Here is a 57,285-nt window from a genome sequence, read left to right as displayed (position 1 = left end):
CGATGCATGCCGGTTGAAATCGACGCGCACGTATTAGCGTTTCCCCCGATGTGGAAAACGCGGAGCCGGCCGATGTTGCAGAGAGGGCGTAAATAATTGATCCGAGGCCGATTATGACGACATCTGCAACAAACGGCGTGAATGCCGTGTCGCCCGAAACGTCCGACACCGCGGCGGCATCCGGCGAAGCGACGTCGATCCTGCTGGTCGACGACGAACCGAACGTGTTGTCCGCGCTCAGGCGCGTATTCCGGCCCACCGGCTACGACATCGTGACCGCCGACAGCGGCGAGGCCGCGCTCGACATCCTCGCGTCGACCGACATCGACCTGATCGTGTCCGACATGCGGATGCCGCACATGAGCGGCGCGGAATTCCTGGCGCGCGCGCGGGCGCTGTACCCGGACACGATGCGCATTTTGCTGACCGGCTATGCGGAGATCGCGTCGGTCGTGCAGGCCGTCAACGAAGGCGGCGTCTATCGCTACCTGAACAAGCCGTGGGACGATCACGACCTGCTGCTGACCATCGAGCAGGCGCTGGAGCAGCGCCGTCTGCGTCGCGAAGCGGCGCGGCTGGCGGCGCTGACGGAGGCGCAGAACGAAGCGCTGCGCCGTTTCAATACGGACCTCGAAACGCAGGTTCGCGCGCGCACCGAGGAACTCGGCCAGACGGTGATGTTCCTCGAAGCGGCGCAAGGCGACCTGAAAAGCAGCTTTACGGCGATGGTTCAGGTGTGCGCGAGCATGATCGAGCTGCGCTGCGGGGCCGCGAGCGGGCATGCGATGCGCGTCGGCGAGATCGCGCGGCGGCTCGCGCTGGCCGCCGGAATGAGCGAACTGCACGCGCAGGACGTCTATTTCGCGGGGCTGTTGCACGGCATCGGCAAGCTGTCGCTGCCGGACGAATTGCTGCACAAGCCGCTCGCGAAGATGACCACGGACGAGCACCGCGTGTTCCAGGAGCATCCGTTGCGGGCGCAGATGGTGCTGACGCCCGTCGCCCAGTTGCACAAGGTCGCGTCGATCGTGCTGCACCAGTACGAGCGCTTCAACGGCCGCGGCACGCCGGACGGGCTGGTCGGCGACGCGATCCCGATCGGGTCGCGGATCGTCGCGATCGCGCGCGATTTCGAAGGCCTGCGCCACGGCGAAATCGGCGCACCGCATTCGATCGAGCAGGCGATCGACGTGTTGCGCTCGCAGGCGAGCGTGCGGTACGACCCGCAACTGGTCGCCGACTTCATCGAGTTGATGCGGGATCCGGCGAGTCTCGGCATCGCGGCGTCCGTCGCGGAAATCCGGTCGGCTCAACTGCGCGAAGGGATGGAGCTCGCCGACGATTTGCGCACGCATCGCGGCGTGTTGTTGATGACGAAGGGAAGCGTGATGTCCGCGCACCAGATCGAGCTCGTGCGCCGCTTCGAGACGCGGGAGGGCACGCCGTTCGACATTCTCGTGCTGGCGCGTCCGGCCGGCCAGACGCACGCTCCCAACGCAGGCGCGCCGCCGGCCTGACATCGAACGTCGGCCTGACGGCCGCGGGGCGCGCGACCGCCCGCGCCGCGGCGATGCATTCAACCCGTTCCGGGCGTCCGATCATGCATGGCATCTACAATCTTCCGCTCGTCCTGCTGTCGCTCGCGATCGCGACGCTGGCCTCCTATACGACGCTCGATCTCGCCGCGTTCATTTCGCTGCTCGACAATCCGAAGCTCAAGCGCGCATGGCTCGGCGGCGGGGCCGCGGCGATGGGCACCGGAATCTGGTCGATGCATTTCGTCGGCATGCTCGCGTTTTCGCTGCCGGTGCCACTCGGCTACGCATGGCAGGAAACCGGCGCCTCGCTGGCGATCGCGGTGCTCGTGTCGTACTTCGCGCTGAACGTCGTCACGCGCGCGCGGCTGGGCTGGCGGCGGCTGTGCGCGGGCGGCGTGCTGATGGGCGGCGGGATCGCCGGCATGCACTACACGGGGATGGCCGCGATGCACATGCAGCCCGGCATTCGCTACGACGCCGCGCTGTTCGCCGCGTCGATCGGAATCGCGGTGATCGCGTCGACGGCCGCGCTGTGGATCGCGCAGGCGTTGCGCATGCGGCAGGCGCATCACGCGACCGCGCAACGCATCGGCGCGGCCGTCATCATGGGCGTCGCGATTACCGGCATGCACTACACGGCGATGGCGGCCGCGCACTTCGCGCCGGATGCGCGGTGCGGCGCCGCGAACGGCGTCGACGCGCCGTGGCTCGCGACGACCGTCGCGTTGTTTACGATGGCGACGCTGGTCGTCACGCTGCTGGTGTGCCGTTTCGATGCGCGCACAACTTTCCTGCGCGGGATGACCGATACGCTCGAACGGCTCGTGCGGTTGCGAACCGGCGAACTCGAACGCGCGCTGCACAGCTACGAGCAGACGACGCGGATGCTGCAACGCACGCGCGAGAACATGGCGACCGAGATCGACGAACGCAAGGCCGCGCACGCGCTGCTCGAACAGGAGAAGGACGAACAGCGGCGCCTGCTGCATGCGCTCGAGGAAACGCACGAACAGTTGCTCCAATCGGAGAAGCTCGCGTCGATCGGTCAGCTCGCGGCCGGCGTCGCGCACGAGATCAACAATCCGATCGGCTTCGTCAGCGCGAACCTCAACACGTTGAAGACGTGGGTGCGCAGCCTGCTCGACGTGGTCGCCGCGCATGAAGCCGCGCTGCCGCAACTCGATCCGGCCACCCGCGACGCGCTGACGGCCGTGCACCGTGCCGCGGATCTCGACTACGTCCGCGGCGAGATCGCGCCGCTGATCGACGAGTCGATCGACGGCGCATTGCGCGTGCGTCGCATCGTGCAGGACTTGCGCGATTTCTCGCGCCCGGCCAGCGACGAATGGAGCGTGGTCGATCTGCATGCGGGCCTCGAGAGCACGCTCAACGTCGTCCACAACGAGCTCAAGTACAAGGCCGACATCGTGCGCGATTACGGCGATCTCCCGCACGTCGAATGCCTGCCGTCGCAGTTGAACCAGGTCTTCATGAACCTGCTGGTCAACGCGGCGCAGGCGATTGCCGAGCGCGGCGTGATCACGATCCGCACGTCGAGCGACGGCGATCAGGTGTCGATCGAGATCAGCGATACCGGTGCGGGCATGACGCCCGACGTCGTCCGGCGGATCTTCGATCCGTTCTTCACCACGAAGCCGGTCGGGCAGGGCACGGGGCTCGGGTTGTCGGTCTCGCACGGCATCGTCGAGCGTCACCGCGGCACCATCGACGTGACGAGCGAGCCGGGGCGCGGCACGACCTTCCGGATACGGTTGCCGGTTCGGCGCGCCGGCGACCGCGCGGGCGCGGCCGCGCTGGAGCAGCGGGCGTGACGACGTGATGGCCGGCGGCGCGGGTGTCGTGCGTCACGCCAGTCGTTTGCGGCGCTGACGACGGAAGAATTGCCAGAACATCGCCGTCGCGTCCGGCCCCTTGGCGGAATGGAACGGCTCGCCGGGATCTCCGCCGCTCCAGGCATGCGGCAGCCCGCGCACGATGCACACCCGGACGATCAACCGTCCACCCTTCAGATAATCGATAAAGTCCGCATCGCCCTGCGCGTAGCTGCGTTGCTCGCCGACGCGGATCGCACCATGTTCGTCGACGAGCCGGTTGAGCCGCGCGAACGCGATGCCGAGCTGCGTTGCGTTCCGGTCGGTCACGACCGTATCGAGCGCGCCGTGCACGACGAGCGCCGGCATGCCGGGATAGGACGCGACGTCGGCGCACGCGTCGAGCGCGTGGATCGGATCGTCGCGGATGCCGCGACGCATCAGGCTCATCGCGGCCATCGTCGACGACGGCGGCGCGATGGCCGGCCCGGAGTGCAGGCCGACGGCCGCGAAGCGGTCGGGATACCGTAGCGCCAGCGCCGCGGCGAGCCCGGCGCCGGCGGACAGGCCGGCTACGTAGATGCGGTCGCGATCGAAGCCGTGGCGATTCACGATCGCGTCGACGAGCGATGCGACGGCCGCGGCTTCGGACTGCGTCGCGTCGCCGTGCCAGTGCCAGCAGCGATGAGCATGGGCCGTCTTGGCCTGCTCGGGAAACAGCACGGCGAAACCGGACCGCTCGGCGAGACGGCAGATGCGCGTGCCCGCGGCGAACGATTCGGCCGTCTGCTTGCAGCCGTGCAGCATGACGACGGCCGGCATGCCCGCTGTGCTGGCAGGTGCCGCGGGCAGGTACAGCGCATACGCAAGATGGTTCACGAGCCGGCCGGCGCTCGGGCCGGCGGAATGAAACGAGCGGAGCCAGGTGCCGGCCGGCCGGGCCGACGGAGCGCGGACGGCGGGCACGATGCCCGTCCGTTTGGCGGCAGGGGCGGCGACGGTCGGCCTGCCGGTTCGTTGAACGACCTTCGTGGCGGCCTTTTTTGCGGCCGGCCGCGCCTTGCCGGCCCGTTTCTTCGGACGCGCGCCGGCCGCAGCGGAAAACAGTTCAAGATGCCGCAACCAGATGCTGGATTTTTTCCTGGGCATGTGCAATCTCGTAGCGGCGGCCGGATCCGCCGCAGAGTGAAAGTCGAATGGGGCGGGGAGCAAGGTTCGTGCTGCGCCTTCCTGCAAAACGGGGTTGACGCGTGTCCGTTATCGGCGATGCCGGGTTGATCGAAGTACGCCGCTTGCGCGACTCGACTGGTACGCACGTTGCAGTGGGCTTCCCGTTTCCCGTCCCGGCTGGCGATTCCGCGTGGAGGCGACGATCGGCTCGCCCGCCGGGCTTCACGTGATATCGTGCGGTTCGACAGCAGCATCCACCGTTCATTCCATTGTGAGGGGCGACATGCGCCTAGCTGACTTCATCATACGAAACATGGAGCCGATACTGGTCCAGTGGGAGGCGTTTGCCGCCACGCTGTTACCGGCTGCGCGGCACATGAACTCGCATGGGCTACGCGATCACGCGCGCGAGATCCTGATCGCCGTGGCCCAGGACATCGCCGTTCCGCAAACGCGGGAGGCACAACACGAAAAATCCTTGGGGCGCGCGGCCGAGCCGGCGAATGCCTCGGAGACGGCCGCGCAGACGCATGCCGTGCTGCGTGCGCGGCGCGGCTTCAACATCAACCAGTTGGTGGCCGAGTATCGCGCACTGCGCGCCAGCGTGCTGCGCTTGTGGATCGACGCATGTCAGCCGAGCCCGCCTCATCTGGACGACATGATTCGCTTCAATGAGGCGATCGATCAGGCGGTGGCGGAATCGGTCGCCTTTTTCACCGAACAGGTCGAGCAGTCGCGTAACTTGCTGCTGGGTATGCTGGGCCACGACATGCGCACGCCGTTGCAGACGATTCAGGTCACGGCGTCGTATCTCTCCGCACTCAATGCGGGCGAGGAAGTGTCCGAGGCTGCCGGCCGGTTGATCAGGAGCGGCGGTCGCATGCAGGGCCTTCTCGACGATCTTTGCGATTTCAACCGGACGCAGCTCGGACTCGGCATCAACGTCGTTCCTCGCCATGTCGATCTCGCACACGTGCTCGCCAATGTGGTGGACGAACTGCGGGCGGGGCACCCTGATCGCGATATCGACGTCGATATACGTGGCGACCTCCGCGGCGATTGGGACGATCAGCGAATGCAGCAGTTGCTGAGCAATCTGGTGGGCAATGCCGTGAAGTACGGAACGCCCGGGACGCCGGTGCGGGTGACGGCCGCGGCGAACGATTCGGAAGTGCTCGTCGAGGTCGGCAATCGCGGGCCGGTGATCGATCGGCATACGCTGGACCGTATCTTCGATCCGCTGCAGCGTGGCGAGGACCGTCCGGATAGGAAGCGTGACGATGGCGGCCTGGGGCTCGGTTTGTTCATCGCCAACGAAATCGCTAAGGCGCATCGCGGCTGGATCGATGCGCGGTCCGACCCGACCGAAACGGTATTCACGGTGCGGTTGCCGAGAGGCGGGTGAAGTGGGGGAGCTGGGAGACGCGGCTTCAGGCGGCTCGCCATCCAGCTTGCGGCCGGCGGTGGCGACAGGCCGTCACCGGCCAGAAGCAGACGTTCGACATTCGCCCGTGAATCGTTGACAATCGGAACCGTCAGGCCGGGTTCATTGATATGAACCCGTCGCGTTCGGAGGACCATAGCTCGTCCCCTAAAAATGAGAGCACTGGAGGAGCACGGGGTGATTCGCAAAATTAAGATTCTAGGTTATCGCATCCATAGGAATTTGACTGTTGAACCGAATCAGAAATTCAATCTGATCGTCGGAGCCAACGAGTCGGGCAAGTCAACACTCATGGAGGCTGTCGCGCTTGCGCTCACTGGCCGAATCAACGGCCGCAGCGTCTCCGAAGAGCTGAATCCGCATTGGTTTAACACGACCAGCGTCGCCGAATTCATCAAGAAGAGAGCCAGCGGTGTCCCGGTCAGTTTTCCGGAAATACTCATTGAATTGTCATTCGAAGACATCCCCGAACTGCAAAGCCTGTGCGGTGCAATTAACACGCATGTGCCGACGACCGCGTGTCCCGGCGTGACCATGCGGATTTCTGCGAATCCGGAGTACGCCGAAGAACTGGAGGAGTGGGCCAAGTTGCCGACCCCCCTTCTACCTGTCGAGTACTACCGCTGCGACTGGCGGTCGTTTGCAGACAAGGATCTGACGATGCGGCCGAAAGTACTGGCTACGGCCGTCATTAACTCGCAGACCGTACGAACGTCGTCTGGAATTGACTATCATCTGCGCCAAATCCTGGGGGATCAACTGGAGCCCGCTGAGCGAGCACAGATTTCGCTCGAATACCGCCACGTAAAGGCCTCAATGTCAAAGACTGCGTTGAGTGCTGTCAATACCAGGATGAGTTCCGTGCACGCAACCTTGCACAGTCGGCCAATCGCGCTCGCAATGGACCAAAGTGCTAGAACATCGTGGGAAGGCGCTGTCACTCCGCTCGTTGATGACGTGCCGTTCAGCATGTCCGGTCAAGGGCAGCAGTCTGCGATCAAGATTTCGCTCGCGATGAGCCGTCATGCCGGACGTGCTAAGTTCGTCATGATCGAAGAGCCTGAGAACCATTTGACGCACACAAGCCTCGTTACTCTGTTGTCGAGAATCGAGTCACTTGCGGCTGAGCAGCAACAACTGTTTGTCACTACACATAGCTCATTCGTCCTCAATCGACTAGGTCTAGATTCCCTTCTGTTGATGGGTAACGATGTCGCGGCTAAGCTCTCGACACTAGACCCGGAGACTGTCAATTACTTTAGGAGACTTCCCGGATACGACACGCTGCGCATCGTCCTCGCGAACAAGATCGTGCTCGTCGAAGGTCCATCCGATGAGATCGTGTTCGAACGAGTATTCCAAGACACGTACGGCAAGCGCCCGATGGAGTGTGGAATCGACGTTCTGAGTATGCGCGGGCTCTCGCTGGCACGTGGCCTAGAGCTGTGTGCAGCACTCAATAAGCCCATAACCGCTCTTCGGGATAACGATGGCGTTGATCCGGACGAACATCGACGGTCTGTAGATGCATGGCTTAAGAAGGGCGAACGCGAACTCTTCATTGGAGACGTCGCGCACGGCAAAACGCTTGAGCCTCAACTTATTCACCATAGCGGTGAGACCTTGCTGCGTGACATTCTCGGGATTGCTGTTCATGCAGACCTGCTGAAATGGATGAGCCGAGAGAAGACCGAGGCGGCACTTCGGATCAGTGCCGCCAGTAAAAAGATCGTTCCACCGGCGTACATGCTCGAAGCGGTCAAGTTTGCTCATGGCTAACCATTTGACGCTGGCTGTCGCCGGCTCTCGGAAAACACAAGGCCTCGTTGAGTATTGCACGTCGCTGTCGACGGAGCGGCGTGTGTTGGTGCTGACGTATACACAGGCTAATCAGGACGAGCTAATCAGCCGGTTAAAGCAGTACGCAGGAAATCACCATCACGTCGAGGTGATGGGCTGGTTTACGTTTCTGCTTCGACATTTCGCAAAGCCTTTCCTACCATTCAAATTTGTAGGGCAGCGCGTCCTTGGTTTCAATTTCGATGGGCGCCCCTCCCGTTTTGCAAGTGGTATCGGTCGATTCCTGGATCCTAACGGTGCAGCATACGGATGTGAACTTGGCCGCCTTGCTCACGAACTCGTTGCGGAAAGTAAAGGGGCTCTCCTGAGAAGGCTGGAGTGCATCTACGACGAAATCCTAATCGATGAGGTTCAGGACCTCAGTGCCCACGACTGGGAAATCATCGATGTGCTGCTACATTCATCGATCGACATCCGGATGGTGGGCGACATAAGACAGTCCGTATTGGCGACAAATCCGCGTAGTTCCAAGAACGCAAAGTACTCGTACGCGGGAGCTATCAAATGGGCGCGCGAGCGTCAGGCGAAAGGGCTGCTTGACATCTTTGAGAGCGTGACGACTTGGCGATGCCATCCTCTGATTGCGAAATTCTCCGACAGTATCTTCGACCCATCTTGGAAGTTCCCCGAGACACAATCCAGGAACGATATGGTCACGGAGCATGACGGCGTGTTTCTGGTTTCGACAAAGCATGTTACTGAATACGTTCGCATCTTCCAGCCTCAATGCCTGAGGTATAACGTCAGCTCAGGCAAGGCCTTCGACCTTGATTATCTCAATTTTAAAGTGTCAAAGGGCATGACCTATGAGCGCGTTTTGATAATCCCGACCGCGCCGATTGCCAAATTCATCGCATCTGGTACCTATCTAGAAGCCAACTCCGCTTCAAGCTTCTACGTTGCAGTTACGAGGGCACGGCAGAGCGTTGCAATCGTTCTGGATAAAGCAGGTACATCTTCGTTGCCCTTCTGGCACCCGGCAGTGGTGCCCACGGTGAGTCGATTAGTCTCTTCCCGTCAGCAAAATGACGGACATACGGAAGAAGGAAGTTCGCCCACATAGCTGCATGGGGGCATCCCATCCGTACATACTGATCGTCGATTGATGGGCTGCTGTTGCGATTTCCATTCGACCGCTTGGGGTCGCAAACAGCCATTCGCCTCTCGCCGCAACGGTCATTCAGCGTCGCCGCCATTCAGCCGGACACACGGCGACAAGCCAGGCAGCCAGACAATTAGCACTCCCGTCCGAAACCTGCGACCGCCCCGGCATAGCCCACCGGCGCGTCGCACCGCGTCGCCGCGCGCGCCGGCAAGCCTCCCGCGATCAATGCGCGTCGATGAACCGCGAATCGATATACGCGTCGACGTCCTGCGACTGCTTGTACACCGCATTACGCACATTGAACGCATTCGCGTTGCGCGTCGAGCCGTAGATCGAATCGAGCCCGTCGCCCTTGCGGAACGCACGCTTCGCGGCCGCCTCGTCGAGCAGATGCGTGCCCTTCAGCAGCGGAAGGTATTGCGCCGGCGCGAGCCCGACGCGCGCCGACATGATCTTGACCGCATCGGCTTGCGTCTTCGGATCGTTGATGTACGCGACGCAGCGATACCAGACCTTGACCACCTTTGCCCAGTCGGCCCGCCGCGCGGCGAGGCTCGCCGGCGCGACGGTGATCGCATCGTAGATCAGCCCCGGCGCATCCGCCGACGTGAAGATCGCCCGCGCGCCCGGCGCGCGCTTCAACGCCTCGCCGGCATTCGGTTGCCATGCGGCCACCGCCGCGATGTCGGCCGACGACCCGAGCACCTGCGGCAGCTCGTTGGTTTTCGCATTCACGAGCGTGACGTCGCTGTCCTTGAGCCCGTGCTTCTGCAGCGCGGTTTCGAGCAGAAGATGGTCGACCAGGCCGAGCTCGACGCCGATCTTCTTCCCCTTCAGCGCCTCGACGGTGCGCAGCGGCGGCTTCGCGACGATCATGTCGTTGCCGGCCGAATAGTCGGTCAGCAGGATCATCACGTTCTTCGCGCCGGACGCGCCCGTCACGAGCGCATCGCCGTTGGTCGCCGCGACCGCGTCCAGCTTGCCCGCGGAAAACGCGTCGAGCGACGCCGAATAATCGAACCATTCGAAATCGACGTCGACGCCGGCCTCCTTGAACCAGCCCTTGTCGAGCGCGACCTGGAACGCGACCCAGCCGGGCCAGTCGCTGTAGCCGATCTTCAGCGGTGCGGCAGCCTGTGCGGCGGGCGCCGCCCATAGCGCGGCAGCCGCGGCGGCGGCGCCCAGTGAGTGACGGATGAAACGGAAGGACGACAGGCGGCGGAACGCCGAGGCGGGACGGGTCATCGTTGTTCTCCAGGAGACCGGGATCGGGATCGTCGATACGGACCGTGCGCGAGCACACGGTCCGGCTGCGTGACCGGTTCCTGCGGATGTGCAACGAACGGGGCGGCCACGGAGAGGCGCGACGGCCGTTGCCATCGCCAATCTCCCGGGCTTTTGTCCCGCCGTGTAGCACGCGTGCACCCGCTCTTGCGATCGGATGAACCCGCGCCGGGCTGCTCTCGGACCAGACGTTCGATGAACCGGAACCCTAGCACCCCTAAGATGCGACGCCGCCGCACCTCTCGGCGTCATGCCGAGCGAGAAGCGTGCCAACGGCGCGCGGCAACGCGATTCAACGGCGGCGCATGGTGCGCTGAAGTTCGATGAAGCGGGCGGCGAACAGCGCGTGCAGTACGCGCCGCAGCAGGTCGAGCTTGTTCATGAAGGATCGGGGATGAGGTGGCGGTGCATGGATTCAGCAATGCCCATGCCATCGCGGATCGGCCGGTGCGCGAGCGCGCGACGCGCACTGCGCCGGTGCGCGGTTGCGTGTGCATGGTGCGCCGCGCGCCCGCCGCGAGGGCAAGCGAACGCGTCCGCCATTCGCATGCCGTGCGGCATCGCGCCGTCGGGCCGTGTCATGCGGCGATCGGGCAATGGCTGGCACGTAACTCGCTTGTTCGATGCCCGAGAGGTGCGAAGCAATTTGCATCATCTTCAGGATCGCTAGGGTTCCGGTCGTGCGGCGTGCGCCGCGCGATGCCTGGTCCGAGAGCAATCCGGTCTTGCCTTCGCCTCGATTCGAGGAAACGGTGAGGCTCCACGGAGGGATAAAAGCCCGGGAGGTCGCGATGTCGTTCGGTCGCCCTCTCACGCCTTTTGTCCAACCGACCCACGGAGCCGCCATGTCGCCGAGCCCCCAAGCCGTCCTCGCCCCACCGTCGCACGTCGCGTGGGAAACGCTGATTCCCGCCGGAACACACTGGTCCGGCATTCTGCGGCGCGGTCTCGCGCTGCGCATCGTCGATGTCGACGGCGGCGCGAACCTGTCCGCCGTCTTTCATCGTCAGGAAGATTTGCTCGAGCGCTACAACATGGCCGACACGCTGAAGGCGCAGCACACCGCGCATCTCACGCGCGGCCATGCGCTGTACACGGACATGGGGCGCGTGATCGCGTCGATCACCGCCGATACGCTCGGCTGGCACGATCCGCTCGGCGGCGTCGGCGATGCGCGGCTGTTCGCGCACAAGTACGGCACGTCGTCGTACCAGGCCGACCGCAACGCGATGATCCGCAACGGCCGCGACAGCCTTGTGCTCGAGCTCGCGAAATACGGGCTATCGGCACGCGACCTCGCCGCGAACGTCAACTTCTTCAGCAAGCTGAGCACGTACGACGACGGCGCGCTCGATTTCGTCGCCGGACATTCACCGGCCGGCAGCGCGTTCGACCTGCGCTTCGAGATGAATACGCTCGCGGCGTTCTCGACCGCGCCGCATCCGCTCGATCCGCGTCCGGACTACGCGCCGAAAGCCGTGAAGCTGATCGCGTACCGCGCGTATCCGGCCGACGGCGCGGCGCCCGACGACGACCCGTGCCGGCGCGCGTGCGCGGAGAACACGCGCGGCTTCGCCAACACCGACCGTCTGTTCGCGTAAGGAGCGAGAGCATGCCGATCATCGAAAGCCGTCTCGACCCGCGCGACGCGATCCACGACATCACGCTGAACGCGGGCGACCCGTGGCTGCACGACCTGAAGCGCGGGCAGACCTTGCGCATTCTCGACCTGGAAGGTAACCAGGCCGTCGACACGCTGCTCTACCGTACCGACGCTCCCGAGGAACGCTACAGCGCGCAGGACACGATCCGCGCGCAGCGCAACCTGTACCTGAGCGCGGGCAGCGTGCTCGTGTCGAGCCATGGCAATCCGATGGCGACGATCGTCGCCGACACGTGCGGCCGTCACGACACGCTCGGCGGCGCATGCGCGGCCGAGAGCAACACGGTGCGCTATGCGCTCGACAAGCGTTACATGCACAACTGCCGCGACAGCTTCCTCAACGCGATCGCGCACTGCACGTGCGGCGCCGGGGCGCGGCTCACCAAGCGCGATCTCGTGGGCAACGTCAACTTCTTCATGAACGTGCCCGTCACGCCGCTCGGCAGGCTCACGTTCGAGGACGGCATCTCCGCGCCCGGCAAATACGTCGAGATGCGCGCGGAGATGGACGTCACGGTGCTGATCTCGAACTGCCCGCAACTGAACAATCCGTGCAACGGCTACAACCCGACGCCCGTGCGCCTCATCGTGTGGGAGGCGCAATGACCTGCCCCCACGCTCACTTGCTTTGCATGGGGCCGGAGTACGCGCTGAAGCGCGACTCCGGGCCGACATGTTCGCTGCCCCCCAAGGGGGCGGTTGCCGTCCACGGCCGGCTTTGCAAAGCCGGCCGGCTGCGCGGGCGCGGAGCGATGCTCCGCGAATTCCCCGCTACGCCCCTTGGGGCGGCCCGGCGGGAGGCAACATGAGATTCGCCAAAGTCCTCGTCGCGAACCGCGGCGAAATTGCCTGCCGCGTGATCCGCACGCTGAAGCGCCTCGGCATCGCATCGGTCGCGATCTATTCGGATGCCGATCGCGACGCGCGCCACGTGGCGCTCGCCGACGAAGCCGTGCGGGTCGGGTCCGCGCCGGCGGCCGACAGCTATCTGAGCGTCGCGGCCATCCTCGCCGTCGCGCGCGAGACCGGCGCGCAGGCCGTGCACCCCGGCTACGGCTTCCTGTCCGAGCACGCGGGCTTTGCCGACGCATGCGAAGCGGCGGGCCTGCGCTTTATCGGGCCGCGCGGCGATCACATGCGCGCGTTCGGCCTCAAGCACACCGCGCGTGAACTCGCGGCCGCGCACGGCGTCGCGCTGCTGCCCGGCACCGGGCTGCTCGACGACGTGGCGACGGCGCTCGCCGAAGCCGACGCGATCGGCTATCCGGTGATGCTCAAGAGCACCGCGGGCGGCGGCGGCATCGGCATGTCGCTGTGTCGCGATGCCGCGCAGCTCGGCGCGGCTTTCGAATCGGTCGTGCGGCTCGGCGCCGCGAATTTCGCACATGCGGGCGTCTATCTCGAGAAGTTCGTCGAACACGCGCGGCACATCGAAGTGCAGATCTTCGGCGACGGCCGCGGCGGCGCGATCGCGCTCGGCGAACGCGATTGCTCGGTGCAGCGCCGCAACCAGAAGGTGATCGAGGAAACGCCCGCGCCCGACCTGACCGACGCCGAGCGCGACGCGCTGCACGCGAGCGCGGTGCGGCTCGCGCGCGCGGTGGGCTACGCGTCGGCCGGCACGGTCGAATTCGTGTTCGACGCGTCCGCGCGGCGGTTCTATTTCCTCGAGGTGAACACGCGGCTGCAAGTCGAACATTGCGTGACCGAGGAAGTGACGGGCGTCGATCTCGTGGAATGGATGATCCTGCAGGCCGAAGGCGACCTGCCGCCGCTCGACACGCTTGCCGTCGCGCCGCGCGGCGCGAGCATCCAGGTGCGGCTCTATGCGGAGGATCCGAACAAGCAGTTCCAGCCGAGCGCCGGGCTGCTTACGCACGTGTCGTTTCCGGAGAACGTGCGGGTAGACGGCTGGATCGAGGCAGGCACGGAGATCAGCGCGCATTACGATCCGTTGCTCGCGAAGCTGATCGTGCGCGGCGACACGCGGCGCGACGCGCTGGCCGCGCTGCGTGCCGCGCTCGACCAGACCGAGCTGTACGGGATCGAGACCAACCTCGACTACCTGCGCGCCGTCGTCGGCTCCGACACGTTCGCGCGCGGTGCGCCGACCACTGCCTTCCTGTCGCGCTTCGCGTTTGCGCCGCACACGATCGACGTGCTCGACGGCGGCGTGCAGACCACCGTGCAGCAGGCGCCCGGGCGGGTCGGCTACTGGAGCGTCGGCGTGCCGCCGTCGGGGCCGATGGACGATCGCGCGTTCGATCTCGCGAACGCGCTACTCGGCAACGCGCGCGACGCGGCCGGGCTGGAATTCACGATGGTCGGCGCGACGCTGCGCTTCAATACCGCGACGCTGTTCGTGCTCGGCGGTGCGCCGCTCGCGGCCACGCTCGACGGCGAAGCGGTGTCGTTCTGGCAGGTCGTGCGCGCACGGGCGGGTGCCGTGCTCAAGCTGGGCGGCGTGACGGGCGCGGGCGTGCGCGCGTGTCTCGCCGTCAAGGGTGGGCTGCAGGTACCCGACTATCTCGGCAGCAAGGCGACCTTCACGCTCGGCCAGTTCGGCGGCCATGCCGGCCGCGCGCTGCGCAAGGGCGACGTGCTGCATCTGCACGCGGACGCCGGGCGCGGCGACGCCGGCGCGACGCTGGCCGCGGCCGACATTCCCGAGCTGACCCATGCATGGACGCTCGGCGTGCTCGACGGTCCGCATGGCGCGCCGGATTTCTTCACGCCGGACGACGTCGCGATGCTCTACGGCACGCAGTGGACCGTCCATTACAACTCCAGCCGCACCGGCGTGCGGCTGATCGGCCCGAAGCCGCAATGGGCGCGTGCGGACGGCGGCGAGGCGGGGCTGCATCCGTCGAACATCCACGACAACGCGTATGCGATCGGTGCCGTCGATTTCACCGGCGACATGCCGGTGATTCTCGGCCCGGACGGCCCGAGCCTCGGCGGCTTCGTGTGTCCGGTGACGGTCGTGCGCGACGAGCTGTGGAAGCTCGGGCAGTTGCGGCCGGGCGACACCGTGCGGTTCGTGCGCGCGGGCGTGTCGGCCGGGATATCGGCCGGGAAGCCGGCTGCCGCGATCGTGGATGCGACGCGTGACGTGGCAACGGCTGCATCCGGCGCATCCGACGATTGCGTGCTGCACCGCGACCCGTCCGCGGGCGGCGGCATCGGCGTCGTCTACCGGCGCTCGGGCGATCGCAACGTGCTCGTCGAATACGGGCCGCTCATGCTCGACCTGAACCTGCGCTTTCGCGTGCACGCGCTGATGTGCTGGCTCGACGCGCACCGGTTGCCCGGCATGCTCGACCTGACGCCGGGCATCCGCTCGCTGCAGGTGCAGTTCGACGCACGGACGCTGCCGCTCGATGCGCTGCTCGCGCATCTGCAGGCGGCCGAGCGCGAGTTGGCCGACGTGGCCGACATGTGCGTGCCGAACCGCATCGTCCATCTGCCGCTGTCATGGGACGACCCGTCGACACGCGTCGCGATCGAACGCTACATGCAGTCGGTGCGGCCCGATGCGCCGTGGTGCCCGAGCAATATCGAGTTCATCCGGCGCATCAACGGCCTGGCGAGCATCGACGACGTGAAGCGCATCGTGTTCGACGCACGCTATCTGGTGATGGGGCTCGGCGACGTCTACCTCGGTGCGCCCGTCGCGACGCCGATCGATCCGCGGCACCGGCTCGTGACGACGAAATACAACCCCGCGCGCACCTGGACGCCGGAGAACGCGGTCGGCATCGGCGGCGCGTATCTGTGCGTGTACGGGATGGAAGGGCCGGGCGGCTATCAGTTCGTCGGCCGCACCGTGCAGATGTGGAATCGCCACCGCACCACGCGGGAATTCGAAGCCGGCAAGCCGTGGCTGCTGCGCTTCTTCGACGAGATCCGCTTCTACGAAGTCAGCGAAACCGAGCTGAGTGCGCTGCGTGCGGATTTCATCGCGGGCCGCGCGACGCTGAAGATCGAGGAATCCGTATTCGATCTGCGCGCCTACAACCGCTTCCTGCACGACGAGGCGGATTCGATCGCTGCGTTCAAGGCGACGCAGCAGGCCGCGTTCGACGCGGAGCGCGAGCGGTGGCGCGCGGCCGGTCATGCGGAATACGTCGGCGACGCGGAGCACGGCGACCCGCAAGCGGACCGGGCGGCGGCCGCGCTCGACGACACGCAGCGGGCGATCGCCGCGGACGTGTCGGGCAGCGTGTGGAAAGTGCTGGTGGAAGCCGGCGAGCGCGTGACCGAAGGGCAGGTCGTCGCGATCGTCGAGTCGATGAAGATGGAGGTGGCGGTGACGGCAACGGAAGACGGCACGATCGAAACGATCGATTGCGCGCCTGGCGCGGCGGTGGTGGCCGGCCAGCGGCTGATGGTGATGAAGGCGGGCGCCGCCGAGGAGGTCGCATGAGTACGACGGAACGCTCGATCCTGCCCGGGCTGCACTCGATTGCCGCGCTGCGCGCACGCTACGCGGCGGGCGGCCTGACGCCGCATGCGCTCGTCGACGCGATCGCCGCGCACTTCGACGCGGGCGACCCGCACCATGCGTGGATCCGGCCGCTGACGCGCGACGAGATGATGCCGTATGCCGACGCACTGGCCGGGCGCGACATCGCGTCGTTGCCGCTCTACGGCGTGCCGTTCGCGGTCAAGGACAACATCGACGTCGCCGGCATCCCGACGACGGCGGGCTGCCCCGCCTACGCATATACGCCCGAACGCAGCGCGCCCGTGGTCGAGCGGCTGATCGCGGCCGGCGCGATTCCCGTCGGCAAGACGAATCTCGACCAGTTCGCGACCGGGCTCTCGGGGCAGCGCTCGCCATACGGCGCGTGCCGCAATGCGCTCGACCCGCGCTACGCGTCGGGTGGCTCGAGTTCCGGCTCGGCCGTGGCCGTCGCGCTCGGCGTCGCGACGTTCTCGCTCGGCACCGACACGGCGGGCTCCGGGCGCGTACCCGCCGCATTTCATGGGCTCGTCGGGCTCAAGCCGACCCGGGGCGTGCTCAGCACGCTCGGCGTGGTGCCGGCCTGCCGGTCGCTCGATTGCGTGTCGGTGTTCGCCCGCTCGGCGGACGACGCGCGCACCGTGTTCGCCGCCGCGCATGGCGTGACGGAAGGCGATCCTTACGGGCGCGCCTGGCAGCCGCTGCTGGGCGCGGACGGCTTGCGCGCGCAGCCGGCGCGGCCGCTCGCGCAATTGCGTTTCGGTACGCCACGTGCCGATCAGCTCGAATTCTTCGGCGACGCATCGTATCGCGCGGCATGGGGTGCGGCGCTGGAACGGCTGCGCGCGACCGGCGCGCGGATCGTCGAGATCGACTTCGGCCCATTCCTGGCCGCCGCGCGGCTGCTGTACGAAGGCCCGTGGGTCGCCGAGCGGCTCGCCGCGATCGGCCCGTTCGCCGCGCGCGAGCCCGATGCGCTGCATCCGGTGATTCGCGAGATCCTCGGCGGCGCGTCGCGCTTCAGCGCCGCCGATGCGTTCGCCGCATTCGACCGGCTTGCGGCGCTGCGCGTCGATGCGGCCCGCGCGTGGGACGGCCTCGACGCGATCGTGATGCCGACCTCGGCGACGACCGCGACCGTCGATGCGCTCGAAGCCGATCCGATCGCGATCAATTCACGCTTTGGCTATTACACGAACTTCGTGAACCTGCTCGACCTGTCGGCGATCGCGGTGCCGGCAGGCACGTGCGCGACCGGGCCGCATGCGGGCTTGCCGTTCGGCATCACGTTCGTCGGTCGCGCGCACGACGATGCGCGGCTGCTCGATCTCGCGCAGGCATGGGGCGACGGCGTGGCGGCGGGCGGCGACGTACGGCCGCCTGCGGCCGCGATGCCGCCGGGCGCCGCATCGGCGGGTGTCGTGCGGGTGGCCGTCGTCGGCGCGCATCTGCGCGGCGAACCGTTGAACGGGCAGCTCACGCAGCGCGGCGCGCGCTTCGTCGGCGCGACCACGACCGCGCCGGCCTATCGTCTCTATGCGCTGTCCGCCGATGCAAGCGGCGGCGTCGCCAAGCCGGGGCTCGCGCGCGTGCGGGACGGCGGCGCGCCGATCGCGGTCGAAATCTGGGAGATGCCGGTCGACGCGTACGGCAGCTTCGTCGCCGGTATTGCGGCGCCGCTCGGCATCGGCACGTTGACGCTCGCCGACGGTTCGCCCGTGCAGGGCTTCCTGTGCGAGAACGTGGCGCTCGACGAAGCGCAGGACATCACGCGGTTCGGCGGCTGGCGGGCGTACCGCGCGCAGTCCGCGAGCGGCGCACGGCAATGACCGCACGGTCGCGCGATGCCGCGGCATTCGCGCGACCGGCACCCGAAACGATACGGAGATTCCGATGACAACGACCCGCAACACGACCGGCTGGCTCGCCGTGCGGCGCGAGCTGACGACGCGCGGCAAATGGACGCTCGGGCTGGCGTCCTTCCTGCTGCCGTTCGCCGTCTGGTGCCTGATCAGCTATGTCCCGTTCGTCTGGCATCCGCAAATGCGCATCACGAATCCGGGCAGCGTCGACTATTTCCAGGCCGGCATGCAGATCGACCGCGAAGTGTTCGACGACGAGCTCGCGCGTGCGCGTGCGGCGCACGCAGCCGTGCCCGAGGGCGAGCGCGCGAATCCGGTCTACCTGCCGGCGCCGCACCAGGTATTGCGCGCGTTCTACACGGCGTTCACGACACCGCCCGCGTCGCGCGACGGCGTGTGGCTGCACGAAAGCCTGTGGCACAGCATCCGCATCATCTTCTGGGGCTTCGTGATTTCGTCGGCGATCGGCGTGCCGCTCGGCATCGTCTGCGGCACCTTCAGTGCGCTCGCGCGGCTGCAGGAGCCGTTCCTGGAGTTCTTCCGCTATCTGCCGGCGCCCGCGTTCGGCGCGCTGATGGTCGCGATCCTGGGCATCTACGACGCGCCGAAGATCGCGATCATCGTGATCGGCACGCTGTTCCAGCAGGTGCTGATCGTCGCGAACACCACGCGCAAGCTCGAATACGGGCTGTTCGAGGCCGCGATGACGCTCGGCACGAAGAAACTGAAGCTGCTGACGCACGTCGTGATTCCGGGCGTGCTGCCGGACCTGTATCGCGATCAGCGGATCCTGCTCGGCTGGGCGTGGACTTACCTGATCGTCGCCGAGCTGGTCGGCACGAGTTCGGGCATCACGTGGTACATCAGCCAGCAGGCGCGTTACCAGCATTTCGACAACGTGTATGCGGCGATCCTGATGATCGGGATCATCGGCCTCGGCACCGATATCGTGCTCGCGCTGCTCGGCCGCCGGCTCTTTCCGTGGGACCGCACGCTGAAAGCGTGAGCGCCGCCCGCACGTATCCATCGACCGATTTCAGCAGAGGGCATCATGCAGAACCCGCAAGCCGTCCCCGATTACCTGATTCAATCCGACGCGGTGCGCGAGCGCTTCGCGCGACTGAAGGCCCGCGACGTGATACTCGACGTGCGGCACGTCGGCAAGCGTTTCACGACACCGCAGGGCGAGTGCGTCGCGCTCGACGACATCAGTTTCCGCACGCACCGGCGCGAGTTCGTGTGCGTGATCGGCCCGTCCGGCTGCGGCAAATCGACGTTGATCCGGATCCTCGCCGGGCTCGACGCGCAGACGAGCGGCGAAGTGCTGCTGGACGGCAAACCGGTGGATGGGCCGGGCGCCGATCGCGGAATGGTGTTCCAGGGCTATACGCTGTTTCCGTGGCTCACGGTCAAGAAGAACGTGATGTTCGGTCTGCGAATGAACGGTAGCAGCAGCGGCGTGGCCGAGCGCGAGGCGCTGCAGTGGCTCGATCTCGTCGGACTGACGCGTTTTGCGGACGTGTATCCGCACCAGTTGTCGGGCGGGATGAAGCAGCGCGTGGCGATTGCCCGTGCGCTCGCGAACCGTCCGCGCATCCTGCTGATGGACGAACCGTTCGGCGCGCTGGACGCCCAGACGCGGGCGAGGATGCAGACGCACCTGCTCGACATCTGGCGCAACATCGACGTGACGATCCTGTTCATCACGCACGATCTCGACGAGGCGATCTTTCTGGCCGACCGGATCCTGGTGCTGAAGGCGAACCCCGGCGGCGTGCAGGAACTGATCGAGGTGCCGGTGCCGCGGCCGCGCGATTACTCGCAGGTCAATACGCCCGAGTTCATCGCGACGAAGGCGCGGCTCGAAGCGCTGATTCATCCGAAGGAGGCCGCGACGGCCGAAGACGACGGCATCAAGCCGCACATGATCCGGATGACGGACGTGGCGGACAACGTCGAATAGCGTGGAGCCAGTTCATTCTGGAACGCCTGACGGTCTCGCCAAAATAATGTCGTCAATTTGCTTACACCCGAATTAATTTTGTCCGCTCTTAGTGGATCTCGACTTCCCACGGTAAGCTGATGAACTCCTGATCGATTCTTCGGCCTGCAGGACAATGCGATGAAGGTAACCATTGCGTACATCGAGGAACCGCCGTTCGGCTGGACCGAAGCGGACGGCACCGCCATGGGTGCCGATCTGGAGCTCGCGGCGACGATCCTGCGACAGATCGGCGTTACCCGGATCGAGTATTGCCCGACGACGTTCAGCGAATTGCTACCCGGCGTCGCATCGGGTCACTGGGACATGAACGTGCCGCTGTTCGTGACGCCGCAGCGCGCCGATACCGTCGCGTTCAGCGTGCCGGTGTGGGGCATCGAGGACGGCTTTCTGGTGCGTCCCGGCAACCCGAAAGCGCTCACGAGCTATGCGTCGATCGCCGAACGTCCCGATGCGCGCCTCGGCATCATTGCCGGACAGGTCCAGCAGGATTCCGCGATGGCGTCAGGCGTGAGTCGGCGGCAAATCGTCGTGTTCGAACAGCAAGCCGACGCGATCGCGGCCGTTCTCTCCGGCGTGATCGACGCCTATGCGAGCACGGCGCTGGGGAATCGAATCGTTGCGAGCCGCATAGGCAGCGCGATGATCGAGGCCGTCGCGCACGAGCCGGGCGTCAACGGCGCACGGCGAGCGCCTCCGCTCGGCGCGTTTTCATTCAACCGGGAAAACCGGCGTCTTCTCGACGTGTTCGATCGGCAACTTCGTGCCTATCTCGGCTCGCCGGACCATCGCGCCCGCATGGCGAGATTCGGACTGACCGCGCGCGAGATCGATCCTGCCCTCGCGCAGACAGTGTAGCTGGCGCTCGCCGGCGGGCCGCCGCGCGCTCGCGAGCCGGCGCCGGAGCACTAGCGCGTGCCGACGCCCCCGTGCATGCCCGACAGTTCGACCAGAAAATCCAGGAACGCGCGGGTCTTGGCCGGCACGTGATGCCGGGACGGGTAGTACGCGTATAACGGATACCGCTCGTCCGCCCATTCGGGAAAGAGATTGATCAACCGGCCGTCGGCGATCAGCGGCTCGGCACCGAGCAGCAGCATCTGCGCGATGCCGGAACCGGCGACGCATGCGTTGAGCAGGGCGCCTGGATCGTTGACCGTGAGGCGTCCGCGGGTGTCGACCACGATGCGTTTGCGCTTGCGATGGAATTCCCACGCGAACGGCTTGCCTGTTTCCGGGTTCCGAAATTCGAGGCAGCGGTGGTTGCGGTTTTCGAGGTCCTCGGGTTTTTCCGGCCGCCCCCGGCGCGCGATGTACGAGGGCGCCGCGACCGTCACGACGCCGGTGTCGAGCAGCTTTCTCGCGATCAGCCTGGAGGCCCGCGGTTCGCCGAATCGGACGGCGAGGTCGAAGCCGTCCGTCACGAGGTCGCCCAGGCTGTCTCGCGCGATGAGCTCGATTTCGAGCTCGGGATGGGCGTCCATGAACGCATCGAGCCGTTGCCCGAGAATGGCGCGATAGACGACGGGATCCAGATTGATGCGAAGCTTGCCGCGCACCGCGGACGCGCCACCCGCGGCCGCCGCGGCGGCTTCCTCCAGCCCGGCGAGATGGGGCATGACCTGCTCGTAAAAGCGGCGGCCCTCTTCGGTCAGCGACACCGACCGCGTCGTGCGGTTGAACAGCCGGATATTCAATTTTCTTTCCAGCCGCGCAATCGCTCGACTGACGCCCGGCGGCGTCATGCCTATCACGTCGGCGGCGGCCGCGAACGTCCCGGCATCGACCACGGCGGCGAACACGCTGATGCCGCCGGACAGTTTCTCGCTACTGGATCTCATGGTTGCTCGAATGAATACGGTTGGCGGATCGCGAGCGCCCCGCGGAAGGCCGGCACGCCCACGCCGCATGATGCCCATTGCCGGGCGTGCGCATCGATCATGCCGAATTGATGACGCGTTGTCACTAATCTGATGCCATCCATGTCGTTTTGTTTCGTTCGGTGTTTGTCCACAATGCGACCCACGCATTCACACATGGAGAACGAGCAATGTATGCAATCACTGGAATCACCGGCAAGGTCGGCGGCGCGCTGGCCCGTGAGCTGCTGGCCTCGGGTCGGCCCGTGCGCGCGGTCGTGCGCGATGCGACGCGGGCCGCGGCGTGGGCGGCGCGCGGGTGCGAGATGGCGACCGCTTTCATGGAGGACGCATCATCGCTCGCCGCCGCGTTCGCCGGCGCGACGGGCGTTTTCATCCTGCTGCCGCCGGTGTTCGATCCGGCGCCCGGGTTTCCCGAAGCGCGGAAGGTGATCGAAGCCGTGTCCGCCGCGCTGCTGAAGGCGCGCCCCGAAAGGGTCGTGTGCCTGTCGACGATCGGCGCGCAGGCTGATGAGCCGAATCTGCTCACGCAACTCACGCTGTTGGAGCAGACGCTGCGCGAGCTGCCGATGCCGGTGACGTTCCTGCGGCCCGGCTGGTTCATGGAGAACGCCGCGTGGGATGTCGCGTCCGCGCGCGACGATGGCGTCGTCGCCAGCTACCTGCAGCCGCTCGACAAGCCCGTGCCGATGGTCGCCACCGCGGACGTCGGCCGCGTGGCGGCGGACCTGCTCCAGCAGACGTGGCGCGGGGTGCGTGTCGTCGAGCTCGAAGGGCCGCGCCGGGTGAGCCCCGACGATCTTGCACAGGCCTTCGCTCGCGTTTTGGGTCGGGACGTGCGCGCGGAGGCCGTCGACAGGCGAACGTGGGAAGCGCTGTTTCGCGCGCAGGGCATGCAGCACCCGCTCCCGCGCATGCGCATGCTGGACGGTTTCAACGAAGGCTGGCTCGATTTCGAAAGTGATCCTGACGAAATCCTGCGTGGCCGCGTCGCGCTGGACACGGTGCTGGGCGAACTGGTGTCGCGTACGGTCTGACGCATCGGATGGCCGGCGAGACGGGCGGGGTTGCGGTTCGCCGAACGCCTCGGCCCGGACGCCACGTCGTCGCGATCATGTGCGACACGGGCGTGAAGTATCTGAAGTCGTTCGCGCAGACGGTCGGCCGACGGCCTTCTCTGGGGGCCGTAGCGGTCGATCGGTCGAACCTGATCAAGTCCTTGAAGATCAGGTATCCCCAGCGTTTTCCGCGCGCGTCACGTTGGCCATCGCCAGACTGGATTGCCCAGATGTTCGGCTATGTAGTCGGACAATGCCGTCACCTTCGCGGGGCGCGCCCGTGCCGACGGCGTAACGAAATAAAGCCCACCCTTCGTCAGCGACCAGTCGGTGAGAATGGCTTCGAGACGGCCATCGGCCAGATAGTCGTAGGCGATGAACTCCGGCAGCTCGGCGATCGCGAGACCATCGAGCAGCGTCGGCAACAGCGCATCGGCGTTGGTGACGCGTAGCGGGCCCGTCGGCATGACCGACTCCTCGTCGCCCGCGTCGTTCGTGAAACGCCAGACGGCACTACGCGCACGATAGGCGTACGAGAGGCAGGGGCGATCCGCGAGTTCGCGCGGATGCGCGGGTTTTCCTTCGCGACGCAAATATTCCGGCGACGCCACCACGAATTGCGTGACTGCGCACAACCGCCGCGCGACCAGCGACGAATCCGGCAGCGCGGCGATACGCAATGCGGCGTCGAATCCATCGGCGATCAGATCGACCGACGCATCCGATAAATGCAGGTCGATCGACACTTCCGGATACGCGCGAAAGAAGCCCGGCAGCAATGGCGCGACCCAGCGCAGCCCGAACGACATCGGCACGGTCAGGCGCACCAGCCCGCGGGGCTGCACCGACATTTCGCGCGCCGAGCTTTCCGCCTCCTCGGCCTGGCGATAGATCTCGCCGGCTTTCTCGCTGATCGTCCGGCCGAACTCGGTCAGCGAGAGCTGGCGCGACGTCCGATTGAACAACCGCGCGCCGAGCCGGTCTTCCAGGCGGGCCACGCCGCGCGAGACGGTGGCGACCGACACCCCGGTCGCGCGCGCCGCAGCCGCAAACGACCCGTGCTCGGCCACCTTCGCGAACATCGCGAGCCCTTCGAAGTCGGGTAGGTACGCCATTGCGCCTCATCCTTGCATTTATGCAACGTTTGATTGCGATCAATTCTATTTCGAAAAGATCAGGCCGTCGATATTCTCCTCACATCGCACTACGCGACACCTGACGCAAACACCACTGATCAACGAAAGGAGCAATACCATGGCACGCAAGCTCGACAACAAGATCGCACTCGTCACCGGCGCCACCAGCGGCATCGGCCTCGCCACCGCCCAGCGCTTCGCGGCTGACGGCGCGCACGTCTATCTCACGGGCCGCCGCCAGGCCGAGCTCGATGCCGCCGTGGAAGGGATTCGCGCAGCCGGCGGCCACGCGACCGGCGTGCGTTCCGATTCCACGAAACTCGGCGAACTCGACGCGCTGTATGCGCAAATCAAGGAAGAGCACGGGCGCCTGGACGTGTTGTTCGTGAACGCCGGCGGCGGTTCGATGCTGCCGCTCGGCAGCATCACCGAGGCGCATTACGACGAAACGTTCGATCGCAACGTAAAGGGCGTGCTGTTCACCGTGCAGAAGGCGCTGCCGCTGCTTGCCGAGGGTGCATCGGTGATTCTGACCGGCTCGACGGCGGGCAGCGCGGGTACCGCTGCGTTCAGCGTGTATTCGGCTTCGAAGGCGGCGGTGCGCGCGTTTGCGCGCAGCTGGATTCTCGACCTCAAGGAGCGCCGCATTCGTGTGAACACGATCAGCCCCGGCGCGACCCGCACGCCCGGCCTGCTTGATCTTGCCGGTGACGATGCGGCTCAGCGGCAGGGGTTGGCCGATTATCTGGCGGCCCAGATTCCGATGGGACGCCTCGGCGAGCCGGGCGAGATCGCGAGCGCGGCGCTGTTCCTCGCTTCAGACGATGCGAGCTTCGTGAACGGCATCGAATTGTTCGTCGATGGCGGGCAGCAACAGATCTGAGCGTGGCTGATCGACGCGACGTCGGGCAGGCGTTCGCGTCGCTTCGCCCGCCGACTGCCCGAAGCAACTCATCGACCATCCACCGCGCGTGCCGGAGCCGTTGCCGCGCCCAACTTCGCGCCACCGATTTTCGGCAACCACGCAAACGCGATCGTGACCAGCGTGACGCCGACGACGAGCATCGGCACCACCATCGGCCACGCGCCCGACTGATAGCGCGGATCGGTGAAAACCGCCGCCGTCTGTCCCACGCTGAAAGCGAAGAACATCATGATGAAGCCGGACCAGGATACCGCGCGGCCGGCAAGATGAGGCAGGCCGCTCACCGCCCCTGCCTGCCCGCATGGCTGATGGATCCCGTGGCCGAGACAATACACGCCGTGCCCGACGAGCAGCGGCCAGATGCTGCCGGGAAGCAGCACACACCCCAACGCCTGGATCACCGCGCCGGAAAGACTCAGCGTCGCGCCCTGGCGCACCGTTCGGAGCATGCTTTGACGTCGGAGCAACTGGCGGCAGCCGTAGGTGCTCAGGACATAGACGAGCGTCCCGCTCGCCGGTATCCAGCCGTATCGCTGGGGCGAGATGCCGAGATACCGGATGTAGACCGTCGGAGACAGCAGCAGAAAACAGAACATGCCGGTGTACGTCGACGCGGCCAGCAGCGTCCATACCCTGAACGGGGCATCGCTGAATATCTCGCGCACGTCCCCGGTCGAATTCCGGCGCGGCGCGATACTGGCGGCGCTCTCCTCGAAGCCGTACCAGCACATGACGAGCAAGCCGAACGCATACAGGCTCATCCCCGCGAGTACCCATCGCCAGCCGGCGTGCTGCGTGACATACGCACCGACAATCGGGGCAAGGAACGCCATCATCCCCATTCCCATGAAACCGCGCGCCATCACGTACGGGCCGTCGCCCGCCGAGTACCGGTCGCGTACCGCCGCACGGGCGCATACCAGGATCGCGGCCATCGCAAAGCCCTGCATCGCACGTGCGGCCACCAGCATCGGGGCGGTTGATGCGAGCGCCGCCGCCAGTGCGGTCAGCGCATAGAGCGCCAGGCCGGTCAGCAAGACGGGGCGGCGGCCGAACCGGTCGGAAAGACTGCCCATCGGCAATTGTCCGATACCGAATATCAACGCGAAAACCGTGAGGCTGACGCTGGCCGAGCCCAGCGTTGCAGCGATTTCCGGTAGCGCCGGCAGGTAACTGTCGGTCGCCACCGGCTGGGCCGCCAGCAGCAGCGGCAACATGAGCGCGAAGTTCAGGCGAGCGGGGCGCGTGGTGTCCGGCATGACGGTGTTCGGCAGGGTATCGGGTGAGCGGTGAAGGCAGCGGCAAGGCAAGGGCGCCCGGCGTGTGAGCACTGCGGCGGCAAGCTGAAAAAATGCGGGGTGGAAGCGGTGCCGAACACGCCGGCGCATCGATCGCCGGCTGGCCGCGCAATGATGCTGGCATGGGCTTGCGTGCGACGCGCAACCGATCGTATTCGGCAATTGCCGACCGGTTGCGCGTTCGCTCGCCGCAGGTCGTTCACCGGGGAGGCGCCGGGCCTGCCGTCTCGCGCCTGCCGAGGCTGTCGCGATCGATGCCGTCGCGCATCGGGATCGCCTGCATGCCGATCCCATTGCCGGTTCAGTCGAACGGCACGGCCAGCCGATCGATCACCGCGCTGGTCTCGGGGCGCACGCCGCGCCACCATGCGAACGCTTCGGCCGCCTGTTCGACCAGCATGCCGACGCCGTCCGCGATCCCGTGCACGCCGGCGTTTTTCGCGAGCCGGAGGAACGGCGTGAGACGCTTGCCATAGGCGAGTTCGTAGGCGGTTCCCTTCGGACTGAACACGCTCGGCGGGACAGGCGGCAGGTCGCCGGTCAGGCTGGCCGACGTCGCATTGACGACCAGGTCGAAACGTCCCATCCGCGCGAGGTCCGCGTAGCTGCCGGCAACCAGCGGGCCTCGCCCGGCGACCTGCGCGGCCAGTGCGCGCGCCTTGTCGACGTCGCGATTCGCGATCACGAGTTCCGCCGGGCCGGCTTCGAGGAACGGCAACAGCGCGCCGCGCGCCGCGCCGCCGGCACCGAGCACCAGCACGCGCTTGCCGGCCATCGGCAGATTGAGGTTCGCTTCGATATCGCGAACCAGCCCGATGCCGTCGAAGTTGTCCGCCAGGATGCGGCCGCCGTCGAACTTCAGCGCGTTGGCCGCGCCCGCGAGCCGCGCACGCTCGCTGCGTTCGTCCGACATCGCGAACGCGTCGAGCTTGAACGGCGCGGTGACGTTGATACCTTTGCCGCCGCCGTCGAAAAACGCACGCACCGCGGCAGCAAAGGCGCCTGCCGGCTCGAGCGGACCCTCGATCGCCGTATAGCGGAGGTCCTGCCGCGTCGCTTGCGCGAAGAGGCCGTGAATCAGCGGAGATTTCGTGTGTCCGATCGGATTGCCGATCACCGCGTATTGGTCGGTCATGATTGGCTCGCTTTCGAATAGAGGACGCCGTCGGCCTGCATCGCGTCGATTTCGGCCGCATCGAACCCGAGGGAACGCGCGACTTCCGCGTTGTGCTCCCCGAGATCGGGCGCGACGTCGCGAATCGTCGTATCGCAATCGGAAAACCGGAACGGCAAGTTGGGCAGGCGCAGCGTCCCGTAGCGCGGATGCTGTTGCTCGACGACCATGCCTCGGGCCTGGATCTGCGGATCGTTCAACACCTCGTCGATGCGCTGCACCTTCGCGCAGGGCACGTCGATGCCGTCCAGCAGATCCAGTACCGACGCGACGGAACGCGCAGCCACCCACGGCTCGACCACCGACAGGATTTCCGCGCGGTGCGCGTTGCGTCCGGTGCTGTCGTGAAACCGCGTGTCGGCGCCGAAGCCCGCCGGGCCGCCGTGCGTCGCGATCAGTTCGGCGAAGCGCTTCCATGCGTCGTCAACCTGCGCGGCGATCACGAGATCGCCGTCCGCGGCGCGGAATACGCCATAGAGCGTCGAGGTGGGCATGTCGTGTCCGGTCTGCTCGGGCAGCACGCCCTTGAGCGTGTAGCACTGCACCGCGTATTCGTGCATCGACACCAGCGTGTCGTACAGCGCCATGTCGACGTGTTGCCCGCGGCCGCTCTTCACGCGCCCCAGCAGCGCGGCGTTGATCGCCGCGACCGCATGAATGCCGGTGTACATGTCCCCGAGCGAAATGCGCAGCAGCGGCGGGCGCTCGCCCGGCGTGCCGACCATCTGCATGATTCCGCTCTTCGCTTCGGCGATCAGCCCGAAGCCCGCGCGATGCGCGTCGGGGCCGGTGTGACCGTACGCCGAAATCGAGCAGTAGACGAGGCCCGGATTGCGCGCCGACAGTTCTTCATAGCCGAGCCCGAGCTTGTCCAGCGCGCCCGGCCGATAGTTCTCGATGAAGACGTCGGCGGAGTCGCACAGCCGCTGCATGAACGCCTTGCCGCGCGCGTCCTTCATGTTCACGCTCACGCCGCGCTTGCCCATGTTGAGCTGCAGGAAGTAGCCGCTTTGCTGGTCGTCGAGCACGGTTGCGTGCTGACGCCCGGCGTCGCCGGTGCCGGGACGCTCGACCTTGATGACTTCGGCGCCGAGCGCCGCGAGACAGCGCCCGACATACGGGCCGGCGAGGAAATGGCTGTAGTCGACGACGCGAATGCCTTCGAGGGGACGGGCCTGCATCACGGTGCCTCCGGACGGCGCGGCACCATCAGACGATGTTCGCCGCGTTGAACGACCTGCCCGTCCTGATTGATCAGCTCCGACGGCAGCACGACGATGCCCCAGTCCGGGCGGCTCTTGCTGGCCCGCATCGAGCCGACGCGGAACGTCACGTGCAGCACGTCGCCGACCTTGATCGGCAGCAGGAAATCCCAGGTCCAGCCGAGCGACATGCCCGGCAGGAAGCGATAGTCGCTCTGCGTTTTCAGGCCGTCGGCGATGGATAGCCCGAACAGCCCGTGCGCGACGAGGCAGCCGAAATGGCTCGCGTTCGCGTATGCCTCGTCCACGTGAACGGGCGTATGGTCGCCGGTGAGGTCGGCATACGCGAGAATGCGCTCCTTGGTCACCCGGTAGGTCGGGCTCGTGCACGTGTCGCCCTCGCGCGCGTCGTCCCAGTATTTTTCGACGATCGTCATGGTCATGCCTCCGCGCGCGGGTTGATCGCCAGCGCCTGCGCGACGCAGCAAGCCGGCCGGGCCTGAATCAGCTCGACGGCGAGCCCGTCGGGCAGGCGAATCCAGTTGCGCCCCTGCGGCATCTCGGTCACGTCGAACCGCCGCGCCGCGGCCAGCGCGGCCTCCAGGTCCTCGCACATCACGCCGAGATGGGCGAGCCGGCCTTCCGGGCCGTCATGTTCCGGCGCGTGGATGAACTGCAGGCCGCCGAGCGTCCAGTACTGCCGCGGTGCGTCGAGCGTGCCGTCCACTTCGCGCAGCGTCATGCCGAGGACTTCCTCGAAGAAACGGATGTGCCAGCGGATGTCCTTCACCCAGATCGCAACGTGTTCGAGATAGGCTTTCGTGGCGCTCATGCGGCTGCCTCCTCGCGTTGGCGATCGGCCATCGCGCGCTCCAGCCCCTTGATGCAGGCGACGAGCGTGGCATTGACCGGGGTCGGCACGCCGTGGCGCTGCCCGGCGCGCACGACCGAACCGTTGATGAAATCGATCTCGGTGATCGAGCCTTTCTCCAGACTTTGCAGCATCGAGGTCTTGAAGGCTGCCGGCAGCCCCTCGGCGGCGAGCGTCCACGCTTGTTCGGGATCGGTCATCGACAGCCTGACGCCGGCTGCCTGCGCCGCCGCGATCGCCTCGGCCACGGCCGCGAGCGACGTCGCCTTGAGCAGCGGCTCGTCGTAAAGCTGCCCGTAGGTGAGGCCGGTGAGGCCGGTCAGCGCGCCGGTCGCGACATTCACCAGCAGCTTGTCCCACATCGTGCCGACGATGTTGTCGCTGATCGTCGTCGCGAGGCCGGCGGTATCGAACGCGGCGGCGATCGCCTGTACGCGCGGCGTGATGCGTCCGTCGAGTTCACCGATGTAGGTGTGCTTGCCGATCACGCCGGATTCGATATGGCCCGGCCCGCGCAGCACGCCGCCGACGTAGGTCTTGCCCGCGAGGACGCGTTCGCGGCCGACGGCGTCGCTCAGGATGTCCTCGTGCCCGAGGCCGTTCTGCAGCGACAGCACGACGGTATCGGGCCCCACCAGCGACTGCGCGCCGCGGATGGCGGCATCGGTGTGAAACGACTTGACCAGGACCACCACCAGGTCGGCCACACCGACTTCGGCGGCCTGCGTCGTCGCATGGACGCGTACCTGGCGCGTGCCGCGGGCGTCGTCGACCCGCAGGCCGTCGCGACGCATCGCGTCGACGTGCGCGGGCGAACGGTCGATCAACCAGGTCTCGTGACCGCCTTCGGTGAGGGTGGCGCCGATCGCACAGCCCAGCGCGCCAGCACCCAGAATCGCAATTTTCAATGGTGTCTCCTTGACGTATGGCCTCACGATAGGAGCCGCCGCTCATGTCGACAATGCAATGGATACAATAGCGTCATTGCGATGGACAATAATGCGACGATGCCCGCCGATCTGCCGGACCTGAAGCTGCTTCAGCTATTCGATCTCCTGTACGACGTGCGCAGCGTCACGCGCGTCGCCGAGCAGCTCGGCCAGAGCCAGCCGACCGTCAGCATCTGGCTCGGGCACCTGCGGGAACACCTGCACGATCCGCTCTTCATCCGCACGCCCGGCGGCATGGCGCCGACACCGCAAGCCGACGCGCTGATCGGGCCATGCCGGGAAATCCTCGAATCGCTGCGACGCTTCACGGCGTGGGAGATCGCATTCGATCCGGCGACCGCGCAGCGACGCTTTCGCATCTGCATGACCGACGCGAGCCACGTGACACTGCTGCCGCGGCTGCTGGCCCATGTCCGCGCGCAGGCGCCGGGCGTCCGGCTGGAAGCCGCACGGATCGACGGCAATACGGAGCGGGCGCTCGAATCCGGCGAAGCCGATCTCGCGATCGGCTACGTGCCGTGGCTTGGCGGCGGTATTTATCAGCAGAAGCTGTATGACCAGGACTGGATTTGTCTGGTGAACCGGCATCACCCGCGGATTCGCGGCCGGCTTGGGGTAAAGCAGTATCGTTCGGAGGGGCATGTCGCCATTACGGCGGGAACGGGGGCACAACTTCTCGAACAGGCGCTGCGGCAGGCGCGTATCGAGCGGGACGTGGTGCTGGAATTGCCGGGCTTTCTGGGGTTGGGGGCGATCGTGCAGACGACCGACCTGATCACGACGCTACCGCGTCATATCGGCGAGACGCTGGCGCAGGCCAACGATCTGGCGGTTCATGCGTGCCCGATTCCCGTCGAAGGCTTCGCGGTACGGCAGCACTGGCATGCGCGCTATCACCACGAGGCCGGCAACCGGTGGCTGCGCGGCGTCGTGATTCGACTGTTCGGTGCTTCGCATTGATCCGCGGCTTCGGCGTCGCGAGGAAGGCCGGTCGTTCAGACCACCGGCAAATGAAAACGCCGTCGCGATCGTCGATGTCGCCGTGACGGCGCCTGCGGCGGCGCCGGGCTTTCCGGCGGCTATCGGCGGGGCCATCCGAGCGCCTGCGCCTGGTCGAGCGAGGAACGCACGACGAGGCGATGGAAAGGCGCGATGACGCCGAGATAAACCCGGCCCAACGGACGATTGTAGAAAACGAGGGTGGTGAGCGTCAGTCGCCGGGGCAAGCCATCGGATGCGGGCTGCACGAGCACCGACACACGGAAATCGAGATGCGTGTCGTCCTCGCCCAGAATGATTTCGTCGTCGTGTCGTTCGAACACGCGAAAAATGCTGATTCGGTCGCCGTTCGCGGCTTTCAAATCGGCCGTTCCTTTCAGGCCGAACGGCCACACGACCAGGTCCCGGATGCGCAGTAGCAGCGCGATCCACTTGGGTTGCCCGGTAAAGATGTGTCGCGCGAGAGACGCCGCGTCGTTGCAGGCGGTGGCCGGCAAGGCCACCGAAAATGCGTCGGCGAAATCCGCCGAGCCGTATGAGCGGCTCAGCCTCGAGTGCGCCGGGAGGCTGACCTGTTCGGTTTTCTTCGAATGCGTCTGCATGCCAGTTTCCCCACCGTTCACGTTGCCCGGTTACCGCTGCGCCATTCGAGCGAACGCAGTCGACAGCATTCGCGGCATCGCGGCAACGGGCGATGCCCCGTGATCGGCGGAAGTCACGGACGACTCGTCACGGGAACATCGGGCCGGATCACGCGTCGGCAGCGCCCCACCTTTGGCCGCTGACCTCCGCCAGCGCGTCGAATACGGCCGGCGAGCGCTCCAGGCGGGCGATCGTACGGGCACCTTCGAGCGCGGCGACCAGCGCGGCCGCGGCTGACGATGCGCGTGCGGAAGCGAAACCGCACCCGCGGAAATGCGCCGCAATGACCTCGGTCGAATCGGCAAACCCACGCGCGACCCGCTGGGTGAGTTCGGCGTCGAGCGCGGGCAGTTCGTTCGCCAGGTTTTGCATCAGGCACCCGTACTGGAAATCGGTGGCGACCATTTCGGCGGCAAATGTGCTGAGGATCCGGCGAACAAAATTCAGCGCATGACCGGTCGTCTCAGCCGAGATGTTCCGCAAGACGGCAATTCGATTCGTGACGTAATGATCGATGGCTTCCTCCGCGAGTTGCGCCTTGCCGCGTGGGAAGTGGAAGTAGAACGATCCTTTGGGGGCGCCGCTTTCTTCGAGGATCTGGGTCAGTCCGGTCGCGGTGTAGCCCTGGATGCGAAACAGCCGTTCCGCCGTGGCAATCGCGCGAGCGCGAGCGTCAGTCTTGCGTGTCATGCGGCAAACGTACCACGTTTCGCTTGACCGGGCTATGGCGATCGCCATACTATGGTGATCACCATACTTCGGAGCGCCACGATGCCCGTCGACACCAGCAAGCCATCGGCGCCGCGACGAGCCGTCCTCGCGATGGGCGCGGCCGGCCTGGTTGCCGCGTGGCTTCGGCCTGCCCGCGCAAACCCGACAGGAGAAGGCGATTTGGCCATGCCGACCTACGCCGCAGGAACGCTTCCCAAAGGGGTGCGCTCGCGCATGATTCACGGGGTGAACGGCCTCGATGTCCATATTCTCGAAGCCGGTCATGAAAGCGCCGGCCGGCCGCTCGCGCTGCTTCTGCACGGTTTTCCGGATCTGGCCTACGGCTGGCGGCATCTGATGCCCATCCTGGCCGACGCGGGATACCACGTCGTCGCACCCGACCAGCGGGGGTATGGACGCACCACCGGCTGGGCGAACGACTATGACGCCCCGCTCGGGCCCTTCGGCTTCCTGAACATGGCGCGCGACGCCCTCGGACTGGTTTCGGCGTTGGGGTATCGGCATACGTCGATGCTGGCAGGACACGACCTCGGCTCGCCCGTGGCCGCGTATTGTGCGCTGGCGCGGCCTGACGTCTTTCCGTCGGTGGTGCTGATGAGCGCACCGTTCCCCGGCCCGCCCGCGCTTCCGTTCGACACGGCGCGAAACGAGACATCGTCGGCTCGCCCGCACAGTGAAAGCGGGAAGCTGGCGGCGGCGCTTGCCGCGCTAGATCCACCGAGAGCGTATTACCAGCAATACCTGAGCACACGGAACGCCAACCGGGACATGTGGCATCCACCCCAAGGTTTGTCCGCGTTTCTTCGTGCATTTTTCCATGTGAAGAGCGCCGACTGGCCGGGGAACAAGCCGCATCCGCTCAAGGCGCTCACCGCCGCGGAGCTTGCGCAAATGCCCACGTATTACGTGATGGATCTCGGCAAGACGATGCCGGAAACCGTCGCGCCATTCCAGCCGTCCGCCGCGGAAGCCCTTGCCTGCAAATGGCTGACCGACGCGGAACTGGGCGTGTACACGGCGGAGTACGGCCGCACCGGGTTTCAGGGTGCGCTTCAGGCTTATCGTGTGCTGTCCGATCCCGACCTGAACGCGGAGCTGCGCCTGTTTTCGGGCAGAACGATCGACGTTCCGTCGCTCTTCATTGGCGGCAAGCGCGATTGGGGCACCTATTCGGCGCCGGGCGCGCTCGATCTGATGCGAACGAAGGCGGCGACGAGCATGCGCGGCATCGAACTGATCGACGGCGCAGGTCACTGGATCCAGCAGGAGCAACCGGAGAAACTCGGCGAACGCCTGCTCGCGTTCGCGAAGGAGTGAAGCGGGCGGGCGGTGCTGGTTCAGGGCTGACGGCAGCTTCCGGCTGCCTTCGATTGGGGCGTCGCGCTCCGACGAGTCGAGCCGCATGCGCGCGACGATCGAAACACGCTCTGGACCGAGAACGTTTCCTCATCCAATCTTACGGGCTGCTTCGGATCTCGTCGTGACGACTCGGGGTCGGAGCGCTTCTCTTTCGACGCTGGCCCATGCGCGAGGCGACGTAGTGCATCTCCCGGTTTCGTCCTCCAAGCGGCTATCCGGCGCACAGTTACAAGATAACGATTGACGTGGCGGTTGCTGGCCGTTAGTGTATGCACCGAAGTCCAAGAAGTCCGATTGCTGTTCATCAATTGCTCGCTCCTCCCCGGCGGTATTCGTTGTCCTCTCCCTCCTTGACGCTTCAAGCGCTCTTCAACAGAGCAAATTTTCATATTTTTTTCTCAAGGAATCTTCATGGATACCGGTATCGTCAAGTGGTTCAACGACAGCAAAGGCTTTGGCTTCATTACTCCGGACAACGGCGGTGACGACCTGTTCGCTCACTTCTCCGAAATCCGCGCCGACGGCTTCAAGACGCTGGCTGAAAACCAAAAAGTGAGCTTCGAAACGAAGCAAGGCCCGAAGGGTCTGCAAGCGGCCAACATCAAGCCGCTGTAAAGTTTGAAGGGCCCGGCCTTCCGCGACGGACGCCGGGTCGCAGCGACATCCCCACGGAGCTTCGTCTCCTCAAGTTGGCGCGATTGCCTGCAACTGCATCGATTGGGTTAGCAGCTTGCCAAGCGCCACACGTCTCGTTGCACTTCATTCCCCTCCGGCCGCAACGCCTTATTTCCGCTTTCCGACTGCGTCAGATTCGGTCCGCAATGGCTTTTGAATCGGCGTACCCGTGTGCCGGTCGCACGGCCCGCACGCACTCGAACATCATTAAAATTAAAATGCACGACAAACGAATTCAACAATACAACGGCTATGCCGTCCAACCCTCGACGCATCGCTTGCCCGACGGGAGCTTTTCATCCAACCTGCTGCTCGAACGCGTCGATAGCATGCACGACGAAGGCCGCTACCAGTTCTATTCGCTCGATTACTTCGCGAGCGAGGCACAGGCGCTCGCGCATTCGGCACGCTGGGCACGCCACTGGGTCGATACGCGCGGCTAAGGGCAACGCCCGGCAGACGCGAGCGGCGGCGCGATCCGATTCGAGCACCATCGCCTCGGCGCTGTTCCCTCGCGGGCCGGTGTGGATGAACGCTCGCGGTGGGCGAGAACGGAAACGCACATCGGATCGAAATCGCGAGGTGCCGATGCAATACGGCATCTTTCGCGATCGGCCGCGGCCGGATCAGATCCCGTGGACCGTTTCGGCGCCGAACCGGTCCACCACGAATTCAGTAAAGCTAAGAAGCTTCGGTGATTTCTGCCTCTCTTGCAGATACAGCAGATTCATCGACCTTTCGGGGGCGGCGAAGTCCGGCATGATCTCGATGAGGCGCTTGTCGCGAATGTCCTCGCGTATCAACATGGAAGGAAGCATCGCGATACCCAGCCCTCTCAATGCCGCCCGGCGCAACGCTTCCGCATTGTCGATTTTCAGTCTGCCGTCCACGGCGACGCTCATCGGTCCATCCGGACCTTCCAGCATCCATTGAGTTTGTGCCGCGTGCCACGCCGATCGAGGCGGATACGCGTACGTCAGGCAGTGATGTTCGCCAAGCGCGTTCGGCGTGGTGGGCGCGCCATGTGCGTGAACGTAAGCGGGCGACGCGCACAGCACCAGCCGATAGGACGCCAACGGACGCGCCACGACATCGGGGTTGGCGATCGCGCCGATGCGAATGGCTGCCTCGAAACCTTCGTCGAACAGATCGGCGAGCGAGTCGGTGGCGACGATATCGAGCTTGATCTCCGGGTAGCGCTGGTAATAGTCCGCGAGCGCGGGAATCAGGCACTCGTTCGTAAACACGACGGGCGCGGTCACGCGCAAACGCCCGCGTGGCTGCTGGAGATGATCGAGCGCGAGCCGTTCCGTGTCGTCGACCAGACCGAGGATTTCGACGCATCGCTCGTAGTAAGCGTGGCCGAACGCGCTGACTTTCTGCTTGCGGGTCGTGCGGTGAACGAGGACCGCGCCGAGCCGGGTTTCCAAGGCCTGAAGGTAATTGCCGACCATGGTCGGCGACAGACCGGACGCTTGCGCGGCCGCTGTCAGGCTACCCGTTTCCACGATGCGGACGAATACGGCCATCGCCTTGAGGAGATCCATTGCGCAATGGTACTGGATTCTGTTTCAAGATGATGCGCGTTTATCGGCCATCGCTTTGGAAATACATTGCGACATGCAAGCGAAAGGAGGGCAGAAATGCTGTACGAACTCACGACGTTGTCGTGTCCGCTGCTGGACCAGGATACGGTGTCCCGCCGTGCGCATCGGTGGGTATCGAATGCCGACGCGCAAGGAAGGCTGCTTGGCGCATGGCGCACGGAAATTGGCGAGCTATCGCGGATCGTCGTGCTGCGCGGCTTCGGGACGAGGGATGAATTGCAGCATGAACGCGATCGGGCATTGCATGCCGAGCGACCTTTCGGGATTGAAAGCGCATCCGTTCGATTGGATATGGAAAGCTATGCGCTGTTTCCTTTTCTGCCCGACATCGAACCGGGCGCATTGGGCGGCTTCTACGAGATTCGCCGCTACTGGCTGAAAGCCGGCGGAATTGCGCCGACCCTTTCCGCGTGGGAACGTGCGGTGGGCCCGGCCAAAGCCTATACGTCGCATCTCATTTGCAACATGTATGCGCTCGATGGGCCGCCGCGCATCACGCACATCTGGGGATTCCCGAGTCTGGAAGCACGCATGGCGTTGCGAAAGCAACACTATGCAGCGGGCCTGTGGCCGCCGGCAGGGGGGCCGGAGCAGATCGAAAGGGCGACGTCGACGATCGGCCTGCCGGAGGTGTGGTCGCCGTTGCGTTGAAGGCGCCGTGGGTGCCAGATGCGGTAAGCAATGCCAAGCGATATCCACGGAGACGGCATCGAGAAGCCATGTTGCGACGCGCCGGACGAAACGCCGCAACGGTAACCGCTTCAACTCGTCCTTTCACATCTCTTCCTTGATCACGCCCGTCATCGCGATGACGTTCATGCGTTGCGCTCGCAAACATGCGTTGCACCGCCCGCGCTGGATGTCGCGTGTTTTCAGTGCGCCAAATCGGTCATCGGCCCGTTCAACATTTACGCATCGAGAAATCGCTCGACCATGACCACGACCATGCGTCCGGCGAATTGTCGGCGGGATGCCAGAATGTCGTCCTGGTCTATCATTCACGATTTGCCACGCGCGGTCGGTCACAGTGCGCGATCAGCGAGTACTTCGATATCAGGTCGCTGTTCAAGCCGTTGACCAGGAGTGGCGGCGACCCGCAACCGACAGTCGGCACACCATCACCGAAATGAGCGATTTGAAACACGCAGTCTCTCTCGAGACCCCGAATGGCCCCGATTCCTCCCGTCGCCGCTCGCTGATCGCCGCTTGCGGCGCACACGCCGTGCACGACGGGTTGACCGACGTCATTTACGTGCTGCTGCCGATCTGGCAGGCGCAGTTCGCGATCAATTACGCGCAGATCGGCTTGTTGCGCGGGCTCTATTCCGGCGTGATGGCGGGTTTTCAGTTGCTCGCCAGCCGGGCAGCGCGGCGCTGGGGCCGGGAGCGCTTGCTGGTGGCCGGGACGGCCCTCGCGGGCATGGCCTACCTGATCGCGGGGCAGGCCGGCGGGCTGACGGTACTGCTGATCGCGCTGGTACTGGGCGGACTGGGCGCCAGCACGCAGCATCCGCTCGCATCGTCGATGGTCACCGATTCCTACGAGGCGGGCGGAGGCGTGAAGGAGGCGCTGGCTCAATACAACTTCTCCGGCGACATCGGCAAGACGCTGATACCCGGCCTGATCGGCCTGCTCTTGACGGTCGTGACGTGGCGAACCGGCGCCACGCTGATCGGCGTGCTGGGCGTGGTTTCAGCGGGCCTGCTGTGGTGGCTGATTCCGTCGAGCGACTCGTCGCGGGCGGCGCGCGACAAGACGCCGAAAACGCCCGCGGGCAGCGGTTCGGCCGGCGGCTTGCACGCGCTGCTCGCGACCGGCACCCTCGACAGTGCCGTGCGGATGGGCTTTCTGACGTTCCTGCCGTTCCTCCTCAAAAGCAAAGGGGCCGGCACTGCCGGTATCGGTCTCGCGCTGACGTTGCTGTTCGTGGGCGGCGCGTTCGGCAAGCTGTTCTGCGGCTATCTGGGCGCGCGCATCGGGATGATGAAGACGGTGTGGCTCACGGAGTCCGCCACGTCGCTGTTGATCGTGCTCGCCGTGTTCTCGCCGCTCTTCGCGATGATGGCGATGCTCCCGCTGCTTGGATTGGCGCTGAACGGAACATCGTCCGTGCTCTACGGTGTCGTGCCGGAGCTGGCCGGCGTCGGCAAGCGCGAGCAGGCGTTCGCGTTGTTCTATACGGGCACGATCGGCGGCGGCGCGCTGTCGCCGGTTCTGTTCGGCCGTCTGGGCGACGTCGCGGGCGTCCCGACCGCGCTGCTGGCGCTGGCCTCGGTCCTGCTGCTGACACTGCCGTTATCGTGGTACGTGCAGAAGGGCCTGGAAGCATAGCGCCTGTCCTAGCCGGCTGCGACCGACCTCGCGAACTCGATGAACTGCTCGACGCAGGTTGACGAAAACGGTTCGGACCACGTGACGACCAATTCGAGAACATGCGGCGTCGCCAGCGGCACGTAAGCGACACCCGAGCGTTGCAACGTCGACGTGAAGCTGGGCACGATGGCGACGCCGCGTTCCGCTGCCACCAGCGACACCAGCGTCGTGATCTGCGACGCGGTAGGCCCGATCCGCGGCGCAACGCCCTCGCGGGCGCACAGATCGTCGAGCGCCGCGTTCAGCGCGGAACCGTAGCCCGCGGGGAACGTGACGAAGTTCTCGTTGACGAGTTCACGGAACTCGATCGTCGCCTTGCCCGCGTATCGACTCTGGGCCGGAACCGCGGCGACGAGCGGCTCGCTCGACACGACGAGGGACCCGATGCGCGCTTCCGACGTCTTTGCCGCGGCCCAACCGAATCCGACGTCCAGCGTGCCGGCGGCGATCTGCTGGCGTTGACTCGCGGTCGATACTTCCCGAAACGCCAACTCGACTTCCGGCATGCTGCGGCTCGCATGGCGGATGATGTCCGAAAACGCGTCGGACATCGGAATGGAGCTCGCATAGCCGATCACGACACGGCCGACCATGCCTTGCGCCATCTTGCGCGCCGTTGCCTCCGCCTCGTCGACGGCATGAATGACGCTCCTCGCGTGTTCGAGAAACAGCGCGCCTGCCGGCGTGAGCTGGACCGCGCGCGTCGATCGTTCGAACAGCCGGATACCGAGGTCGGTTTCCAGCGCGGCGATATGGCGCGTCAAAGGCGGCTGGGCAATACGCAAACGCAACGCCGCGCGTCCGAAGTGCAATTCGTCGGCGACGGTCACGAAATAGCGGAGGCGGCGTAGGTCGAGCATTTTTGTCGTTTCGGTATCAATGGCCACGAAAACAGTATTGGCGCGCGTGTCGCCCACTCGTCAGACTGTCACACAAACCAGACAGGGCGTCACCAGTGGGCAACAGAACCATTCGATCCGCATTTTTCCTGTGCGGGTTTGCGGCTTTTCTCAATCTTTATTCGACTCAGGGCATTCTGCACGAACTTGCCGCGGCATTTGACGTGAGCCCGGAACAAGCCGGCCAGGGCGTCAGCGCCACCACCTTGGCGGTCGCCATTATCGCTCCGTTCGTCGGCGCGCTGGCCGCCCGCTTCGATCGCCGAACGGTCATTTCGTGCGCCGCCGTCGCGTGTGCGCTTCCCGTTCTCTGGTCTGCGCACGCGGCGAGCTTTTCATCGTTCCTCGCCGCCCGCTTTGCCGCGGGCGTGCTGATGCCGTTCATCTTCGCGATCTCGATCGCGTGCATCGGCGAGGTCTTCAGCCACGACGCGGCGACGGAGGTCAGTGCGCTCTTCGTCGCCGGCACGACACTCGGCGGATTCGCCGGGCGTTTCGTGACGAATAGCCTGACGTCCGCGTTCGGCTGGCGCCACGCGCTCGACGTCATCGCGTTCCTGTGTCTGGCAACGGGCCTCGCGATCCATGCGTGCCTGCCGGCGGCCGGCGCCGCGCGTCCGGACGACGAAGGTGCGTCGGCATCTCGCTGGACGCTCTTGACGCGCGGCCCGCTGCTCGCGTCGTTCCTGGTCGGCGCATGCGTGCTTGCATCGCAGGTCGCGACGTTCACCTTCGTCGGACTGCGGCTGGCCCGTGCGCCATTTGGCTTCGATACGGTCGAGATCGGCGCGATCTATGCGGTATTTCTCGTCGCGGTCGTCGTCACGCCGCTCGCGGGCCGCGTCGCGGCGCAACGCGGCCCGCGCGATCTCGCCCTTGCGGCGACCGGGCTCGCGATCGTCGGTGCATTGCTGACGGTGTCGAGCAGCGTCATCGCGATCCTGATCGGGCTCGCGCTCAGTTCCACCGCGGTGTTCGTCGAGCAGGCGTCGGCCAACGCGTTCATCTCGCGGGTGGCGCGGGGTGCAAGATCGACGGCGATCGGCATTTACCTTTCCTTCTATTACTTCGGCGGGAGTCTCGGCTCGGTCCTGCCCGTTCCCGCGTGGAATCGCTGGGGCTGGGTGGGCTGCGTCGCATTCGTCGTCGGTGCACAGGCGCTCGCAGGCGCGCTCGTGTTTTTCTTCTGGCGCGGGATGCCTCCCGCCAGCGCAGGCAGACCGCGCTCACCCGAAGTGCGGCTGACCCGGTAGTTCGCTTCAAATCACATCTAGAACCGGAGAGAAAAGGATGGAAACGTTTCAATCGCAAGCGGGGTTGCTCGATATCGTCACGCCTGTGCTTAACGGGATGAAAGGCGGCGTCCTGAAGGAGGCGCTCGTTGCGGCCTTCTCGGCCGAGGAGGAGGCGCTTCGGGACATCGAAGGTGCATTCCGCCGGTTGACGGAGCGCGGCTATTCGGCGCCGGCTCTTCGCACCTTTTTCGCCAGCTGGTCGAAGACCAACAATTCCGCGGCGAGCGTCTCCGGCCTTGCAAACCGGATCACGCTGCTGGCGCGCTCCGACGCCGGTTCGGCGGCGTCGAACCAGCTTCATGACGTATGCGCGAGCCTGCAGCGCATCACCGACGAGGATCTCGGCGCGCTGGGCGGCGTGCTCCATGCCGATCTCTTCTATACGATGGCGACGGCTGCGTGCGGTGACGACACGTGGCTGCTGAAGTCCGCTTGCCTTCCGTCCGCGCAGGCATTCAAGGACTGGACGGATCGTCAGCGGCTGAAGGAACGGGATATCCTCCTCGGCCTGCTTACCACGCTGGTTCACGAGGTTTACACGCACGGTGAAGTCGAGTTCATCCACGATCTCTACAAATCCTGGTTCCACACGCACGTCGGCATTCCGGCCGATCGCGTGCGCCACATCGTCGCGTGGGTCACCGTGCATACCGGCGGGACCGAGAGCAATCACTTCGGGCACGCCGTACAGGCGGTCAACGCGTTCGCCGACGCAATGCAGGTAACGATCGACGCATCGGCCGCGACGACGCTGTTCCAGGACTACCTGCGTCGCAAGGCGACCGTCATGCGCGAGTGCGCGCAAGCGCTCGTCTGACGCAGTGCGGGGTCGGCCCAGGTGCCGACCTGCCGGATTCAGTTCGCACAACTGATTACCGAGGCGAAGCCCACGACCGGCTCGCCTTGCCGTGGCTCCATTTCATTGGTTTTCGCCTACGACGACATGAATACACGCGACATCCCGCAAATCGAGTTGCCGTTGTCGGACCGTGCGCGCAGCGTTACCGCACCGGGCACGTCGAGCATGCGCAGCAAAGCAAACGCATTGAAGGACCGTGGCGTCAAGGTCATCAATTTCGCTGCCGGAGAACTTTCTTTCGATGCATGCCCGCCCATGAAGGCGGGCGCGATCGATGCGGTGGAAAGCAGGCGCAATCGTTATACGCCGCCGATCGGATTGCCACAACTCCGAGAAAAGCTCGCGGAAAGCGTGAGCCGGCGATGCGGGGCGATGTTCACGGCAGACGAGATCGCCGTCACGGCGGGCGCGAAGCAGGCGCTCTTCAATGCGTCGATGGTCCTGCTGAACCCCGGTGACGAAGTGATCGTTCCGACTCCCTATTGGGAGACCTTTCCGACCCAGATCCGGCTCGCCGGTGCGACGGCCGTCTGCGTCGACACGCAGGCCGATCAGTACCGACTGACCTGGCGTTCGGTCGAGGGCGCGCTGACGGACAGAACCCGAATGATCGTGATCAACACGCCCAACAACCCGACGGGAACGGTCTATCAGCGCGAGCAGTTGCTTGGAATCGCAAAGCTCGCGTTCGACCGCCAAATCTGGGTGGTGTTCGACGAGTGCTATCGGCATCTCGTCAGGCATCCGCACGAGCATCACAACATCCTGTCGCTTTTCGAGCCGCTCAGGCGACAGACGGTCCTCGTCGACTCGTTTTCGAAAAGCCAGGCCGTGACTGGCTGGCGCGTCGGCTACGCGTGTGCGCCGGCGCACGTGATAGCCGCGATGCACAATCTGCAGGGGCATACGACGTCGAATCCCAGTAGCCTGTCGCAGTACGCGGCGCTGAGCACGATCACGTCCGGTTCCGACGCATTCATCGCGGAGATCAACCGGTTCCTCGAGCAGCAACTGACCACGGCACGCACGTTTCTGGACCGGATCGCGGGCGTCGCCTATGCCCCGCCGGAAGGCGCGTTCTACCTGTTCGTCGATGTCTCGGAAAAGTTGGGCCGCCATTACCGCGGGCAGCGGATCCGCGACGTCGACCATCTCGCCGAACTGCTATTGACGGAAGCGCACGTCGCTGTCGTTCCGGGCGCCGGCTGCGGCGATTCAAACTGCATCCGGATCTCCTATGCAATCGAACATGAAGAATTGATCGAGGGCCTGCTTCGCCTCGGCCGGTTCGTGGCGGAGATCGACGTCGATTGAACCCGACGGTTGGCGCCGCCACACGGCCCGATCGGCTTGTCGAGTAGCGCCGACATTGGGGGCGCCGATCGTGCAAGCCTCATCACGATCGACACATTCATCAATCGAGGAGGAAGACATGGAGCATTCGACGCACGCATTCATCGATTACGTCAACGACGCATTGATCGACGTGGAGGACAGGCGGCTCGTCGACGCGCTGCTGACCGGCTTCGAAAATAATCGCGACAGGTTGCGCGAATACCGGAAGACCTATGAAGGCATCACGTCGGGAAAATGGACCACCGACTCGCTTTGTACCTTTTTTTGCGGATGGCGCAGCCCGGATGGCGCCGCCCATGCCGTATCGAGCATCATCGTGCGTCTCCTGCAGGAATCAGAGTCGCTCGATGGCGAACGGAACAAGGTGAAGATGCTGACAGCCGCGCGACACTGCGGCGAGATCATCGTCGAGGATATCGGCCTCGGCGAGCTGCACGGACATCCACACCATTCGAAGCTGTATCACCGGATGGCAACCGCCATCTGCGGTTCGGACAACTGGCGCCTGCAGGACCGGTTTCTCGATCCCGTCACGAAGGAATTCTCTGCATGGGTCGGACAGAAGCGCCCGCTCGCACCGGACCTGATCGAGGCCATCGAGATGATGGCGATGACCGAGCTGTTCAATACGGGCGAATACAACCTGATGACGCCGATGTGGAAGAAATGGATACGCGAGTCCTTCTCGGTCACGGCGACCGAGGTCAACCGGATCGCATCGTTTCTGAGCGTGCATTGCGGAAGCGTCGAAGCGCGGCATTTCAGGCACGCGGCCGACGCGCTGACGCTTTATGCGGAAGCGTCGAACCAGGAGATCAACTATCGCCGTATCGGCATGCTGTCCGACGAGTACGTGATCCGGGCATGCGAGCACCTTGGAAAGATGGCATCGGTGCTCCGCGCGTAACGGGCCAGGGAAACGAGCCGGCGGGCCGCATCCCGGCGCGATAGGCGAGGCCGGAGCGGGAAGCCGCCAGTGCCTGCCGGCGAATGCATTCGAATCCTGCTTCGCCAGATGAATGAGTCCAACGCTCGCCGCGGCGAGCGACTGAATCGAGGTCAACAAACATGCGTATCGAATCGGATTCGATGGGTTCCATCCAGGTCCCGTCGGAAAAATACTGGGGTGCACAAACCGAGCGTTCCATCATGAATTTCCCGATCGGCCAATCCCGCTTCAAGTGGGGAAGATCGATCATCCATGCAATGGGCATCCTGAAGAAGGCCGCGGCGCTGGCGAATCTCAAGCTCGGCGAATTGCCGGAGGCGATCGCCATCCCGATCTCGGAGGCGGCGGACGAAGTGATCTCCGGGGCGCTCGACGATCATTTTCCGCTGGTGGTGTTTCAGACGGGCTCGGGCACGCAGTCGAACATGAATGTCAACGAGGTCATCTCCAATCGCGCAATCGAAATGAAGGGCGGGGTGCTCGGCAGCAAGACGCCGATTCATCCGAACGATCACGTCAATCGCGGCCAGTCGTCGAACGACACGTTTCCGACTGCGATGTATATCGCGGTCGTCACGGAACTGTTCGACACGTTGTTTCCGAGCGTGATGGCATTGCGCGATACGTTGCTGGAGAAATCCGAGCGGTATTTCGACGTCGTGAAGGTCGGGCGCACGCACTTGCAGGACGCGACGCCGATCACGTTCGGGCAGGAGATCGGCGGCTGGGTGAAGCAGATCGACTATTCGCTCGCGTCGATTCGGACCAACCTGACTGGGCTGTACGATCTCGCGATCGGCGGCACGGCCGTGGGCACGGGGCTGAACGCGCATCCGCTGTTTGGTGACACGTGCGCGGCCATCATCGGTGAACTCACGGGGCATCCGTTCCGGTCGTCGGCCAACAAGTTCTTTGCGTTGTCCGCGCACGACGCGCTCGTCAGCACGTCCGCGGCGATCCGAACGCTCGCGATGGCACTGCTGAAGATCGCCAACGATGTTCGCTGGCTGGCAAGCGGGCCGCGCTGCGGGATCGGCGAGATTCATATTCCCGAGAACGAGCCAGGCTCGTCGATCATGCCGGGGAAGGTCAATCCGACGCAATGCGAAGCGCTCACGATGGTTTGCACGCAGGTATTCGGCAACGATGCGACCGTCGCATTCGCCGGGAGCCAGGGAAATTTCCAGCTCAACGTGTACAAACCGGTGATGGTCCACAACGTGCTGGAGAGCATCACGCTGCTCGCCGACGCGTGTCGCGCGTTCAACGTGCATTGCGCGGTCGGCATCGAGCCCAATCTGCAGCAGATGGACGAGAACCTCGAAAAGAATCTGATGCTGGTCACCGCGCTCAATCGTCACATCGGCTACGACAACGCAGCGATCGTTGCGAAGACGGCTCACCGCGAAGGGAAATCGCTGAGGGAAGTCGCGAATGCGCTGGGATTCGTCGCACCGGAGGATTTCGACCGATACGTCGTGCCGCTCGACATGACGCGATCCTGAAAGGGTATCGACGAGGGGACCGATCGCTGTTTGCTCTATGTCGAGGCCGGTTCGGACGAGGGCATGATTCTCGGCCGCACGAGCCGCGATGCCTCGGCATCGATGGAATCGTCGATCTGGTGCCGGGCACGCGATGAACGGCCACAATCGTTCTGGAGAGGGCCTGGCGCATGCGTCAGGCCATTTCTCCAGTTGAAGGCTTCAAATCAGGAGAGGGAGCTGTCGCCAGCGTCGGCTCCACGACGGCGCCGTGCTCAGCCGTCGAGCCAGCGTCGTCCTCAGCACCGCGTACCGCCGGCAACGCAACCCGCACATAAATAAACGCGCGCCGTTCGCGATCGGGCAGCACTTGCGGCCCGTAGCTGATCCTTACCGCCCCGTCGTCGATCTCGCCGGCCTGCGCAAAGCGCCACGCACCGGGATCGCTGTCGAGCAGGAATTCGGCGCGCGCATACGCGTGCGGCTCGAACAACTCGGGAATCGTCACCGTTTTTCCGTCGAGCCTGTCGAGCAATGCTTCGACCACGTTGAAGCCGTAGCCGTCGCGCACGATGTCGCAGATGAAGCTGCCCGCGATGCGCGGATTCAGTTCGATCACGTGCGGCACGCCGTCGTGCACGATGCAGTCGAGGTGCACGGGCCCCCACGTGAGCCCGGCGGCGGCGGTCGCGCGCGTGCCGACGTCGATCAGCGCGCGCAGCGTGTTGGCGTCGAGATCGAGTTCGGACGTATACCCGCGTTCGAGAAAACCCGCGCCATGCCTCTTGAGCTTGCGCAGCGCGCCGACGTAGCGGCCGTCGAAATACTCGACGCAGTATTCGCTGCCCTCCAGGAATTCCTCGATGACGATGCGTTCGGTCGCGAGCGATCGTGCATCGGCCTGCACGGCGGCGAGCGCATCGAGCTGCGCGCGCACGGCGGCGATGTCCTCGCAGCGGCGCACGCCGTCGCTCGCGGAGCCTTCCGACGGTTTGACGACGACCGGAAAGCGCAACGGGGCGGTGGCCGCCGCGAGCGCCGCCGGCGCGGCCAGCGTACCCGACACGAACTGCGCGGCCGGGATGCCGTGCGCGGCGAGCAACGCCTTCTGGTTCGACTTCGACACCGCGTGCGCGACGTGCCGCGCATCGGGGCCGGGCAGCCCGAGCGCATCGGCAACCCATGCGGCGGTGCGCGCATAGGTGTCGTGCGCGGTCGTCACGCGCAGCGTGTCGAGTTCGTCCGGAAAGCGTGCGCGCAGCCAACCGGCGAGCTGGTCGGCGTCGGGCGCGAGGTTGACCGTCTCGACGCCCGCGGGAAACACGCCGTCGAGACGATGGCCGGGCGCGGTGACGACGGTCACGGCCACCTGACGCGCGAGGGCGGCGCGCACCAGCGCGACGCTGCTGCCGGTGGCGCGTGCGCCGATCACGATAAGTCGCTTCATGGTGAATCCTTGATCGAGGACGGGAGGGCTAGCGTGCGCGCCGGCGCAGGCGCTGCGCTTCGAGGCGCGGCAGCAGATGCTGAACGACGCGCGGCAGCGTATAGATCGGCAACTGCGCGCACGCGAACACGAGCGCCATGGTCGGCGTGGCGGCCAGTCCGAGCGCGGCCCACATCAGCCCGACGTTGCGATTGGCGACGATCAGTGCGACGTTCAGGCGCGTGCGGACATCGCCGGGCGTGAGCCCGTACGCGACGATCTGGAAACCGGCGTTGACGGCGAATGCGAGCGCGATCGCGGCCAGTGCGCGGTGCGGTGCGTCGATGATCGACTGCTGCATGCCGGCCATCGTGCCGAGCGCGAAGATCAGCAGCGCGACGACGACGGTCGCGTCGATCGGCGTTGCATGGCGCGCGAGCCGCGCGCCGGCAAGGCGCCGCACGAGCAGCGCGACGCCCTCGGCGCTGCCGATCAGCAGCGCGAGCCGCAGCGCGAGGGTCGACGGCGAGATCGACACCGCGGCGTCGTGGCTGAACCAGGCCGTCAGCAGCGGCGCGGTCAGCGGCACGAACACCATCGACGCGAGGGTCGCGACGAGCGCGACACTGGCGTCGAGCGACAGCATGCGCGCAATCGTCGACGTGCCGCTCGACGGCGGCGCGCAGTACGCGATCACCAGCGCGACGACCCAGTCGTACGGCAAACCCGCGATCTGCGCGGCAACGCCGACCGCGATCGGGCACGCGATCATCGTCAGCGCGGGCAGCAGCAGCGACACGGCGGGGCGCCGCGCGACCGCGCGCACGGCGCTCGGCTCGACGCGCAGCAGCGTGCCGAGCACGAACAGGAACACGGTAACGGGCATCAGCGGCCGCGCGAGCGCCGCGAGCGGCGGCACCAGCAGCCCGAGGCCGACACCGCACGCGAGCACGGTCGGGCCGCGCCGCACCAGCGCGGCGATCAGTGCGCGCATGGACGAACCTCGGGCCGGCGGCGAACGGGAGTGAAGCCGAAGCGGGCAGCGAATGGCATGCGGATTCCTCGGAAGGGGCCGGCACGGAATACGCGCTAGGCTAATCCGGATGGTGGGCGAAGTAAAATGATATAAACTGAATCGGTAACAAGAGAAACTGATATGAACATCCCGTTGCTCGAAACTTTCCGGGCCGTCGTGCAGGAAGGCAGCGCGTTGCGCGCGGCCGAACGGCTCGGCTGCACGCAGTCGAACGTCACGGCGCGGCTGCGTCAGCTCGAGGAATCGCTCGACGCACCGCTGTTCGACCGCCATGGCAAGCGGCTGGTGCTGAACGATGCCGGGCGCCGGCTGATGCCGTATTGCGACCGCATCCTGCGTCTCGTCGACGAAGCGACGCAGGTGGTGCGCGAAACGCCGGTTGCCCGTAGCTTCCGGCTCGGATCGATGGAAAGCACGGCCGCCACGCGGCTGCCTGCGCTGGCCGCCGCGCTGAAGGAGCGCGACCCGGCGCTCGGCCTCGCGGTGCAGATCGGCAGCGAGCCCGATCTGGCGGATGCGCTGCTGCGCGGCCGGATCGACGCGGCGCTCACCGCACGCGCGGTCGTGCGGCCCGGGCTGCGTTACGAGCCCGCGTTCGCGGAGGACATGGTGCTGGTGAGCGCCGCGACCGTCACGCGCCGGCAACTGCTGGCCGACAACGCGGTGCGCCTGCTCGCGTTTCACGACGGCTGCCCGTACCGCGCGGTCGCGGAGCACTGGCTGAAGGCGCGCGGCGTCGCGATCGAATCGGTGTCGTCGTTCGGCACGTTCGGCGCGATCCTCGGCTGCGTGGCGGCCGGGATGGGCGTCGCGATCCTGCCGAAGCGGATCACGACCGAGCACGTGGCGCGCAAGGAACTGCGCGCGCATGCATTCGACGATCTCGACAGCGTGACGACCTACCTCGTCACGCCCGACGAAACGCCCGCGCTGCCGGAACTCGACGCGTTGCGCGCGGTGCTCGGCCGGCAGGCCGGTGCGCTGCTCGCGCGCTGACACGGGCACGCCGCGACCCTAGACCGGCGCGACCGCGCCTTCGTCCGCGAAGAAATCGGCCTCGATTTCGCGAATCCGCCGGCAATCCTCGAGCAGCCGTTCGAAGGTCGGGCTGTACAGGCCGACCGTGCCGAGCGCCGTTTGCAGGTCGGTGGTCACGCGCAGCGTGTCGCCGACCTTGATCCACTGCTTGAGCCCGACAAACGACGGCAGCGCCTGGATCGCCTGCCACGTGAAATCCTGCCGCAGCACGCCGTTGCGCGACGACAGCAGCAGCACGTGACCGCAGTACCCGCGAAAATCCGTCGGCGCGGCGACGTCGCCGAACAGCCGCTCCGGATGCAGCACTGCTTCGACGGTGGCCGATACGTGATTCTCGCCGCTGACCGCGCTCGTCAGCCGCGGATCGAGACTGCCGTGCAGCCGCGCGTTCAGCTCGACGATGGTCGGGCCTTCGGCCGTATCGAACAGCTCGAGGTGGGTCGGCCCGAAGCGCACGTCCAGCGCATCGAGCACGTCGGCCGCGTAGTCGAGCAGCGGTGCGTAGCGCGGGTCGGCATGGTTCAGCACCAGCATCTTGTCGAGCCGCGGCGCGTGCGTGCGGTCGCGATGCACTTCCCACAGGCTGACCACGCGATGGCGGCCTTCGAACGACACCGAATCGACGATGTATTCCTGCCCCTCGGAATAGCTTTGGATCACGATGTCGTCGTTCGGCTGGTTGTACAGCGAACGGGTGTTCAGCACGTCGCGCGCGGCGGCCTCGACCTGCTCGAGCGTCCGGCAGATCTTCACGCCGGCCACGCCCGCGCTGCGCGCCGGCTTCACGACGAGCGGCAGCGTGCGCTGCGCGCGCGCCCAATCGAGCGCTTCATCGACCGACGTGCTGTGGAAGTGCGCCGGCGCGCGCAGCCCGGCCTGGCGAATGCGTTCGTTCATCGCGAACTTGTCGCGTCGCGCGGCGGAGGTGGCGAGCGGGTTGCGATACGGCACGTCGAGCCGCTCGGCCAGCGTGTCGGCGAGCTCGAGCGCCGCGTCGAGGCCATGCAGCACCGCGCCGATCCGCAGGTCGCCCAGTTGCGCGAGCGTCGCGTCGATGTCGCCGCGATGCTGGACCTGCCGGATGTAGTCGGACGGCACGAACTGGTCGCGGTAGATGGCCGGCAGATCGGGGTCGCTGATCACGTGCGCGCAACGGATGCCGTATGCGCGAAACGCAGGGGCCAGGTAGGCGGCGGTCGACGCGCCGTCGACGATCAGGACGGTATCGATGAAGCGATGCTGCATGGATTCCTCTCGCTCGGATGGAAAATCGGTTGAAGGAGTGCGTGCGGCAAGGTGCTCAGGCCCGCGTGCCGGTATCGCGGGCGTCGCGAGGCCAGCGCACGGCCAGGACGACGCAGAGTGCGACGAGCACGGCCGCGATGGCGAACGCGCGCGCCGCGCCGGCCACGATTGCCGCGCCCTGGCCGGCGACCAGCGCGCCGAGCGCCGCGACGCCGATCGCGGCGCCCACCTGACGCGCGGTATTGAGGATCGCGGACGCGGTGGCCGAGCGGCCGGCCTCGACGCTGCCGAGCATCGTCGACGTCAGCGCGGGAATCGCGATGCCGCCGCCGATCGCCATCGCCACGAGCCCCGGCGCCAGCAGCGCGTACGGCGTGTGCGCGGCGAGCGTCCGCCACAGCCACACGTAGCCGGCGAGCGACACGGCGAGGCCGACGATGACGGTGGCGCGGAATCCGTGGCGGACCGCGAGCCGCGCGCTCGCGACGTTGGCGAGCATGATGATCGTGAGCGGCGCGAGCGCGAGCCCCGATTCGGTTGCCGTGAAGCCGCGCGCGTTCTGGAAATAGAGGCTGAGCGAGAAGATCAGCCCGTAGAACGCCGCATTCGTGATCGCGCCGATCGCGAGCACGCCCGGCACGCGCGCGATCCGGAAGAACGCGAGTTGCAGCATCGGCGCGGCCACGCGCCGTTCGATCGCGATGAACGACGCGCCGAGCGCGACCGACGCGATCAACGCGCCGGCTGCGTAAGGGTCGCCGATCCCGTGCGCCCCGGCCCGGATGATGCCGCCCGTCAGCAGCCCGAGCAGGAGCACCGCGACGAGCTGGCCGACCGGATCGAACAGCCGCGTGCGCGCGGCGGCCGAATCCCGCACGTGGCGCAGCGTGAGCCACAGCCCGAACGCGCAGATCGGCAGGTTGATGAAGAAGATCGCGCGCCAGCCGAGCGAATCGATCAGCAGGCCGCCGAGAGTCGGCCCCGCCGCGCTGATCGCGCCGCCCGTCGCGCTCCACCACGCGACGGCCTTCACGCGTGCGGCGGCATCGTTGGCGCACGCATGCGTGATGAGCGCGAGCGACGTGGGCAGGATCATCGCGGCGCCGACGCCTTGCGCGACCCGCGCGGCAACCAGCGCCGCCAGCGACGGCGCGAGCGCGCAGCCGAGCGACGCGAACAGGAACAGCGCAAGGCCGTACGCGAACAGGCGGCGGCTGCCGAAGCGGTCGGCCAGCGTGCCCGACGTCAGCAGCAGCGCGGCGAACGACAGCGTGTAAGCATCGACGATCCACTGCAGCCCGTGGACGCTCGATCCGAACGCGTGGCCGAGGCTCGGAATCGCGACGTTGACGACGGTCACGTCGAGCTGGACGATCGCGAAGCCGAGGCTCGCGGCCGCGACGGTCGGGAAGATGGCGCGCAGCGGCGTGCGCGGCGAACCGGCGGCGGTGGTGGCGGTCAGCGCGCGGTCGACTCGGTCGACTCGGTTGACGCGGTCGAGCGCCGGGGCACGGTCGCTCATCGCGGCTCCCGGTGCATGCGGGACGTGTGGATGGTGCGGGACGGCAGGCGGTATCGATTCATCTGGCAGGTTTCCGTATGGCGCATCAAGGGAGCCGGCTGCCCGTCGGGCGCCAGCCGCGGCGTCGAATCCGACAGAAAACTAGCATCGACCCATTGGCGAATACAAATAATAAGCAACGATTTTTTAACAAGTATTCGTGTTAAGGGTCGGCGCAAAACGCGGTGAACCGGTTCCATCCGCATTGCTGAACTTATATCGATAATTTTTGTTTGCAATCGAATTAATATCATTTCGAAATGCAATGACGGTCTCCTAGTCTTGTCGAGCGCTTCGCCCCGAGGACGGCGGCGCGCGGCGGCGATGCCATGCCGCTCTTCGAACCAGATCTTTATACGAGAGACCTATGACCTATCTCGCAGATGCACGCATCGCTTTGACGGCAGCGGAATCCGCTCACATCCGCACGACGCTCGGCGCGCTGGATTACGACCCGGCCGGCGGCGCAGGCTATATCAGCGCAGTTCGCAAGCTGGCCTACAACGCGTTTCCCGACCGGATCGTCGACGCATTCGACCGGGCGAAGGCGCCGACGGCGGACGCGCACGGCTCGATCGAGATCGACAACCTGCCGATCGACGACGGCGTGACGGGCAGCCCGCGATTCGAGGAAACCGGCCGTTCGTTCAAGGCCGGCGTGCTGAGCGAGAACGTGCTGGTCGCGTTGAGCACGCTCGCCGGCGAGCCGTACTCGATCGCGCACGAAGGGCGCGAGCTGGTGAACAACCTGACGCCGCACAAGGCGACCGCGCGCGACTACACGGGCCTCGGCTCCGAGGTCGAGCTCGACTTCCATATCGAGAACGCCGCGCAGGCGCACATGCCGGAAGGCGACACGTCGCCGTTCGCGCTGCTGCTGCTGGGCGTGCGCAGCGAGGCCGGCGGCGGCCCGTACACGCGGCTCGCCGATGCGCGCCGCGCGCTGCAACTGCTGTCGCCGGACGATATCGCGCAACTCTACGACGAGCACTACATCATCCGCGTGCCGTACCGGTGGCGCGGCGCGACGCCCACGCCGCGCGACAACACCGACCTGAGCGCGGTGCTGTCGGGGCCGCTCGACGCGCCGCGCGTGACGGTCGCGTTCTATCCGGACATGGTGCTGGCCGTCAACCCGCGCGCGCAGGAAGCGCTGGCCAACCTGTATCGCGCGGTGCGCGAGGTGTCGTTCGGCGTGCAGGTGTCACCGGGCAAGCTGGTGCTGATCAACAACCATTTCACGCTGCATTCGCGCGACCGCTTCGATCCGCAGTACGACGAGAACGACCGCGCGTTCCGCTGGGTACAGCGCGTGTTCGTCGCGCGCAGCCTGTGGAATTTCCGTGCGTTCACGCCGCTGCAGGCACGCGTGTTCGACCCGAAGGCGGTGTATGCGGGCGAGTCGGCGCACGCGAGGCCTCCGTCGCCCGTCGTGCAACCGGTGCCGCGGCGTGCGGCCGCGGTCGAACTGGACGCAACGCCTGCGTGACCGAGCCGGCGGGGCAGCGACTGGCTTCGGACGTTGCCGGCCCGCTGCCCGCGCCCGCTTCGCGCATCCCCGAATAAAAACAGGATTCCACAAGACATGAGAAGAAACGCTTTTCCCGTCGCACGCATCGCACGCCTCGCCCGCGTGCTGGCCGCCGCGCTGATCGCCGCGAACGCCGTCGCGGTACACGCCGCGTCGTTCGACTTGAGTCCCGAGCAGCCGGCACGGCAGCGCGGCGCGGTGAATCCGGCGGTCGAGCAGGCGCTGCCGGCCGGCTTCCGGTTCGCCGAGGCGAACACGCTGACGATCGGCATCGCGCCGAACCTGCCGCCGCTCAGCACCTATGCGACCGACGCGCGCACGGTGGTCGGCTTCGATCCCGATCTCGCGCAACTGATCGCGGACAGCATCGGCCGCAAGCTGAAGATCGTGCCGCTCGCGTGGGCCGACTGGCCGCTCGCGCTGCAGTCCGGCAAGGTCGATGCGGTGATCTCGAACGTGACGGTGACCGAGCAGCGCAAGGAGAAGTTCGACTTCTCGACCTACCGGAAGGATCAGCTCGGCTTCTACGTGAAGACCGGCAGCAAGCTTGCCGCGATCCGCGAACCGAAGGATGTCGCGGGGCTGCGCGTCGTGACCGATTCGGGCACGAACCAGGAAAAGATCCTGCTCGAATGGAATCGGCAGAACGTCGCGCGCGGCCTCGCGCCGGTCGAGATCCAGTATTACGCGGATGCGGCCGAGCGCTGGGTCGCGCTGCAGTCGGGCCGGGTCGACACGATCTTCAGCGTGAACTCGATGCTCGCGTACCAGGCGTCGCTGCGCGGCGATGCAAAGCTGATCGGCACCGTGAGCGGCGGCTGGCCGCGCACCGCGGATATCGCGATCACGACCCGCAAGGGCAGCGGCCTCGCCGAGCCGCTGACGCTCGCGATCAATGCGCTGATCGCGAACGGCAGCTACCGGAAGGCGCTCGACCACTGGCGGCTGGATGCCGAGGCGATCGACCGGTCGCAGACCAATCCGCCGGGGCTGCCGCGCACCTGAGTACGGCACGCGGCGGGGCGCACGTGAGCGTCGTCGTAGCCGTCCTCCGCCCCGATTGCGTTGAAGTCGGTATTCACCGGCAACGTGAAACGGCCGTCGCGATCCGGCTACGGTGTGGCGCCGGGCTGTTTCGTGTCCGGCCCGCTGCCGGCGATCTCGATCGTCGTTTCCCAGCGGAAATAGCCCGATACGGCGCCGTCGCGATCGAGCACCGCGAAATCGGCCGTGCACGTGGTGGCGCCCGGGGCCAGCACCTCGCCGCGCCAGAAATGGTCCTTCATCGGCTGGCACGACGGATGCAGCAGGTCGTCGCCGTTCGGCACCGCCGTGGCGGCGTCGCGGATCTCCGCTTCGATCGGCGTGACGATGCCGGCGTCCTTCAGCGCGAACCGGACGAACAGCACGGTCACCTCCGCGCGCAGCGCCAGCGCGGTTTCGCGCAGATGAAGCCGGTCGCCCGGCGACAGGCCGGCAAAGAGCCGGTTGTCGTGGTGGCTGACCTGCCCGGCGTCGCCGGGGCTCAACACGTAGATGTGCCGGTCGTCGATCACGGTGGGCGCGTCGGCGTCCCGGCTCGCATCGGGATAGGCCGCCAGCAGCGTGACGGCGTCGACGATCGCGAGCGCATCGCAACGTACACCAGACATGAGCACGTCCTCCGCAACAAGGGGGCGGGACGGGCGGCCGTCGTGCGGTCGCCCGCGTGCCGCGATCAGTTATGGATCGAGATGAACGGATCCCACGAGAAGCAGCCCTGGCTCTGGCAATTGCGATCGATGATCTGGAACAGGAAATGGTAGGTCACGCGGCCGACCTTCAGGCATTCGGACGACCAGTAGTAGTTCGCGACCTTCTGGCACGTCGGCACTTCGGGCTTGCTGGTGTTCGGCACCGGAATCGACGCCTCCGCGACGCGCGGCGTCGGCGTCGAGATCAGGTCGTTGCCGACGTTGCCGATGAACTTGTAGAACACCACCTGGTTCTCGAAGCCCAGCGACAGGCTCGTTTCGCGCCAGCGGATCAGGTCGCCGACCTGCGCCTTCAGGTCGAGCTCGCCGCCCGCCTGGCCGGAGATGACGTTGTCCTGGTTGGTCACCATATAGACATAGTGCCAGTCGATCAGCGTTGGCGCCGCCGGATTCTTGCTGGGATTCGGATATTTTTTGAGAATGGTTTCGGTATCGAACGAAACGAGCACATCGGTAACGCGTGACATAGAAGCTCCCGTTTGAAGTAATGGGACTTATCGTTGCGCGAATTGCTTCGTGCGGCCACCATCGCCTTGTGCAGCAAGGCTTTTCACCGATATCGACACGTGCGGAAGCGACGGCGAATGCAGATTATCCCGTTTGATTGCTTGTGGAAGCTGTAAAAGTAAACAGGTCGATAAAATGATTTATCGGGTTAATTTTAAAATCGGAATCAATCGATTCGATGCGTGACACAAATATCGCGACATTGAATCTGTTAATTGATTGGCCGATGGTTGGCGGGGCCGGGAAGGGGGCTTACCGATACGTCCAGAGCCGGTGCAGCACGAACGTCGTCGGCGGGATCAGCAGCGCGATCGCGACGACGCTCGTCGCGCGCGACGCATCCAGCGCCTCGGCGGCGCGCGCGAGCAGCAGTGTTTCGACGAACCCGGCGAGCGTGACCGCGAGAAAGCGCGCGGCGTTGCGGGTGCGTACCGTCGACGAGAAGCTCCACAGCGTATTCGCCAGATACGAGAACACGGTGGCGCAGAGGAACGCGACCGCATTCGCGGTCACCGGCGTCGCATCGCGCAGCGCGAACAGCGCTGTCGCGACCAGCGTGTGAATCGCGGTCGAGCAGAGCCCGGACACGCCAAAGCGCACGAGCCGCGTGCGCTCGGCCTGGAGCAGGCCGATCATGGCGCCGGTGCGTTCAGCGCGCGCCGATGCGCGGCCGGGCCGGCTGCACGCGCCGGCGTGCGGGCTGACGGCGTGCATCGCGCGCGACCGGCAGTTCGATCACCTTGCCGTGCGCCTGGTAGCGGCGGCGGATCAGGTAGACGGGCCGTTGCTTCGATTCGTCGTAGATGCGCCCGACGTATTCGCCGACGACGCCGATCCCGATCAGCTCGATGCCGCCGATGAACAGCGTGACCGAGATCAGCGACGCGTAGCCGAGCACCGGATTGCCGAGCAGCAGCGTGCGCAGGATGATGAACGCGCCGTACACGAACGCGAGCGCCGCGATGCCGATGCCGATGTAGGTCCAGCTGCGCAGCGGCACGGTGCTGAAGCTGGTGATGCCTTCGAGCGCGAAATTCCACAGCTTCCAGCCGGAGAATTTCGAGTGCCCGGCGCTGCGCGGATCGCGCTGATATTCGACGATCACGGTCTTGTAGCCGACCCACGCGAACAGCCCTTTCATGAAGCGGTGCCGCTCGGGCAGGTTGCGCAGCGCGTTCACGACCTTGCGGTCCATCAGCCGGAAATCGCCGACGTTCTCGGGCAGCTTCACGTCCGAC

General features: G+C 65.8%; 50 protein-coding genes and 2 riboswitches (1 of these 52 running past the window's edge). Of the genes, 28 read left to right on the top strand and 22 right to left on the bottom strand.

The window, feature by feature from the left end:
* The first annotated feature begins 113 nt into the window (after positions 1-113).
* Complete coding sequence (locus CFB52_RS33690) at positions 114-1,517, top strand: HD domain-containing phosphohydrolase (protein WP_059637788.1); 1,404 nt, start codon at positions 114-116, stop codon at positions 1,515-1,517.
* An 83-nt stretch (positions 1,518-1,600) separates the two neighbouring features.
* Positions 1,601-3,370 (top strand): histidine kinase, encoded by a 1,770-nt coding sequence (locus tag CFB52_RS33685; RefSeq protein WP_060010653.1) that lies wholly within the window; start codon positions 1,601-1,603, stop codon positions 3,368-3,370.
* 33 nt (positions 3,371-3,403) lie between these two features.
* Here CFB52_RS33685 and CFB52_RS33680 read toward each other — a convergent pair whose 3' ends face one another.
* Complete coding sequence (locus CFB52_RS33680; RefSeq protein WP_099318613.1) at positions 3,404-4,519, bottom strand: PHB depolymerase family esterase; 1,116 nt, start codon at positions 4,517-4,519, stop codon at positions 3,404-3,406.
* Between the two features lie 304 nt (positions 4,520-4,823).
* On the opposite strand from CFB52_RS33680, the gene CFB52_RS33675 reads away from it, so the two are divergent.
* The 3 genes from CFB52_RS33675 (at position 4,824) to CFB52_RS33665 (ending at position 8,907) form a co-directional block, all read left to right on the top strand.
* A complete protein-coding gene (locus tag CFB52_RS33675; protein WP_099318563.1) occupies positions 4,824-5,945 on the top strand; it encodes a sensor histidine kinase in 1,122 nt (373 codons plus the stop codon).
* A gap of 216 nt (positions 5,946-6,161) precedes the next feature.
* The gene (locus tag CFB52_RS33670) at positions 6,162-7,763 is read left to right on the top strand and encodes an ATP-dependent endonuclease (protein WP_099318612.1); all 1,602 of its coding nucleotides are present in this window, start codon (positions 6,162-6,164) and stop codon (positions 7,761-7,763) included.
* On the top strand, positions 7,756-8,907 hold the full coding sequence (locus CFB52_RS33665) for a UvrD-helicase domain-containing protein (protein WP_099318562.1): 1,152 nt from the start codon (positions 7,756-7,758) through the stop codon (positions 8,905-8,907). Before CFB52_RS33670 ends, CFB52_RS33665 begins: the two co-directional genes overlap by 8 nt.
* Positions 8,908-9,171: 264 nt before the next feature.
* On the opposite strand, the gene CFB52_RS33660 is transcribed toward CFB52_RS33665, so the two are convergent.
* A complete protein-coding gene (locus tag CFB52_RS33660; protein WP_099318561.1) occupies positions 9,172-10,194 on the bottom strand; it encodes an ABC transporter substrate-binding protein in 1,023 nt (340 codons plus the stop codon).
* 140 nt (positions 10,195-10,334) lie between these two features.
* Positions 10,335-10,456: riboswitch (guanidine-I (ykkC/yxkD leader) on the bottom strand.
* 432 nt (positions 10,457-10,888) lie between these two features.
* A riboswitch (guanidine-I (ykkC/yxkD leader) is annotated at positions 10,889-11,020 on the top strand.
* Positions 11,021-11,078: 58 nt separating this feature from the next.
* Between CFB52_RS33660 and CFB52_RS33650 the strand changes: the two genes are divergently transcribed.
* The 7 genes from CFB52_RS33650 to CFB52_RS33620 all read left to right on the top strand — a co-directional run bounded on the left by CFB52_RS33650 (position 11,079) and on the right by CFB52_RS33620 (position 21,083).
* Positions 11,079-11,834: an urea amidolyase associated protein UAAP1 gene (locus CFB52_RS33650; protein ID WP_099318559.1), complete on the top strand. Its 756-nt coding sequence runs from the start codon at positions 11,079-11,081 to the stop codon at positions 11,832-11,834.
* An 11-nt stretch (positions 11,835-11,845) separates the two neighbouring features.
* Complete coding sequence (locus tag CFB52_RS33645) at positions 11,846-12,502, top strand: urea amidolyase associated protein UAAP2 (protein ID WP_060010634.1); 657 nt, start codon at positions 11,846-11,848, stop codon at positions 12,500-12,502.
* Between the two features lie 199 nt (positions 12,503-12,701).
* Positions 12,702-16,322, top strand: a complete 3,621-nt coding sequence (gene uca, locus CFB52_RS33640) for an urea carboxylase (protein WP_099318558.1) — start codon at positions 12,702-12,704, stop codon at positions 16,320-16,322.
* Positions 16,319-18,190, top strand: a complete 1,872-nt coding sequence (gene atzF / locus CFB52_RS33635) for an allophanate hydrolase (RefSeq protein ID WP_099318557.1) — start codon at positions 16,319-16,321, stop codon at positions 18,188-18,190. The genes uca and atzF overlap by 4 nt, the downstream gene beginning before the upstream one ends.
* A 64-nt stretch (positions 18,191-18,254) precedes the next feature.
* Positions 18,255-19,229: an ABC transporter permease gene (locus tag CFB52_RS33630; protein WP_099318556.1), complete on the top strand. Its 975-nt coding sequence runs from the start codon at positions 18,255-18,257 to the stop codon at positions 19,227-19,229.
* 45 nt (positions 19,230-19,274) lie between these two features.
* A complete protein-coding gene (locus tag CFB52_RS33625) occupies positions 19,275-20,186 on the top strand; it encodes an ABC transporter ATP-binding protein (protein WP_099318555.1) in 912 nt (303 codons plus the stop codon).
* A 159-nt stretch (positions 20,187-20,345) separates the two neighbouring features.
* Positions 20,346-21,083, top strand: coding sequence for a transporter substrate-binding domain-containing protein (locus CFB52_RS33620; RefSeq protein ID WP_060313881.1), 738 nt, complete (start codon positions 20,346-20,348; stop codon positions 21,081-21,083).
* A 50-nt stretch (positions 21,084-21,133) separates the two neighbouring features.
* Here the strand turns inward: CFB52_RS33620 and CFB52_RS33615 are convergent, their stop codons facing one another.
* Positions 21,134-22,066, bottom strand: coding sequence for a LysR family transcriptional regulator (locus tag CFB52_RS33615; RefSeq protein ID WP_099318554.1), 933 nt, complete (start codon positions 22,064-22,066; stop codon positions 21,134-21,136).
* 209 nt (positions 22,067-22,275) lie between these two features.
* Between CFB52_RS33615 and CFB52_RS33610 the strand changes: the two genes are divergently transcribed.
* Positions 22,276-23,142, top strand: coding sequence for an NmrA family NAD(P)-binding protein (locus CFB52_RS33610; protein ID WP_060010621.1), 867 nt, complete (start codon positions 22,276-22,278; stop codon positions 23,140-23,142).
* Between the two features lie 218 nt (positions 23,143-23,360).
* Here the strand turns inward: CFB52_RS33610 and CFB52_RS33600 are convergent, their stop codons facing one another.
* Entirely contained in the window at positions 23,361-24,278 is a 918-nt protein-coding gene (locus CFB52_RS33600) for a LysR family transcriptional regulator (RefSeq protein ID WP_059577525.1), read from the bottom strand.
* 139 nt (positions 24,279-24,417) lie between these two features.
* On the opposite strand from CFB52_RS33600, the gene CFB52_RS33595 reads away from it, so the two are divergent.
* Entirely contained in the window at positions 24,418-25,182 is a 765-nt protein-coding gene (locus CFB52_RS33595) for an SDR family NAD(P)-dependent oxidoreductase (RefSeq protein WP_060010618.1), read from the top strand.
* Between the two features lie 68 nt (positions 25,183-25,250).
* Here the strand turns inward: CFB52_RS33595 and CFB52_RS33590 are convergent, their stop codons facing one another.
* From CFB52_RS33590 to CFB52_RS33565, 6 genes are all read right to left on the bottom strand, one after another.
* Positions 25,251-26,483 carry an MFS transporter gene (locus CFB52_RS33590; protein WP_060010614.1) on the bottom strand — a complete coding sequence of 411 codons (1,233 nt, stop codon included), beginning with the start codon at positions 26,481-26,483 and terminating at the stop codon, positions 25,251-25,253.
* 340 nt (positions 26,484-26,823) lie between these two features.
* Entirely contained in the window at positions 26,824-27,657 is an 834-nt protein-coding gene (gene aroE / locus CFB52_RS33585; RefSeq protein ID WP_060967133.1) for a shikimate dehydrogenase, read from the bottom strand.
* Positions 27,654-28,877 (bottom strand): CaiB/BaiF CoA-transferase family protein, encoded by a 1,224-nt coding sequence (locus CFB52_RS33580; RefSeq protein ID WP_099318553.1) that lies wholly within the window; start codon positions 28,875-28,877, stop codon positions 27,654-27,656. The genes aroE and CFB52_RS33580 overlap by 4 nt, the downstream gene beginning before the upstream one ends.
* Complete coding sequence (locus CFB52_RS33575; RefSeq protein WP_059577540.1) at positions 28,877-29,335, bottom strand: MaoC family dehydratase; 459 nt, start codon at positions 29,333-29,335, stop codon at positions 28,877-28,879. The genes CFB52_RS33580 and CFB52_RS33575 overlap by 1 nt, the downstream gene beginning before the upstream one ends.
* Positions 29,336-29,337: 2 nt before the next feature.
* Positions 29,338-29,730, bottom strand: a complete 393-nt coding sequence (locus tag CFB52_RS33570) for a VOC family protein (RefSeq protein WP_059577543.1) — start codon at positions 29,728-29,730, stop codon at positions 29,338-29,340.
* The gene (locus CFB52_RS33565) at positions 29,727-30,677 is read right to left on the bottom strand and encodes a ketopantoate reductase family protein (protein WP_099318552.1); all 951 of its coding nucleotides are present in this window, start codon (positions 30,675-30,677) and stop codon (positions 29,727-29,729) included. The genes CFB52_RS33570 and CFB52_RS33565 overlap by 4 nt, the downstream gene beginning before the upstream one ends.
* Before the next feature lie 81 nt (positions 30,678-30,758).
* On the opposite strand from CFB52_RS33565, the gene CFB52_RS33560 reads away from it, so the two are divergent.
* Positions 30,759-31,679, top strand: coding sequence for a LysR family transcriptional regulator (locus CFB52_RS33560; RefSeq protein ID WP_059577547.1), 921 nt, complete (start codon positions 30,759-30,761; stop codon positions 31,677-31,679).
* Positions 31,680-31,798: 119 nt separating this feature from the next.
* Here the strand turns inward: CFB52_RS33560 and CFB52_RS33555 are convergent, their stop codons facing one another.
* Positions 31,799-32,320: a DUF2867 domain-containing protein gene (locus CFB52_RS33555; RefSeq protein ID WP_099318551.1), complete on the bottom strand. Its 522-nt coding sequence runs from the start codon at positions 32,318-32,320 to the stop codon at positions 31,799-31,801.
* Positions 32,321-32,468: 148 nt separating this feature from the next.
* Positions 32,469-33,098 (bottom strand): TetR/AcrR family transcriptional regulator, encoded by a 630-nt coding sequence (locus CFB52_RS33550; RefSeq protein WP_060313847.1) that lies wholly within the window; start codon positions 33,096-33,098, stop codon positions 32,469-32,471.
* 207 nt (positions 33,099-33,305) lie between these two features.
* On the opposite strand from CFB52_RS33550, the gene CFB52_RS33545 reads away from it, so the two are divergent.
* The 3 genes from CFB52_RS33545 (at position 33,306) to CFB52_RS33535 (ending at position 35,569) form a co-directional block, all read left to right on the top strand.
* A complete protein-coding gene (locus tag CFB52_RS33545; RefSeq protein WP_099318550.1) occupies positions 33,306-34,409 on the top strand; it encodes an alpha/beta fold hydrolase in 1,104 nt (367 codons plus the stop codon).
* A 453-nt stretch (positions 34,410-34,862) separates the two neighbouring features.
* Entirely contained in the window at positions 34,863-35,066 is a 204-nt protein-coding gene (locus CFB52_RS33540; RefSeq protein WP_006485974.1) for a cold-shock protein, read from the top strand.
* Positions 35,067-35,344: 278 nt separating this feature from the next.
* Positions 35,345-35,569, top strand: a complete 225-nt coding sequence (locus CFB52_RS33535; RefSeq protein WP_059577552.1) for a hypothetical protein — start codon at positions 35,345-35,347, stop codon at positions 35,567-35,569.
* Positions 35,570-35,752: 183 nt separating this feature from the next.
* Here the strand turns inward: CFB52_RS33535 and CFB52_RS33530 are convergent, their stop codons facing one another.
* Complete coding sequence (locus CFB52_RS33530) at positions 35,753-36,673, bottom strand: LysR family transcriptional regulator (protein ID WP_099318549.1); 921 nt, start codon at positions 36,671-36,673, stop codon at positions 35,753-35,755.
* Positions 36,674-36,769: 96 nt separating this feature from the next.
* Here CFB52_RS33530 and CFB52_RS33525 point away from each other — a divergent pair, with 96 nt between their 5' ends.
* Positions 36,770-37,384, top strand: coding sequence for an NIPSNAP family protein (locus CFB52_RS33525; RefSeq protein WP_099318548.1), 615 nt, complete (start codon positions 36,770-36,772; stop codon positions 37,382-37,384).
* Positions 37,385-37,859: 475 nt separating this feature from the next.
* Complete coding sequence (locus CFB52_RS33520; RefSeq protein WP_089466204.1) at positions 37,860-39,065, top strand: MFS transporter; 1,206 nt, start codon at positions 37,860-37,862, stop codon at positions 39,063-39,065.
* Between the two features lie 8 nt (positions 39,066-39,073).
* On the opposite strand, the gene CFB52_RS33515 is transcribed toward CFB52_RS33520, so the two are convergent.
* Positions 39,074-39,967 carry a LysR substrate-binding domain-containing protein gene (locus CFB52_RS33515; protein ID WP_060010575.1) on the bottom strand — a complete coding sequence of 298 codons (894 nt, stop codon included), beginning with the start codon at positions 39,965-39,967 and terminating at the stop codon, positions 39,074-39,076.
* Between the two features lie 95 nt (positions 39,968-40,062).
* Between CFB52_RS33515 and CFB52_RS33510 the strand changes: the two genes are divergently transcribed.
* The 5 genes from CFB52_RS33510 (at position 40,063) to fumC (ending at position 45,970) form a co-directional block, all read left to right on the top strand.
* On the top strand, positions 40,063-41,259 hold the full coding sequence (locus CFB52_RS33510) for an MFS transporter (RefSeq protein ID WP_089466203.1): 1,197 nt from the start codon (positions 40,063-40,065) through the stop codon (positions 41,257-41,259).
* Between the two features lie 37 nt (positions 41,260-41,296).
* Positions 41,297-42,118 (top strand): hypothetical protein, encoded by an 822-nt coding sequence (locus CFB52_RS33505; protein WP_059577571.1) that lies wholly within the window; start codon positions 41,297-41,299, stop codon positions 42,116-42,118.
* Positions 42,119-42,244: 126 nt separating this feature from the next.
* The gene (locus tag CFB52_RS33500; protein ID WP_059577574.1) at positions 42,245-43,474 is read left to right on the top strand and encodes a pyridoxal phosphate-dependent aminotransferase; all 1,230 of its coding nucleotides are present in this window, start codon (positions 42,245-42,247) and stop codon (positions 43,472-43,474) included.
* 118 nt (positions 43,475-43,592) lie between these two features.
* Positions 43,593-44,423, top strand: a complete 831-nt coding sequence (locus CFB52_RS33495) for a hypothetical protein (protein ID WP_059577576.1) — start codon at positions 43,593-43,595, stop codon at positions 44,421-44,423.
* Between the two features lie 161 nt (positions 44,424-44,584).
* Complete coding sequence (gene fumC / locus CFB52_RS33490) at positions 44,585-45,970, top strand: class II fumarate hydratase (RefSeq protein WP_059577580.1); 1,386 nt, start codon at positions 44,585-44,587, stop codon at positions 45,968-45,970.
* Positions 45,971-46,145: 175 nt separating this feature from the next.
* On the opposite strand, the gene CFB52_RS33485 is transcribed toward fumC, so the two are convergent.
* Positions 46,146-47,396 carry an acetyl-CoA carboxylase biotin carboxylase subunit family protein gene (locus tag CFB52_RS33485; protein WP_099318547.1) on the bottom strand — a complete coding sequence of 417 codons (1,251 nt, stop codon included), beginning with the start codon at positions 47,394-47,396 and terminating at the stop codon, positions 46,146-46,148.
* Between the two features lie 28 nt (positions 47,397-47,424).
* Entirely contained in the window at positions 47,425-48,369 is a 945-nt protein-coding gene (locus tag CFB52_RS33480) for a hypothetical protein (RefSeq protein ID WP_099318546.1), read from the bottom strand.
* A 162-nt stretch (positions 48,370-48,531) separates the two neighbouring features.
* On the opposite strand from CFB52_RS33480, the gene CFB52_RS33475 reads away from it, so the two are divergent.
* Positions 48,532-49,407, top strand: coding sequence for a LysR family transcriptional regulator (locus CFB52_RS33475; protein WP_059577589.1), 876 nt, complete (start codon positions 48,532-48,534; stop codon positions 49,405-49,407).
* An 18-nt stretch (positions 49,408-49,425) separates the two neighbouring features.
* Here the strand turns inward: CFB52_RS33475 and CFB52_RS33470 are convergent, their stop codons facing one another.
* Positions 49,426-50,694 (bottom strand): ATP-grasp domain-containing protein, encoded by a 1,269-nt coding sequence (locus CFB52_RS33470; protein WP_099318545.1) that lies wholly within the window; start codon positions 50,692-50,694, stop codon positions 49,426-49,428.
* 55 nt (positions 50,695-50,749) lie between these two features.
* Positions 50,750-52,216: an MFS transporter gene (locus CFB52_RS33465; protein ID WP_099318544.1), complete on the bottom strand. Its 1,467-nt coding sequence runs from the start codon at positions 52,214-52,216 to the stop codon at positions 50,750-50,752.
* 406 nt (positions 52,217-52,622) lie between these two features.
* On the opposite strand from CFB52_RS33465, the gene CFB52_RS33455 reads away from it, so the two are divergent.
* Together CFB52_RS33455 and CFB52_RS33450 are read left to right on the top strand one after the other, a co-directional pair.
* A complete protein-coding gene (locus tag CFB52_RS33455; RefSeq protein WP_059577598.1) occupies positions 52,623-53,744 on the top strand; it encodes a TauD/TfdA family dioxygenase in 1,122 nt (373 codons plus the stop codon).
* 96 nt (positions 53,745-53,840) lie between these two features.
* Positions 53,841-54,791: an ABC transporter substrate-binding protein gene (locus tag CFB52_RS33450; RefSeq protein WP_059577601.1), complete on the top strand. Its 951-nt coding sequence runs from the start codon at positions 53,841-53,843 to the stop codon at positions 54,789-54,791.
* Between the two features lie 107 nt (positions 54,792-54,898).
* On the opposite strand, the gene CFB52_RS33445 is transcribed toward CFB52_RS33450, so the two are convergent.
* From CFB52_RS33445 to CFB52_RS33430, 4 genes are all read right to left on the bottom strand, one after another.
* Complete coding sequence (locus CFB52_RS33445) at positions 54,899-55,438, bottom strand: AidA/PixA family protein (protein WP_059577604.1); 540 nt, start codon at positions 55,436-55,438, stop codon at positions 54,899-54,901.
* Between the two features lie 65 nt (positions 55,439-55,503).
* The gene (locus CFB52_RS33440) at positions 55,504-56,007 is read right to left on the bottom strand and encodes an inclusion body family protein (RefSeq protein WP_059577607.1); all 504 of its coding nucleotides are present in this window, start codon (positions 56,005-56,007) and stop codon (positions 55,504-55,506) included.
* 292 nt (positions 56,008-56,299) lie between these two features.
* Positions 56,300-56,683 carry a GtrA family protein gene (locus tag CFB52_RS33435; protein WP_089466248.1) on the bottom strand — a complete coding sequence of 128 codons (384 nt, stop codon included), beginning with the start codon at positions 56,681-56,683 and terminating at the stop codon, positions 56,300-56,302.
* Between the two features lie 13 nt (positions 56,684-56,696).
* On the bottom strand, positions 56,697-57,285 hold the 3' portion of the coding sequence (locus CFB52_RS33430; protein WP_089466202.1) for a glycosyltransferase family 2 protein. 455 nt of this gene lie beyond the right edge of the window; only the last 589 of its 1,044 coding nucleotides appear in the window; the start codon falls outside the window, past its right edge — the gene reads right to left on this strand; it ends in the stop codon at positions 56,697-56,699.

Origin of the sequence: Burkholderia sp. AU18528, from assembly GCF_002223215.2 — a bacterium.
GTDB classification, from domain to species: Bacteria; Pseudomonadota; Gammaproteobacteria; order Burkholderiales; family Burkholderiaceae; genus Burkholderia; species Burkholderia semiarida.
Note: the sequence above shows the minus strand (reverse complement) of the source record. Positions and strands in the feature narration are given on the sequence as shown.

What these genes read in the sequence shown, in the direction of transcription:
- CFB52_RS33690 (WP_059637788.1), top strand. Translation starts at nt 114, where the DNA reads ATGACGACATCTGCAACAAACGGCGTGAATGCCGTGTCGCCCGAAACG.
- CFB52_RS33685 (WP_060010653.1), top strand. Translation starts at nt 1,601, where the DNA reads ATGCATGGCATCTACAATCTTCCGCTCGTCCTGCTGTCGCTCGCGATC.
- CFB52_RS33680 (WP_099318613.1), bottom strand. Translation starts at nt 4,519, where the DNA reads ATGCCCAGGAAAAAATCCAGCATCTGGTTGCGGCATCTTGAACTGTTT.
- CFB52_RS33675 (WP_099318563.1), top strand. Translation starts at nt 4,824, where the DNA reads ATGCGCCTAGCTGACTTCATCATACGAAACATGGAGCCGATACTGGTC.
- CFB52_RS33665 (WP_099318562.1), top strand. Translation starts at nt 7,756, where the DNA reads ATGGCTAACCATTTGACGCTGGCTGTCGCCGGCTCTCGGAAAACACAA.
- CFB52_RS33660 (WP_099318561.1), bottom strand. Translation starts at nt 10,194, where the DNA reads ATGACCCGTCCCGCCTCGGCGTTCCGCCGCCTGTCGTCCTTCCGTTTC.
- CFB52_RS33650 (WP_099318559.1), top strand. Translation starts at nt 11,079, where the DNA reads ATGTCGCCGAGCCCCCAAGCCGTCCTCGCCCCACCGTCGCACGTCGCG.
- CFB52_RS33645 (WP_060010634.1), top strand. Translation starts at nt 11,846, where the DNA reads ATGCCGATCATCGAAAGCCGTCTCGACCCGCGCGACGCGATCCACGAC.
- uca (WP_099318558.1), top strand. Translation starts at nt 12,702, where the DNA reads ATGAGATTCGCCAAAGTCCTCGTCGCGAACCGCGGCGAAATTGCCTGC.
- atzF (WP_099318557.1), top strand. Translation starts at nt 16,319, where the DNA reads ATGAGTACGACGGAACGCTCGATCCTGCCCGGGCTGCACTCGATTGCC.
- CFB52_RS33630 (WP_099318556.1), top strand. Translation starts at nt 18,255, where the DNA reads ATGACAACGACCCGCAACACGACCGGCTGGCTCGCCGTGCGGCGCGAG.
- CFB52_RS33625 (WP_099318555.1), top strand. Translation starts at nt 19,275, where the DNA reads ATGCAGAACCCGCAAGCCGTCCCCGATTACCTGATTCAATCCGACGCG.
- CFB52_RS33620 (WP_060313881.1), top strand. Translation starts at nt 20,346, where the DNA reads ATGAAGGTAACCATTGCGTACATCGAGGAACCGCCGTTCGGCTGGACC.
- CFB52_RS33615 (WP_099318554.1), bottom strand. Translation starts at nt 22,066, where the DNA reads ATGAGATCCAGTAGCGAGAAACTGTCCGGCGGCATCAGCGTGTTCGCC.
- CFB52_RS33610 (WP_060010621.1), top strand. Translation starts at nt 22,276, where the DNA reads ATGTATGCAATCACTGGAATCACCGGCAAGGTCGGCGGCGCGCTGGCC.
- CFB52_RS33600 (WP_059577525.1), bottom strand. Translation starts at nt 24,278, where the DNA reads ATGGCGTACCTACCCGACTTCGAAGGGCTCGCGATGTTCGCGAAGGTG.
- CFB52_RS33595 (WP_060010618.1), top strand. Translation starts at nt 24,418, where the DNA reads ATGGCACGCAAGCTCGACAACAAGATCGCACTCGTCACCGGCGCCACC.
- CFB52_RS33590 (WP_060010614.1), bottom strand. Translation starts at nt 26,483, where the DNA reads ATGCCGGACACCACGCGCCCCGCTCGCCTGAACTTCGCGCTCATGTTG.
- aroE (WP_060967133.1), bottom strand. Translation starts at nt 27,657, where the DNA reads ATGACCGACCAATACGCGGTGATCGGCAATCCGATCGGACACACGAAA.
- CFB52_RS33580 (WP_099318553.1), bottom strand. Translation starts at nt 28,877, where the DNA reads ATGCAGGCCCGTCCCCTCGAAGGCATTCGCGTCGTCGACTACAGCCAT.
- CFB52_RS33575 (WP_059577540.1), bottom strand. Translation starts at nt 29,335, where the DNA reads ATGACGATCGTCGAAAAATACTGGGACGACGCGCGCGAGGGCGACACG.
- CFB52_RS33570 (WP_059577543.1), bottom strand. Translation starts at nt 29,730, where the DNA reads ATGAGCGCCACGAAAGCCTATCTCGAACACGTTGCGATCTGGGTGAAG.
- CFB52_RS33560 (WP_059577547.1), top strand. Translation starts at nt 30,759, where the DNA reads ATGGACAATAATGCGACGATGCCCGCCGATCTGCCGGACCTGAAGCTG.
- CFB52_RS33555 (WP_099318551.1), bottom strand. Translation starts at nt 32,320, where the DNA reads ATGCAGACGCATTCGAAGAAAACCGAACAGGTCAGCCTCCCGGCGCAC.
- CFB52_RS33550 (WP_060313847.1), bottom strand. Translation starts at nt 33,098, where the DNA reads ATGGCGATCGCCATAGCCCGGTCAAGCGAAACGTGGTACGTTTGCCGC.
- CFB52_RS33545 (WP_099318550.1), top strand. Translation starts at nt 33,306, where the DNA reads ATGATTCACGGGGTGAACGGCCTCGATGTCCATATTCTCGAAGCCGGT.
- CFB52_RS33540 (WP_006485974.1), top strand. Translation starts at nt 34,863, where the DNA reads ATGGATACCGGTATCGTCAAGTGGTTCAACGACAGCAAAGGCTTTGGC.
- CFB52_RS33535 (WP_059577552.1), top strand. Translation starts at nt 35,345, where the DNA reads ATGCACGACAAACGAATTCAACAATACAACGGCTATGCCGTCCAACCC.
- CFB52_RS33530 (WP_099318549.1), bottom strand. Translation starts at nt 36,673, where the DNA reads ATGGATCTCCTCAAGGCGATGGCCGTATTCGTCCGCATCGTGGAAACG.
- CFB52_RS33525 (WP_099318548.1), top strand. Translation starts at nt 36,770, where the DNA reads ATGCTGTACGAACTCACGACGTTGTCGTGTCCGCTGCTGGACCAGGAT.
- CFB52_RS33520 (WP_089466204.1), top strand. Translation starts at nt 37,860, where the DNA reads ATGAGCGATTTGAAACACGCAGTCTCTCTCGAGACCCCGAATGGCCCC.
- CFB52_RS33515 (WP_060010575.1), bottom strand. Translation starts at nt 39,967, where the DNA reads ATGCTCGACCTACGCCGCCTCCGCTATTTCGTGACCGTCGCCGACGAA.
- CFB52_RS33505 (WP_059577571.1), top strand. Translation starts at nt 41,297, where the DNA reads ATGGAAACGTTTCAATCGCAAGCGGGGTTGCTCGATATCGTCACGCCT.
- CFB52_RS33500 (WP_059577574.1), top strand. Translation starts at nt 42,245, where the DNA reads ATGAATACACGCGACATCCCGCAAATCGAGTTGCCGTTGTCGGACCGT.
- CFB52_RS33495 (WP_059577576.1), top strand. Translation starts at nt 43,593, where the DNA reads ATGGAGCATTCGACGCACGCATTCATCGATTACGTCAACGACGCATTG.
- fumC (WP_059577580.1), top strand. Translation starts at nt 44,585, where the DNA reads ATGCGTATCGAATCGGATTCGATGGGTTCCATCCAGGTCCCGTCGGAA.
- CFB52_RS33485 (WP_099318547.1), bottom strand. Translation starts at nt 47,396, where the DNA reads ATGAAGCGACTTATCGTGATCGGCGCACGCGCCACCGGCAGCAGCGTC.
- CFB52_RS33480 (WP_099318546.1), bottom strand. Translation starts at nt 48,369, where the DNA reads ATGCGCGCACTGATCGCCGCGCTGGTGCGGCGCGGCCCGACCGTGCTC.
- CFB52_RS33475 (WP_059577589.1), top strand. Translation starts at nt 48,532, where the DNA reads ATGAACATCCCGTTGCTCGAAACTTTCCGGGCCGTCGTGCAGGAAGGC.
- CFB52_RS33470 (WP_099318545.1), bottom strand. Translation starts at nt 50,694, where the DNA reads ATGCAGCATCGCTTCATCGATACCGTCCTGATCGTCGACGGCGCGTCG.
- CFB52_RS33465 (WP_099318544.1), bottom strand. Translation starts at nt 52,216, where the DNA reads ATGAGCGACCGTGCCCCGGCGCTCGACCGCGTCAACCGAGTCGACCGA.
- CFB52_RS33455 (WP_059577598.1), top strand. Translation starts at nt 52,623, where the DNA reads ATGACCTATCTCGCAGATGCACGCATCGCTTTGACGGCAGCGGAATCC.
- CFB52_RS33450 (WP_059577601.1), top strand. Translation starts at nt 53,841, where the DNA reads ATGAGAAGAAACGCTTTTCCCGTCGCACGCATCGCACGCCTCGCCCGC.
- CFB52_RS33445 (WP_059577604.1), bottom strand. Translation starts at nt 55,438, where the DNA reads ATGTCTGGTGTACGTTGCGATGCGCTCGCGATCGTCGACGCCGTCACG.
- CFB52_RS33440 (WP_059577607.1), bottom strand. Translation starts at nt 56,007, where the DNA reads ATGTCACGCGTTACCGATGTGCTCGTTTCGTTCGATACCGAAACCATT.
- CFB52_RS33435 (WP_089466248.1), bottom strand. Translation starts at nt 56,683, where the DNA reads ATGATCGGCCTGCTCCAGGCCGAGCGCACGCGGCTCGTGCGCTTTGGC.